The sequence below is a fragment of the Alcaligenes sp. CHO6 genome, from assembly GCF_037120595.1.
Lineage (GTDB): Bacteria > Pseudomonadota > Gammaproteobacteria > Burkholderiales > Burkholderiaceae_B > Alcaligenes > Alcaligenes ammonioxydans.
Genome location: NZ_JBANCI010000002.1, coordinates 228,673 through 285,753, shown reverse-complemented (window position 1 = coordinate 285,753; position 57,081 = coordinate 228,673). Strand labels below are relative to the sequence as shown.

At 57.0% G+C, this 57,081-nt stretch carries 49 protein-coding genes and 4 tRNA genes (2 of these 53 cut by a window edge); 35 read left to right on the top strand and 18 right to left on the bottom strand.

Annotated elements, in window-relative coordinates; genetic code table 11:
* A protein-coding gene (locus V6936_RS09285; protein WP_003803390.1) for an ABC transporter permease crosses the window boundary here: on the top strand, positions 1-532 show its 3' portion. It extends 263 nt beyond the left edge of the window; only the last 532 of its 795 coding nucleotides appear in the window; the start codon falls outside the window, past its left edge; its stop codon occupies positions 530-532.
* 144 nt (positions 533-676) lie between these two features.
* On the opposite strand, the gene tal is transcribed toward V6936_RS09285, so the two are convergent.
* The gene (gene tal, locus V6936_RS09280) at positions 677-1,639 is read right to left on the bottom strand and encodes a transaldolase (RefSeq protein ID WP_039943728.1); all 963 of its coding nucleotides are present in this window, start codon (positions 1,637-1,639) and stop codon (positions 677-679) included.
* 169 nt (positions 1,640-1,808) lie between these two features.
* On the opposite strand from tal, the gene carA reads away from it, so the two are divergent.
* From carA to V6936_RS09260, 4 genes are all read left to right on the top strand, one after another.
* Positions 1,809-2,972: a glutamine-hydrolyzing carbamoyl-phosphate synthase small subunit gene (gene carA / locus V6936_RS09275; RefSeq protein ID WP_039943727.1), complete on the top strand. Its 1,164-nt coding sequence runs from the start codon at positions 1,809-1,811 to the stop codon at positions 2,970-2,972.
* 8 nt (positions 2,973-2,980) lie between these two features.
* Complete coding sequence (gene carB, locus V6936_RS09270; RefSeq protein ID WP_003803383.1) at positions 2,981-6,223, top strand: carbamoyl-phosphate synthase large subunit; 3,243 nt, start codon at positions 2,981-2,983, stop codon at positions 6,221-6,223.
* Positions 6,224-6,363: 140 nt separating this feature from the next.
* Positions 6,364-7,260: a lipid A hydroxylase LpxO gene (lpxO, locus tag V6936_RS09265; protein ID WP_059318718.1), complete on the top strand. Its 897-nt coding sequence runs from the start codon at positions 6,364-6,366 to the stop codon at positions 7,258-7,260.
* A gap of 17 nt (positions 7,261-7,277) precedes the next feature.
* Positions 7,278-8,048, top strand: a complete 771-nt coding sequence (locus tag V6936_RS09260; protein ID WP_059318719.1) for an SDR family oxidoreductase — start codon at positions 7,278-7,280, stop codon at positions 8,046-8,048.
* 48 nt (positions 8,049-8,096) lie between these two features.
* Here the strand turns inward: V6936_RS09260 and V6936_RS09255 are convergent, their stop codons facing one another.
* Complete coding sequence (locus tag V6936_RS09255) at positions 8,097-8,735, bottom strand: histidine phosphatase family protein (RefSeq protein ID WP_003803376.1); 639 nt, start codon at positions 8,733-8,735, stop codon at positions 8,097-8,099.
* 320 nt (positions 8,736-9,055) lie between these two features.
* Between V6936_RS09255 and V6936_RS09250 the strand changes: the two genes are divergently transcribed.
* Positions 9,056-10,381: a solute carrier family 23 protein gene (locus V6936_RS09250; protein ID WP_003803372.1), complete on the top strand. Its 1,326-nt coding sequence runs from the start codon at positions 9,056-9,058 to the stop codon at positions 10,379-10,381.
* A gap of 398 nt (positions 10,382-10,779) precedes the next feature.
* On the top strand, positions 10,780-11,256 hold the full coding sequence (gene greA / locus V6936_RS09245; RefSeq protein WP_003803370.1) for a transcription elongation factor GreA: 477 nt from the start codon (positions 10,780-10,782) through the stop codon (positions 11,254-11,256).
* A gap of 96 nt (positions 11,257-11,352) precedes the next feature.
* On the opposite strand, the gene V6936_RS09240 is transcribed toward greA, so the two are convergent.
* Positions 11,353-11,949 carry a YhbY family RNA-binding protein gene (locus V6936_RS09240; protein WP_003803369.1) on the bottom strand — a complete coding sequence of 199 codons (597 nt, stop codon included), beginning with the start codon at positions 11,947-11,949 and terminating at the stop codon, positions 11,353-11,355.
* A 17-nt stretch (positions 11,950-11,966) separates the two neighbouring features.
* Here V6936_RS09240 and V6936_RS09235 point away from each other — a divergent pair, with 17 nt between their 5' ends.
* From V6936_RS09235 to V6936_RS09215, 5 genes are all read left to right on the top strand, one after another.
* Positions 11,967-12,605, top strand: a complete 639-nt coding sequence (locus tag V6936_RS09235) for an RlmE family RNA methyltransferase (protein WP_003803365.1) — start codon at positions 11,967-11,969, stop codon at positions 12,603-12,605.
* Between the two features lie 107 nt (positions 12,606-12,712).
* Positions 12,713-14,626 (top strand): ATP-dependent zinc metalloprotease FtsH, encoded by a 1,914-nt coding sequence (gene ftsH / locus V6936_RS09230; RefSeq protein WP_003803362.1) that lies wholly within the window; start codon positions 12,713-12,715, stop codon positions 14,624-14,626.
* 27 nt (positions 14,627-14,653) lie between these two features.
* On the top strand, positions 14,654-15,496 hold the full coding sequence (folP, locus tag V6936_RS09225) for a dihydropteroate synthase (RefSeq protein ID WP_039943726.1): 843 nt from the start codon (positions 14,654-14,656) through the stop codon (positions 15,494-15,496).
* Positions 15,493-16,836, top strand: coding sequence for a phosphoglucosamine mutase (glmM, locus tag V6936_RS09220; protein ID WP_003803357.1), 1,344 nt, complete (start codon positions 15,493-15,495; stop codon positions 16,834-16,836). The genes folP and glmM overlap by 4 nt, the downstream gene beginning before the upstream one ends.
* 68 nt (positions 16,837-16,904) lie before the next feature.
* The gene (locus tag V6936_RS09215) at positions 16,905-17,687 is read left to right on the top strand and encodes a GNAT family N-acetyltransferase (protein ID WP_003803355.1); all 783 of its coding nucleotides are present in this window, start codon (positions 16,905-16,907) and stop codon (positions 17,685-17,687) included.
* Positions 17,688-17,904: 217 nt separating this feature from the next.
* Here the strand turns inward: V6936_RS09215 and V6936_RS09210 are convergent, their stop codons facing one another.
* Entirely contained in the window at positions 17,905-19,395 is a 1,491-nt protein-coding gene (locus tag V6936_RS09210) for a Ppx/GppA phosphatase family protein (RefSeq protein WP_059318721.1), read from the bottom strand.
* Between the two features lie 238 nt (positions 19,396-19,633).
* Here V6936_RS09210 and ppk1 point away from each other — a divergent pair, with 238 nt between their 5' ends.
* From ppk1 to pstB, 5 genes are all read left to right on the top strand, one after another.
* Positions 19,634-21,706, top strand: a complete 2,073-nt coding sequence (ppk1, locus tag V6936_RS09205; RefSeq protein WP_336579767.1) for a polyphosphate kinase 1 — start codon at positions 19,634-19,636, stop codon at positions 21,704-21,706.
* Positions 21,707-21,802: 96 nt separating this feature from the next.
* The gene (gene pstS / locus V6936_RS09200; protein WP_003803350.1) at positions 21,803-22,846 is read left to right on the top strand and encodes a phosphate ABC transporter substrate-binding protein PstS; all 1,044 of its coding nucleotides are present in this window, start codon (positions 21,803-21,805) and stop codon (positions 22,844-22,846) included.
* A gap of 219 nt (positions 22,847-23,065) precedes the next feature.
* Positions 23,066-24,004 (top strand): phosphate ABC transporter permease subunit PstC, encoded by a 939-nt coding sequence (pstC, locus tag V6936_RS09195; RefSeq protein WP_003802770.1) that lies wholly within the window; start codon positions 23,066-23,068, stop codon positions 24,002-24,004.
* A 12-nt stretch (positions 24,005-24,016) separates the two neighbouring features.
* Positions 24,017-24,880 carry a phosphate ABC transporter permease PstA gene (gene pstA / locus V6936_RS09190; protein ID WP_003802768.1) on the top strand — a complete coding sequence of 288 codons (864 nt, stop codon included), beginning with the start codon at positions 24,017-24,019 and terminating at the stop codon, positions 24,878-24,880.
* Between the two features lie 33 nt (positions 24,881-24,913).
* Positions 24,914-25,693, top strand: coding sequence for a phosphate ABC transporter ATP-binding protein PstB (gene pstB / locus V6936_RS09185; RefSeq protein ID WP_003802766.1), 780 nt, complete (start codon positions 24,914-24,916; stop codon positions 25,691-25,693).
* A gap of 398 nt (positions 25,694-26,091) precedes the next feature.
* Here pstB and V6936_RS09180 read toward each other — a convergent pair whose 3' ends face one another.
* Positions 26,092-27,717, bottom strand: coding sequence for an acyl-CoA synthetase (locus V6936_RS09180; protein WP_131071353.1), 1,626 nt, complete (start codon positions 27,715-27,717; stop codon positions 26,092-26,094).
* A gap of 241 nt (positions 27,718-27,958) precedes the next feature.
* Entirely contained in the window at positions 27,959-28,375 is a 417-nt protein-coding gene (locus tag V6936_RS09175) for a hypothetical protein (RefSeq protein WP_003802763.1), read from the bottom strand.
* A 225-nt stretch (positions 28,376-28,600) separates the two neighbouring features.
* Here V6936_RS09175 and V6936_RS09170 point away from each other — a divergent pair, with 225 nt between their 5' ends.
* The 3 genes from V6936_RS09170 to V6936_RS09160 are packed head-to-tail and all read left to right on the top strand — an operon-like array spanning position 28,601 to position 31,176.
* Entirely contained in the window at positions 28,601-29,149 is a 549-nt protein-coding gene (locus V6936_RS09170; protein WP_003802760.1) for a PepSY domain-containing protein, read from the top strand.
* Positions 29,150-29,152: 3 nt separating this feature from the next.
* Positions 29,153-29,818, top strand: a complete 666-nt coding sequence (locus V6936_RS09165) for a response regulator transcription factor (RefSeq protein ID WP_003802758.1) — start codon at positions 29,153-29,155, stop codon at positions 29,816-29,818.
* Positions 29,815-31,176 (top strand): sensor histidine kinase, encoded by a 1,362-nt coding sequence (locus V6936_RS09160; protein ID WP_003802757.1) that lies wholly within the window; start codon positions 29,815-29,817, stop codon positions 31,174-31,176. The genes V6936_RS09165 and V6936_RS09160 overlap by 4 nt, the downstream gene beginning before the upstream one ends.
* A 127-nt stretch (positions 31,177-31,303) precedes the next feature.
* On the opposite strand, the gene V6936_RS09155 is transcribed toward V6936_RS09160, so the two are convergent.
* Positions 31,304-31,705, bottom strand: coding sequence for a DoxX family protein (locus V6936_RS09155; protein ID WP_003802754.1), 402 nt, complete (start codon positions 31,703-31,705; stop codon positions 31,304-31,306).
* A gap of 83 nt (positions 31,706-31,788) precedes the next feature.
* Between V6936_RS09155 and V6936_RS09150 the strand changes: the two genes are divergently transcribed.
* On the top strand, positions 31,789-32,514 hold the full coding sequence (locus V6936_RS09150; RefSeq protein ID WP_336579766.1) for a transporter substrate-binding domain-containing protein: 726 nt from the start codon (positions 31,789-31,791) through the stop codon (positions 32,512-32,514).
* Here the strand turns inward: V6936_RS09150 and V6936_RS09145 are convergent.
* Positions 32,498-33,403 (bottom strand): LysR family transcriptional regulator, encoded by a 906-nt coding sequence (locus tag V6936_RS09145; RefSeq protein ID WP_336579765.1) that lies wholly within the window; start codon positions 33,401-33,403, stop codon positions 32,498-32,500. The genes V6936_RS09150 and V6936_RS09145 overlap by 17 nt on opposite strands.
* A 97-nt stretch (positions 33,404-33,500) precedes the next feature.
* On the opposite strand from V6936_RS09145, the gene V6936_RS09140 reads away from it, so the two are divergent.
* Positions 33,501-33,941, top strand: a complete 441-nt coding sequence (locus V6936_RS09140; RefSeq protein WP_039943594.1) for a PACE efflux transporter — start codon at positions 33,501-33,503, stop codon at positions 33,939-33,941.
* Positions 33,942-34,041: 100 nt separating this feature from the next.
* Here the strand turns inward: V6936_RS09140 and V6936_RS09135 are convergent.
* Positions 34,042-34,118: transfer RNA gene (locus tag V6936_RS09135), tRNA-Pro, on the bottom strand.
* Between the two features lie 284 nt (positions 34,119-34,402).
* On the opposite strand from V6936_RS09135, the gene V6936_RS09130 reads away from it, so the two are divergent.
* The 3 genes from V6936_RS09130 to V6936_RS09120 are packed head-to-tail and all read left to right on the top strand — an operon-like array spanning position 34,403 to position 36,972.
* On the top strand, positions 34,403-36,025 hold the full coding sequence (locus V6936_RS09130) for a flavin monoamine oxidase family protein (protein WP_336579764.1): 1,623 nt from the start codon (positions 34,403-34,405) through the stop codon (positions 36,023-36,025).
* Positions 36,026-36,027: 2 nt separating this feature from the next.
* Entirely contained in the window at positions 36,028-36,444 is a 417-nt protein-coding gene (locus V6936_RS09125) for a c-type cytochrome (RefSeq protein ID WP_081050103.1), read from the top strand.
* 6 nt (positions 36,445-36,450) lie between these two features.
* Positions 36,451-36,972 carry a DUF421 domain-containing protein gene (locus V6936_RS09120; RefSeq protein ID WP_230406260.1) on the top strand — a complete coding sequence of 174 codons (522 nt, stop codon included), beginning with the start codon at positions 36,451-36,453 and terminating at the stop codon, positions 36,970-36,972.
* Between the two features lie 57 nt (positions 36,973-37,029).
* Here the strand turns inward: V6936_RS09120 and V6936_RS09115 are convergent.
* From V6936_RS09115 to V6936_RS09105, 3 genes are all read right to left on the bottom strand, one after another.
* Positions 37,030-37,106, bottom strand: a tRNA-Pro gene (locus V6936_RS09115).
* 59 nt (positions 37,107-37,165) lie between these two features.
* On the bottom strand, positions 37,166-39,055 hold the full coding sequence (locus V6936_RS09110) for an LTA synthase family protein (protein WP_336579763.1): 1,890 nt from the start codon (positions 39,053-39,055) through the stop codon (positions 37,166-37,168).
* A 243-nt stretch (positions 39,056-39,298) separates the two neighbouring features.
* Entirely contained in the window at positions 39,299-42,856 is a 3,558-nt protein-coding gene (locus tag V6936_RS09105) for an indolepyruvate ferredoxin oxidoreductase family protein (RefSeq protein WP_336579762.1), read from the bottom strand.
* Positions 42,857-42,983: 127 nt separating this feature from the next.
* Between V6936_RS09105 and V6936_RS09100 the strand changes: the two genes are divergently transcribed.
* The gene (locus V6936_RS09100; RefSeq protein WP_202801533.1) at positions 42,984-43,937 is read left to right on the top strand and encodes a LysR family transcriptional regulator; all 954 of its coding nucleotides are present in this window, start codon (positions 42,984-42,986) and stop codon (positions 43,935-43,937) included.
* Positions 43,938-43,943: 6 nt separating this feature from the next.
* Here the strand turns inward: V6936_RS09100 and V6936_RS09095 are convergent, their stop codons facing one another.
* The gene (locus V6936_RS09095) at positions 43,944-45,185 is read right to left on the bottom strand and encodes a phospholipase A (RefSeq protein ID WP_336579761.1); all 1,242 of its coding nucleotides are present in this window, start codon (positions 45,183-45,185) and stop codon (positions 43,944-43,946) included.
* A 327-nt stretch (positions 45,186-45,512) separates the two neighbouring features.
* On the opposite strand from V6936_RS09095, the gene V6936_RS09090 reads away from it, so the two are divergent.
* From V6936_RS09090 to V6936_RS09080, 3 genes are all read left to right on the top strand, one after another.
* A tRNA-Arg gene (locus V6936_RS09090) sits at positions 45,513-45,589 on the top strand.
* Between the two features lie 336 nt (positions 45,590-45,925).
* The gene (locus tag V6936_RS09085) at positions 45,926-46,234 is read left to right on the top strand and encodes a DUF485 domain-containing protein (protein WP_003802727.1); all 309 of its coding nucleotides are present in this window, start codon (positions 45,926-45,928) and stop codon (positions 46,232-46,234) included.
* The gene (locus V6936_RS09080) at positions 46,231-47,949 is read left to right on the top strand and encodes a cation acetate symporter (protein WP_003802726.1); all 1,719 of its coding nucleotides are present in this window, start codon (positions 46,231-46,233) and stop codon (positions 47,947-47,949) included. The genes V6936_RS09085 and V6936_RS09080 overlap by 4 nt, the downstream gene beginning before the upstream one ends.
* A 457-nt stretch (positions 47,950-48,406) precedes the next feature.
* On the opposite strand, the gene paaX is transcribed toward V6936_RS09080, so the two are convergent.
* From paaX to V6936_RS09060, 4 genes are all read right to left on the bottom strand, one after another.
* Positions 48,407-49,366 (bottom strand): phenylacetic acid degradation operon negative regulatory protein PaaX, encoded by a 960-nt coding sequence (gene paaX, locus V6936_RS09075; protein ID WP_003802725.1) that lies wholly within the window; start codon positions 49,364-49,366, stop codon positions 48,407-48,409.
* 159 nt (positions 49,367-49,525) lie between these two features.
* Positions 49,526-50,995, bottom strand: a complete 1,470-nt coding sequence (locus tag V6936_RS09070) for a phospholipase D-like domain-containing protein (protein ID WP_003802724.1) — start codon at positions 50,993-50,995, stop codon at positions 49,526-49,528.
* A gap of 4 nt (positions 50,996-50,999) precedes the next feature.
* Entirely contained in the window at positions 51,000-51,236 is a 237-nt protein-coding gene (locus V6936_RS09065; RefSeq protein WP_039943531.1) for a hypothetical protein, read from the bottom strand.
* A gap of 356 nt (positions 51,237-51,592) precedes the next feature.
* Positions 51,593-51,668, bottom strand: a tRNA-His gene (locus V6936_RS09060).
* A gap of 239 nt (positions 51,669-51,907) precedes the next feature.
* On the opposite strand from V6936_RS09060, the gene V6936_RS09055 reads away from it, so the two are divergent.
* From V6936_RS09055 to V6936_RS09030, 6 genes are all read left to right on the top strand, one after another.
* On the top strand, positions 51,908-52,534 hold the full coding sequence (locus tag V6936_RS09055) for an L-threonylcarbamoyladenylate synthase (protein WP_003802723.1): 627 nt from the start codon (positions 51,908-51,910) through the stop codon (positions 52,532-52,534).
* Between the two features lie 160 nt (positions 52,535-52,694).
* A complete protein-coding gene (locus V6936_RS09050; RefSeq protein WP_003802722.1) occupies positions 52,695-53,345 on the top strand; it encodes a site-2 protease family protein in 651 nt (216 codons plus the stop codon).
* A gap of 79 nt (positions 53,346-53,424) precedes the next feature.
* Positions 53,425-54,330 (top strand): 4-hydroxy-tetrahydrodipicolinate synthase, encoded by a 906-nt coding sequence (dapA, locus tag V6936_RS09045; protein WP_003802721.1) that lies wholly within the window; start codon positions 53,425-53,427, stop codon positions 54,328-54,330.
* Positions 54,327-55,460: an outer membrane protein assembly factor BamC gene (bamC, locus tag V6936_RS09040; RefSeq protein WP_003802720.1), complete on the top strand. Its 1,134-nt coding sequence runs from the start codon at positions 54,327-54,329 to the stop codon at positions 55,458-55,460. Before dapA ends, bamC begins: the two co-directional genes overlap by 4 nt.
* Before the next feature lie 363 nt (positions 55,461-55,823).
* Positions 55,824-56,144, top strand: a complete 321-nt coding sequence (locus V6936_RS09035) for a sigma factor-like helix-turn-helix DNA-binding protein (protein ID WP_336579760.1) — start codon at positions 55,824-55,826, stop codon at positions 56,142-56,144.
* On the top strand, positions 56,137-56,529 hold the full coding sequence (locus tag V6936_RS09030) for a FecR/PupR family sigma factor regulator (protein ID WP_336579759.1): 393 nt from the start codon (positions 56,137-56,139) through the stop codon (positions 56,527-56,529). Before V6936_RS09035 ends, V6936_RS09030 begins: the two co-directional genes overlap by 8 nt.
* Here V6936_RS09030 and bioD read toward each other — a convergent pair.
* On the bottom strand, positions 56,438-57,081 hold the 3' portion of the coding sequence (bioD, locus tag V6936_RS09025) for a dethiobiotin synthase (protein ID WP_336579758.1). Its footprint extends 157 nt past the window's final position; the window shows 644 of its 801 coding nt (coding positions 158-801); its start codon lies beyond the right edge, outside the window — the gene reads right to left on this strand; it ends in the stop codon at positions 56,438-56,440. The genes V6936_RS09030 and bioD overlap by 92 nt on opposite strands.

Here is a 57,081-nt window from a genome sequence, read left to right as displayed (position 1 = left end):
GCTGGGTCTGTCACCCCGTGCAGCAGCCTTGCTGGACCCCTACCTGACGGCTGCCAACTCCATGCCGCGCGTCATTCTGGCGCCGATTTTTGGCATGTGGTTCGGTCTGGGGATCTGGTCCAAAGTGGCTCTGGCGGTGACGCTGGTGTTCTTCATCGTGTTCTTCAACGTGTACCAGGGTGTGCGTGAAGTCAGCTCCACGCTGCTGGACAATGCCCGCATGCTGGGTGCCAGCCGTCGTCAGTTGCTGCGCCACGTCTATATTCCTTCGGCTACCAGCTGGGTGTTTTCCAGCTTGCACACCTCGGTCGGTCTGGCTTTTGTGGGGGCTGTGGTGGGTGAGTACCTGGGTTCAGCCAGTGGGGTCGGCTATCTGATCCTGCAGGCAGAGGGCACACTGGATGTGAATACGGTGTTTGCCGGTATTGTGGTGCTGACCGTTTTCGCGCTGATTCTGGATGGGCTGGTCAGCGTGTTTGAGGATCGCCTGCTGGCCTGGCGGCCTCAGGGTGGTGGCACAGAAAAGCTCTGAGCGTTATGTTGCCCGTCCCTTGATGGATGTGGCGCTCCGCAAAAAACGGCTCCTGAATCAGGAGCCGTTTTTTTATCAAGGAGCCAGGCCGGCAAGTTGGCCAGGTCGATCAGACCGCCTGTATCCGGATGTCAGGCTGAGCAGTCAGGTCCGCTGGCGCGCCTGCTGAATCAGGCTGTCGAGTTTGATGCCATCGGCAGTGAACTGGCGGATCCCTTCCGCCAGCTTTTCAGTGGCCATGGCATCCTGGTTCAATTCCGTGCGGAAGGCAATTTCGTTGCTGGCACGCCATTCGGGGGCCACCGCCTTGGCACGTGCCACATCCAGTACGGCAGGAACCTCGCCTTGAGCCGCATCGAGCTGACCCAGCAGCTCGGGGCTGATGGTCAGCAGGTCGCAGCCGGCCAATGCCTTGATCTGGCCGACGTTGCGAAAGCTGGCTCCCATGATTTCCGTGGGGATATCGTAGGTTTTATAGTATTCGTAGATGCCGCGCACTGAGCGTACGCCAGGGTCGTTTTCGCCTTGGTTGGCGCTTTCGTCCCAGTCCGGGCCGGCGGCTTTCTTGAACCAGTCGTAGATACGGCCCACAAAAGGCGAGATCAGGGTGACTTTGGCCTGGGCGCAGGCAATGGCTTGCGGCAGGCAGAACAAAAGAGTCAGGTTGCAGTGGATGCCTTCGGCCTGAAGCGCGCGGGCGGCCTGAATGCCTTCCCAGGTACTGGCCAGCTTGATCAGCACCCGTTCGCGCGGCACACCGGCTTTTTCGTACAGCTGAATGATGTGACGGGCGCGCTCGACACTGGCCAGGGCATCGAAAGACAGACGGGCATCGACTTCGGTGGAAACACGACCGGGCACAATGTCCAGAATCTGACGACCAAAGGCAACCAGCAGCAGATCGCTGGTTTCAGCCAGACTGGCGTGGGGGTGGTCGGCGATGACGCGCTCGAGCAAAGGGCGGTAGGTCGCCTGCTGGACCGCCTTCAGAATCAGGGAAGGGTTGGTGGTCGCATCGGTGGGGCGATAGGCACGCATCGCCTCAAAATCGCCGGTATCGGCCACTACGGTTGTGCACTGGCGCAGAGAGTCAAGCTGAGTAGTCATGTCTGTTACTAGTCCATCGCAAAGCCATCAAACCAATCAACTACTGTAGTCGATTTTCCATGTTTTCGTGCCTGGTTTCAGCGTTATTACCGATAAACTACCGGAAAAACTTGGTTTGAGCATATAATTAGAAGGTTTAATATTAATTTCAGAATCCGGGGTTTTTAACGTGCTGCCGTCTTTATTTCCTGAGGAGTCCCGCACTATCACTAGTGCCGTCCTAGCCCTGGCGGATGGAACCCTATTCAAAGGGGTGTCAATCGGTGCCGAGGGGCACTGTGTTGCTGAGATCGTTTTCAATACAGCCATGACGGGCTATCAGGAAATCCTGACAGACCCAAGCTACAGCGGTCAAATTGTTACGCTTACCTATCCGCACATCGGTAATACCGGTGTCAATCCCGAGGACTCCGAATCCACCAAAGCCCATGCTGCCGGGCTTGTTATTCGCGATTGTCCCGCCCGCCTGTCCAACTTCCGCTCCACCCAGTCCTTGCCCGACTACCTGAAAGCTCAGGGCGTTGTAGCCATCTCCGGTATCGATACCCGCAAGCTGACCCGCATCCTGCGCGAGAAAGGCTCCATGGGTGCCTGCATCCTGGTCGGTGACGATACCGAGCGCGCTTTGGAACTGGCTCGTTCTTTCCCTGGCCTGAAAGGTCAGGATCTGGCCAAGGTTGTGTCCACGGACAAGCCCTACAACTGGACTGAAGGTTCCTGGGAACTGGGCCAGGGTTTCTCCAAGCCTGAAGGCAGCCGCTTTCACGTCGTGGCGTACGACTTCGGCGTCAAGGCCAACATCCTGCGCCTGATGGCCGACCGTGGCTGCAAAGTGACGGTAGTGCCTGCCCAGACTCCCCTGGCCGACGTATTGGCGTACGAACCCGATGGCGTGTTCCTGTCCAACGGCCCGGGCGACCCAGAGCCTTGTGATTACGCAATCGAAGCGTGCAAGGGCCTGCTGGAGCGCAAGTTGCCTGTGTTTGGTATTTGCCTGGGTCATCAGATCCTGGGTCTGGCCGTCGGTGCCCAGACCTTGAAGATGAAAAACGGCCACCACGGTGCCAACCATCCTGTGCAGGAGCTAGCCAGCGGCCGCGTGTTCATCACCAGCCAGAACCACGGTTTTGCGGTGGATGCCACTACGCTGCCTGCCAATGCCAAGGTCACGCACATCTCTTTGTTCGACCAGAGCCTGCAAGGTTTCGAGTTGACGGATCGCCCCGCGTTTTGCTTCCAGGGTCACCCTGAAGCCACTCCCGGCCCGCGCGATATTGCCTCGCTGTTCGACAAATTCATCAGCCTGATGGCTGCTCACCAGGCCAATAAATAAATCGCACTATGCCAAAGCGTTCAGACTTAAAAAGCATTCTTATCATTGGCGCCGGCCCGATCATCATTGGTCAGGCCTGCGAATTCGACTACTCGGGCGCCCAGGCGTGTAAGGCCCTGAAGGCCGAGGGTTACCGGACCGTGCTGGTCAACAGCAACCCGGCCACCATCATGACGGACCCGGATACGGCCGACGTCACCTACATCGAGCCCATCACCTGGCAAGCGGTAGAGAAGATCATTGAAAAAGAGCGTCCCGATGCGCTCTTGCCCACCATGGGCGGTCAGACTGCGCTGAACTGCGCCCTGGACCTGGCCAAACATGGTGTGTTGGAAAAATTCGGTGTCGAGCTGATCGGCGCCAATGCCGCTGCAATCGAAAAAGCCGAAGACCGCCTGAAATTCAAGGACGCCATGACCTCCATCGGTCTGGAGTCCGCCAAGTCCGGTGTGGCTCACAGCATGGACGAGGCCTGGGCGGTGCAAAAGCGCATTGCCGAGGAAATCGGTACCGCCGGCTTCCCCGTGGTCATTCGCCCCAGCTTCACGCTGGGCGGCACCGGCGGGGGCATTGCCTATAACCCTGAAGAATTTGAAACGATCTGCCGTCGTGGTCTGGAAGCGTCGCCTACCAAGGAACTGCTGATTGAAGAATCCCTGCTGGGCTGGAAAGAGTTTGAAATGGAAGTGGTGCGTGACCGCGCCGACAACTGCATCATTGTGTGCTCCATTGAAAACCTGGACCCCATGGGTGTTCACACCGGCGACTCCATCACGGTGGCGCCTGCCCAAACCCTGACCGACCGCGAATACCAGATCATGCGGAATGCATCGATCGCTGTGTTGCGTGAAATCGGTGTGGATACCGGTGGCTCGAACGTGCAGTTTGCGGTGAACCCCGATAACGGCCGCATGATCGTGATCGAGATGAATCCGCGCGTGTCCCGCTCTTCGGCGCTGGCTTCCAAGGCAACCGGTTTCCCGATTGCCAAGATCGCTGCGCGTCTGGCGGTGGGTTACACCCTGGACGAGTTGCTGAACGAAATCACCGGCGGTGCTACCCCTGCGTCGTTCGAGCCAACCATCGACTACGTGGTTACCAAAGTGCCACGTTTCGCCTTCGAGAAATTCCCTCAGGCCGACTCGCGTCTGACCACTCAGATGAAGTCCGTGGGTGAAGTGATGGCCATTGGCCGCACGTTCCAGGAATCCTTCCAGAAAGCCCTGCGTGGCCTGGAAGTGGGTGTGGATGGCCTGAACCAGAAAACCACCGACCGCGAAAAACTGCAGGTCGAATTGGGCGAGCCTGGTCCAGAGCGTATCTGGTATGTGGGCGATGCTTTCGCTCAAGGTCTGAGCCTGGACGAGGTTCACAACCTCACCAAGATCGACCCCTGGTTCCTGGCCCAGATCAAAGAGATCGTGGACATCGAACTGGCGCTGGAACAAAAGACGCTGGCCGATCTGGACCGCGAGACGCTGTTCGGTCTGAAGCGCCGTGGTTTCTCCGACCGTCGTCTGGCCTTCCTGCTCGATACGGTGGAATCGGAAGTGCGCAAGTTGCGTCACCAGTTGAATGTGCGTCCTGTCTACAAGCGTGTGGACACCTGCGCGGCTGAATTTGCCACCGACACGGCCTATATGTACTCCACCTACGAGGAAGAGTGCGAGTCCAATCCGTCGGACAAGAAGAAGATCATTGTTCTGGGTGGCGGACCCAACCGTATTGGTCAGGGTATTGAGTTTGACTACTGCTGCGTGCATGCCGCCCTGGCTTTGCGCGAAGATGGTTACGAAACCATCATGGTCAACTGCAACCCCGAAACCGTTTCCACCGACTACGACACGTCCGACCGTCTGTACTTCGAGCCTCTGACGCTGGAGGACGTGCTGGAAATCGTTCACATCGAAAAACCGGTCGGCACCATTGTTCAGTACGGTGGTCAGACTCCCCTGAAGCTGGCGCGTGCGCTGGAGGCCAACGGCGTGCCCATTATCGGCACCAGCCCTGAATCCATTGACGTGGCCGAAGACCGTGAGCGCTTCCAAAAGCTCTTGAACAAGCTGGGCCTGCGTCAACCGCCAAACCGTACCGCCCGCACTGAAGGCGAAGCGATCGCTCTGGCGGCCGAGATCGGTTATCCGTTGGTGGTGCGCCCAAGCTACGTTCTGGGTGGCCGTGCCATGGAAATCGTGCACGAGCAGCAAGACCTGGAGCGCTACATGCGCGAAGCGGTCAAGGTCAGCAATGACTCGCCCGTGCTGCTGGATCACTTCCTGAACAATGCCACTGAAGTGGACGTGGACTGTCTGGCTGACGGCGAGCGCGTCTTTGTGGGCGGGGTGATGCAACACATTGAGCAGGCAGGTGTCCACTCCGGCGACTCTGCTTGCAGCTTGCCCCCATATTCGCTCAGCGATGAAACCGTTGCAGAAATCAAGCGCCAGACTGCCTTGATGGCCAAGGCCCTGAATGTGAAGGGCTTGATGAACGTGCAGTTCGCCATTCAGGACGGCGACGTCTACGTGCTGGAAGTGAACCCGCGTGCCTCGCGTACCGTGCCGTTCGTGTCCAAGGCTACCGGCTTGCAACTGGCCAAGATCGCAGCTCGTGCCATGGCCGGTCAGACGCTGGCCGAGCAGGGTATTACCGAAGAAATCACGCCTCCTTACTACAGTGTGAAAGAAGCGGTATTCCCCTTCGTGAAGTTCCCTGGCGTGGACACTATTCTGGGACCTGAAATGAAGTCCACCGGCGAAGTCATGGGGGTTGGTACCTCCTTTGCCGAGGCCTTTGTGAAGTCGCAGATGGCAGCCAGCGTGAATCTGCCTGACGGCGGTCTGGCGTTCATCAGTGTGCGCGCTCAGGACAAACCGCAAGCGGTTGAAGTGGCTCGCGGCTTGATCTCACTGGGCTTCAAGGTGGTGGCGACCCGTGGTACGGCCAGCGCCATCGAACAGGCTGGTCTGGCGGTTCAGGTGGTGAACAAGGTCACCGAGGGTCGTCCGCACATTGTGGATATGATCAAGAACGGGGAAGTTTCCCTGGTCATCAATACGGTTGAAGAGCGACGCAACGCCATTGTTGATTCGCGTACAATCCGTACACATGCCTTGGCTGCCAACCTGGCTTACTACACCACCATCGCGGGGGCTGTAGCGGCTGTGCAAGGCCTGCAGTATCTGCGTCATGGCGATGGCTTGAAGGTTTACGCGGTTCAAGAGCTGCACGCTCTGCTCGCGAAGCACTAAGTCGCTCCATGCTGGAAAGGCGCACCCTGGCGGTGCGCCTTTTTTGTTCTTGCCTCAGACAAGACCCGACCGTCGTCGTGTGACTGCACGCAGACTGCTTTAAGCCGGGCGTGGAAGTTTTCTTCTTTGGAGATCGTGTCGTGAAATGGTTCATTCTTGCCTTATTCATTGTGTGTACGATTGTCGTGCACTTCAGGGGTCGAGTCAGGCACCGCTTTTCCCGGCAGTTGCTGGACCATTCCACTTTCACGGCGCCGTTGAATGTGTTCATGTATGGCTTTTCGGCGGTACCGAATCAGCCCTATCTGGACCTGAAACATTTCCCGGAACTTAACAAACTGCTGGAACACTGCGATGAGATTCGCGCCGAGGCCCAGCACTTGTTTGGCGAAGGCCACATCAAGGCCTCGGACAAGTACAACGATGCAGGCTTTAACTCTTTTTTCAAAACCGGCTGGACGCGCTTTTACCTGAAGTGGTATGACGCCGATCATCCCTCGGCGCGCGAGCTGTGCCCGGTAACCACCAGCTTGCTCAAGGATATTCCCTCGATCAAGGCGGCCATGTTTACTTCTTTGCCGCCGGGCGCGCGCTTGCCGCGACACCGGGACCCCTACGCCGGTTCCTTGCGTTTTCACATGGGCTTGATGACACCCAATAGTCCTGACTGCTACATCGATGTGGATGGCCAGACCTATTATTGGCGTGATGGTGAAGCCGTCGTTTTTGATGAAACCTTTATTCATTACGCAGAGAACAAGACGGATCAGAACCGCATTATCCTGTTTGCCGATATTGAACGCCCCATGCGTTATCGCTGGGCACAGGCGGTCAATCACGCGGTAGGCGGGTTTTTGCTGCGTGCGGCGGCTGCCCCGAATCAGGAAGGCGACCGCACCGGCGGGATCAACCGCATCTTTGGCACGGTCTATGCGGTTCGTCGCTTTGGCAAGGCCATCAAGAAGAAAAACGAAACCCTGTACTACGTGCTCAAGTGGTTGCTGGTACTGGGCATTGCTGCCTTGATCTTCCTGTAAAGCGCGGGTACAGCCTTATGCAGACGGTCTTTATCACGGGTGCCAGCAGCGGTTTGGGTAAAGCGCTGGCGCAGGAGTACGCGGCTCAAGGCGCTTGCCTGGGTTTGCTCGGGCGGCGGCAGGAAGCACTCCAGGCGCTGGCTGACAGCCTGCCGGGCGAACATCGTATTTATGTTGCCGATGTCCGCGACAGGGAGGCTTTGCATCAGGCTGCCCAGGACTTTTTGCAGTTCACGGGCCAGAGAATTGACGTGGTTATTGCCAGTGCGGGGATCAGTGCGGGGACTTTGACGGAAGAAACGGAAGACTTTGCCGTATTCAAGGCCATTGTGGAGACAAATCTGCTGGCGATGGTGGCAACCTTTGAACCGTTTATCAGCACCATGAAAACGGCAGGCAAGGGCTCATTGGTCGGTATTGCCAGCGTGGCAGGTATTCGTGGGTTGCCCGGTGCGGGTGCGTACAGCAGCTCCAAGGCTGCGGTTATCGCTTATTGCGAAAGCTTGCGTCTGGAGTTGTCGCCTTACGGCGTGTCCGTCGTGACAATTACGCCTGGTTATATCCGCACGGCCATGACGGCCCATAATCCTTACGCCATGCCTTTCTTGATGCCGGCCCAAGACTTTGCCCGCAAAGCCCGCAGGACCATTGAGCAGGGTGTTTCCTACCGGGTTATTCCTTGGCAAATGGGGATTGTGTCGCGGCTGATGCGTCTTTTGCCTGACTGGCTCTACGACCGTCTTGCGCGCGGGGCTCCTCGCAAGCCACGGCTGAACAACAAGGCCTGATCACCTTCCTCTGGCTGCTGCCTGGCGCTACCGAGGCCTGGTGGGGGCTCAGGCCTGCTCGTCCAGCGCCGTATTCAGATGAGGCAGTTGCCCCCATTGCGTGCAGGTCCAGTTCAGGTCCTCATCAATATTGAAGAAGTTCAAACTGGTATTCAGAATGGCATGAGTGCGTTTGGCATTGAGTGCCTGTTGGTTCAGTTTTCGCCAGACCATATCAATGACGCCACCATGGGCGAAGACCAGCAGGTTCTTGCCGGCATGTGTCTGGGACAGCGTCTCAAAGCAGTCCAAAACCCGGGTTTGAAACTGGCGCAGTGATTCGCCGCCTTCTACCGCATAATCAATATCAACCGTGTCGTCGGGCTGGTCGGGACCATGTCGGCCTGCCGCATCCCAGGCCTGACCTTCCAGTTTGCCAAAGCCACGCTCGCGCAATCCGGGCAGCCGCTCAATGGCGATGTCCCAGTGCTGACAGGCTATCTCGGCGGTTTCCCAGGCGCGTTGCAGATCACTGCTGATGACGGCGTCCACGGACTGTTGAAATGCCGGAGAGCTCAGGTAACTGTGCAGGGCCCGGGCCTGCTCCCGCCCGGTCTCGTTCAGGGCGATATCCTGCCAGCCCTGTAAGCGACGTACAGCGTTCCAGGCGGTTTCACCGTGGCGGATCAGACAAATAGACGTACTCATGCTTGCGGCCATTATTCAGGTAGGGAATCTGACTGCCAAAGGCAGGCTGATTCGCTATTGTAACGGGCCGGTCAAGCACAAGCAGATAGAGAGGGTATATACCGCATATAGCCTGAGGATGGAGGCAGAAACCGTGGTGAAACCTGCTTCTGCTTGGTCCAACATGGTGTTTATCGCGTGCAGCCTTATTTTCAGGTGCCTTGTTGGGTCTTTCACGTTTAAAATCATGCCTCAATGAATCCGCCGGTGCTTCTGGAAGCGCTGGTGCGAGCGTAGGCCGAATTCAGCGGTATTTCTTTATTCCTTTTCTGGAACCCTCTATGTCTCAGTCTTACTTTCCGCGTTGGCGCCGTGTGTCCGGCAGCGAACCGGGTGCGGTTGTGCAACCTGACGAGTGTCTGGCAACGCCGCAAAACATTGCGATGGGCGCCCAGCACGTGGTGGCCATGTTCGGTTCCACCATTCTGGCCCCCTTGTTGATGGGCTTTGATCCCAACTTGGCTATTTTGATGTCGGGTATTGGCACCCTGATCTTTTTCGTGTTTGTAGGTGGCCGCGTCCCCAGTTACCTTGGGTCCAGTTTTGCGTTTATTGGTGGGGTGATTGCGGTGACCGGTTATGCCGGTAGCGGTCCCAATCCCAATATTGGTGTGGCTCTCGGGGCCATTATCATCTGCGGTCTGGTCTATACGCTGATCGGTGCGCTGGTCTGGGTATTTAATGCGCGCACTCACGGTGGCGCGGCACGTCTGATCAACCAGTGGATGCCGCCAGTGGTTACCGGCTCCATTGTGGCCGTGATTGGCCTGAATCTGGCACCCATTGCTGCCAAGGGCGCCATGGGTGCCGGTACTTTTGATTCCCTTATGGCTTTGATGACGGTGCTGTGTGTAGGCGGGATTGCCGTCTATACGCGGGGTGTGGCTCAGCGCCTGTTGATTCTGGTGGGTCTGCTTCTGGCCTGCGTGCTGTATTGGCTGTTCACCAACGTGATGGGCTACGGCACCCCGATCAATTTCGCGCCGGTTGCCCAGGCGGCCTGGTTGGGCCTGCCCACCTTCTCCACGCCCGTATTTCAGGCGCACGCCATGACCGTGATTGTGCCGGTGGCCATTATTCTGGTGGCCGAGAACCTGGGTCACATCAAAGCCGTGAGTGCCATGACGGGCCAGGATCTGGACGGTTATCTGGGGCGAGCTTTTGTGGGAGATGGGGTGGCCACTATGCTGTCCGGCTCGGTAGGGGGAACCGGAGTCACCACGTACGCTGAAAATATTGGTGTCATGGCGGCCACGCGCATTTACTCGACGCTGGTATTTGCCTTTGCCGCGGTGATTGCGATTTTTCTGGGCTTCTCGCCCAAATTCGGTGCTGTCATTCAATCCATTCCCGGTCCGGTGCTGGGGGGCATGTCCATCGTCGTGTTTGGTCTGATTGCGATTGCCGGTGCCCGTATCTGGGTGGTGAACCAGGTGGACTTCAGCGATAACCGCAACCTGCTGGTCGCCGCGGTCACGCTCATCCTGGGGGCCGGTAACTTCTCCTTGCAGTTTGGTGTGATCCGGCTCGATGGGATCGGCTGTGCCACCTTTGGCGCCATTTTGCTCCACGCCTTGTTGCGAGGTTCTGGCCGAAACAAGGGCTAGTCGCCCGTAGAGCCAATCCCTTTTGCTGTGGCCCTCAGCGGCCCGGCAAACTCCCTGACCGGTGAGATGGCCAGCCTTCCCGCTTCTCAGACCTCTGTTTTTTTACACAGGGGTTAGAGGGGCTTGCTATTTTCAGGCAGTTTGCCGACAATAGATCTCACACCCCGGTTCTTCGCGGGGTTTTTTTCTGCCGCGGAAGTTCTCCGTGATGGAAAAGCCTTATTGGGGCAGTCGGCAGCTTAAGGCCTGGGCAGTGTGTTTGATGTACGCTGCACGGTCGGCAGGTCTTTCAGGTCAGCCGATCCGGCCTGTTTGATTGTTTGCCCCATCATCGTTATCCCCCTATCTTCCAGGCGCTCCTGCTACGGAGCGTCTTTTACTTGTTGAGCAGGAATACTATGTCTGCGATCCCATTGACTGCGCAGGGCGCACAACGTTTGCAAGTCGAATTACACCGCCTCAAGACGGTGGAACGTCCGGATGTGATTAACGCCATCGCTGAGGCGCGAGCACAAGGCGATTTGTCCGAGAACGCCGAGTATGATGCCGCGCGTGAGCGCCAGGGCTTTATCGAGGGGCGGATCGCCGAACTGGAAGGCACCTTGTCCAACGCCCAGATTATCGAGCCTGCCGCCCTGGAAGCCGATGGTCGCATCGTGTTTGGCGCCACGGTTGAAATCGAGGACCTGGAGTCAGGCAATACAGTGACTTACCAGATTGTGGGTGATGTTGAAGCGGATATCCGCGCCAACAAAATCTCCATCTCCAGCCCTGTCGCGCGCGCCCTGATCGGCAAGAGCGAGGGCGATGTGGTTGAGGTCAAGGCGCCAGCCGGCATTCGTGAATACGAAATCCTGTCGATCAAATACATTTGATCGGGCGTTGAGCGGCGGGTTTATCCCGCTGCTGCTGACTGCACGCAAAAGAAAGGCCCCTGTACATTCTGCCGGGGCCTTATAATTTACGGGCGCTTAGCGTTTGCCCGAACCGCCCAGTCCACGACGGGCGCCAGCTCGCAAGGACATGGCACTGCCCGGACGACTGGTGCTACGACGTGGCGCAGCAGCCGGTTTGACTGCGGTGAACTTCTGAACGCTGCGCGGGGCGGCCGAGGCTTTTTTCTCCTGGGTGCTGCTGCGTTCAGCCTTCATTTCCGCACGGCGAGCCCGTTCGGTGCTGCGTGTGCGTTGGACGCCGGATGCGGCCAGTTTCTTGGGCGTGTAAGGCTCCGAGGGCTTACGCACCGCGCGAGTAGGTTTTTCGATGGGCGCTCCCAAAACAGGGGGGCGTTCAATATTGGGTCTGTAGATCGTCAGGATTTTGCCCAGATGGTGAATAGGGGCAGCATCGAGCGCATCGCAGATTTGTTCTAACATGGTCAGACGAGCCTGACGGTCATCACCGGCCACGCGAATCTTGATGAGTTGGTGGGCTTGCAGGTGGACGGTGATTTCTTTGAGCACAGCGTCAGTCAGGCCATTGTCTCCAATCAGGACAACTGGGCGCAAAGCGTGAGCAGCAGCACGAAGGTCGCTGCGCTCATGAGGTGTAAGGTTGAGTTTTGGCATAAAGAGATTGTACGGGAATGGCCAAGAAAAAATTCTCTAAAGAGTGGGTTCAGCAGCATATAAATGACCCCTACGTCAAATTGGCGCAACAAAAGGGGTATCGTGCGCGTGCGGCCTTCAAGCTCAGTGAAATATTGGATCTGGAGAAGATTCAGGTTCAGGGCAAGGTCGTGGTGGACCTGGGGTCGACGCCGGGCAGTTGGTCGCAACTGATACGTGAACGCATGGTCGGCCCCGGCGGTGTGCTCAATGGTCGCATTATCGCACTGGATATATTGGAAATGGAACCCATTGCGGGGGTGGAATTCATGCAAGGCGATTTTCGCGAGGACTCGGTGCTGGCGCAGTTGCAGGATTCTTTAAAAGGCGCTGCAGTAGATCTTGTGATTTCGGATATGGCCCCCAACTTGTCTGGTGTGGCATCGGCCGATTCCGCCCGCATCCAGCATTTATGCGAGCTGGCGCAGGAATTTGCCTTGCAGCATCTGACCGATGAGGGTGTCTTGATTGTCAAAGCCTTCCATGGCAGCGGGTTTTCCCAGATCGTGGAATCTTTCAAACAGAATTTTGTCAGAGTCGTCGAGCGTAAACCCAAGGCTTCGCGCGATAAATCCGCCGAGACCTTTCTCGTTGCCCGTGGTGTAAAGCGCAGGTAATTTATGACTTGCCGGTCCTTGAATCGGGTAGAATGAACTATGTATGGCGCTTGTTCAGCTATGTGTAAGCATATCGGACAAGTTATCGCAATCGCAGGAGATTGGCTTTGAACAATTCGTTTTCCAAAGTCGCGATCTGGATGGTTATTGCGCTGGTGCTGTTTACTGTTTTCAAGCAGTTTGACGGCCGGCCGCCAGCCACTGATGGCGTCACTTACACGCAATTCATGAATGATGCCCGTTCCGGCCGCATCAGCAAGGTGGATATTCAGGGTGATACCCTGCATGTCACGCCGGATTCCGGTCGCAGCTACACGCTGACGTCCCCCGGTGACCTGTGGATGGTCCCTGAACTGGTGAAATCCGGTGTGCAGGTATCGGGCAAGGCCCGCGAAGAGCCTTCCTTCCTGACCAGCCTGTTCATCTCCTGGTTCCCCATGCTCCTGTTGATTGGGGTATGGGTGTTCTTCATGCGCCAGATGCAAGGTGGTGGCAAGGGCGGGGCGTTCAGCTTTGGTAAATCGCGTGCCCGTTTGCTGGACGAGAATTCCAACCCCGTGACCTTTGCTGACGTAGCCGGTTGCGACGAAGCCAAGGAAGACGTACAGGAGCTGGTGGACTTTCTGCGCGATCCAAGCCGCTTTCAGCGTCTGGGTGGTCGCATTCCTCGCGGCATCCTGATGGTCGGCTCGCCCGGTACCGGTAAGACCCTGCTGGCCCGTGCCATTGCGGGTGAGGCCAAAGTGCCGTTTTTCAGCATTTCCGGTTCGGACTTCGTGGAAATGTTTGTCGGTGTGGGTGCTTCTCGCGTTCGCGACATGTTCGAAACCGCCAAGAAGCAATCGCCTTGCATTATCTTTATCGACGAAATTGATGCTGTCGGCCGTCAGCGTGGTGCTGGCCTGGGCGGTGGCAACGACGAACGCGAACAGACACTGAACCAGTTGCTGGTTGAGATGGACGGTTTTGAAACGGGCCAGGGTGTGCTGGTGATTGCCGCTACCAACCGTCCTGACGTGCTGGACCCCGCTTTGCTGCGTCCAGGCCGTTTCGACCGCCAAGTCGTTGTCGGTCTGCCTGACATCCGTGGTCGCGAGCAGATTCTGAAAGTTCACATGCGTAAAGTGCCTTTGGCACCCAACGTGGACGCTGTGGTGCTGGCTCGCGGTACGCCCGGTTTCTCCGGCGCCGATCTGGCCAACCTGGTCAACGAAGCCGCCCTGTTTGCAGCGCGCCGTAACGGTCGCACCGTGGATATGCAGGACTTCGAGCGCGCCAAGGACAAGATCATCATGGGTGCAGAACGTCGCACCATGATCATGCCCGAGGAAGAGCGTCGCAATACGGCCTACCACGAAGCGGGTCACGCGCTGGTGGCTTGCATGCTGCCCAAGACAGATCCGGTTCACAAGGTCACGATCATCCCTCGTGGTCGTGCCCTGGGCGTCACCATGCAATTGCCGGAAGGTGATCGTTACAGCATGGACAAAGAGCGCCTGTTGAACATGATTGCCGTGCTGTTTGGGGGACGTATTGCTGAAGAAGTGTTCATGAATCAAATGACCACTGGCGCGTCGAACGACTTTGAGCGGGCTACGCAGATTGCTCGCGACATTGTGACGCGCTACGGGATGACCGACTCCCTGGGCCCGGTTGTCTACGCCGAAAACGAAGGTGAAGTGTTTCTGGGTCGTAGTGTGACCAAGACCACGCACGTATCCGAAGCCACCATGCAGAAAGTGGATTCCGAAATCCGCAAGATCATCGATGAGCAGTACGCTGTTGCGCGCAAGCTGATCGAGGACAATAGCGACAAGATGCATGCCATGGCCAAGGCTTTGCTGGAATGGGAAACCATTGATGCCGATCAGATCGACGACATCATGAAAGGTTTGCCGCCACGGGCGCCACACGTGCCCAACAGCAATGACAACACGCCTTCCGATGGCGCCACGCCTCCCGCAGCGGGTCCCAGCCCAGCGGATGACAAAGGTGCCGCGGCGTCAACGCCCGTTGCTTAACTTACTTACCTAGGCCACGCCTATTTCATGAATTACCCTGAGTGGTCTTGTGGGCGCTTCCAGTTTGGGCTGGAGCGCCCTTTGGTTATGGGGATTGTGAATGTCACCCCAGACTCCTTTTATGATGGCAATACTCACAATGACTTGCCTCGGGCGCTGGACCACGCCCGTCAATTAATCGCCGAAGGCGCAGACATTCTGGATATCGGTGGCGAGTCCACTCGCCCTGGTGCCGAGCCCGTTTCCCTGGAACAAGAACTTGAGCGTGTGATTCCTCTGATCGAGGGCCTGCGCGAGAGTGGTGTGGCTTTGTCGGTGGACACCTTCAAGCCAGAGGTCATGCGTGCCAGCCTGGCTGCCGGTGCCGATATGATCAATGACATCTACGCCTTGCGCATGCCCGGCGCCATCGAGGCTGTCCGGGACTCGGGTTGCGGCCTATGCGTCATGCATATGCAGGGCGAACCAAGAACCATGCAAGAGCAGATTCACTATGATGATGTTGTCGTTGATGTACGTCATTTTTTGCAACAACGATGTGACGCCTTAGTAAGCGCAGGCATTGAATCCAAGCGTATCATGCTGGATCCCGGCTTCGGCTTTGGTAAAACAGCAGCCCACAACTATCAGTTGTTACGTGGTTTGCAGCAGGCGGCAGTACCTGGTTACCCCTGGTTGATCGGTTTGTCGCGTAAATCCATGATTGGCCATGTCACGGGAAAACCCGCCAGTGAGCGTTTGATTGGCAGTCTATCGGCAGCCCTTGCCTGCGTGGCGCGGGGCGCAAAAATTGTCCGTGTCCATGATGTAGCCGCCACGCGCGAAGCGTTGGATGTGTGGAATGCGGTTGAATGTGGAGTCTCTGAATGAGCGATCGTAAATATTTCGGCACCGATGGTGTCCGCGGTGAAGTAGGTGGTCCAACCATTAACCCGGAGTTCGCCTTGCGTTTGGGTTACGCAGCTGGACAAGTGCTGGCCGCCCAGTACGAGGGTAGCGGTCGCCCCACTGTTGTAATTGGCAAGGACACGCGGATTTCCGGCTATATGCTGGAATCGGCGCTGGAAGCGGGCTTGTCGGCTGCTGGTATCGACGTCTTGCTGGCAGGGCCTGTGCCTACGCCTGCGGTGGCGTATCTGACACGTACGCTGCGTCTGGCAGCCGGTATCGTAATCTCCGCCTCGCACAATCCGTACTACGACAATGGCATCAAATTTTTCTCCGCTCAAGGCACCAAGTTGCCGGACGAGGTCGAGTTGAAGATCGAGCAGGCCATTGACCAGCCCATGCATTGGGTCAAGTCCGAGTCCTTGGGGCGTGCCCGCCGTCTGGCCGACTCGGCCGGCCGCTATATCGAATTTTGCAAGAGCGCTTTTCCCAATGACCTGAACCTGGATGGGCTGCGGATTGTGGTGGATGCGGCGCACGGTGCGGCTTACAACATTGCTCCGCATGTGTTTCGCGAGCTGGGTGCAGAGGTAATTGCCGTGGGCGTGCAGCCCGATGGCTTTAACATCAACCAGGAAGTGGGCGCTACCTATCCCGAGAAGCTGGCCGAAGAGGTGCGCAAGCATGGCGCTGATCTGGGTATCGCACTGGATGGCGACGCCGACCGTCTGCAGATGGTTGACTCGCAAGGGCGCATCTACAATGGTGACGAACTGTTGTATCTAATTGTTGCGGATCATCTGCAGACTCAGCCCGTTAAAGGGGTCGTGGGCACGCTGATGACCAACCTGGGTTTCGAGAAGAAGATGCAGGAACTGGGCGTGGAATTTGCCCGTGCCAAAGTGGGCGACCGCTATGTGCTGGAACTGATGCAGCAGAAAGGGTGGGTTTTCGGTGGCGAAAGCTCGGGTCATTTGTTGTGTCTGGAATGGCACACAACGGGCGATGGCATCATTGCCGCCCTGCAGGTCCTGACCGCTCTGTGTCACAGCGGCAAGAGCCTGCCTGAATTGACCCAAGGCCTGAAGATGTATCCGCAGATCATGGTTAACGTTCCTTTACAGCCCGGTCAGGACTGGAAGAACCATGCTGGTTTGCAACAAGCTACCCGAGAAGTCGAAGAAATGCTGGGCGATCGCGGTCGTGTGCTGATACGCGCCTCGGGCACCGAACCCAAGCTGCGTCTGATGGTGGAAGCAGAACAAACCGAGCTGGCTCAAGCAGGCATTGATACCTTGCTTGCAGTAGATTTAATGAAATAGTAATGTGGCTATCAAATACCTGAAACATTGTTTGTGCATGATGCACGAAAGTGTTTGGAGTCATCACGATGCTAAATCTTGAGCGCGAACGTACTGAAGTGGATTGGGGAAATACTTGGGCGGGTCATACTGTAGGAGGCTTGGCCTTGCGTCTGGCGCGCACCCAGGCCGAGCTCGAATGCCTTCAGCGCTTGCGTTTTCAGGTTTTCACTCAGGAAATGAACGCAGTCTTTCCAGACCAGCACAATGGTCTGGATATAGATCGCTTTGATCCCTGGTGCGAGCATTTCATGGTTACCGAGCCCGAAGAAAATCGGGTTGTCGGTACTTATCGCTTGCTCACCCCTGAAAATGCCTATAAAGCGGGCGGCTATTACTCAGAGTCCGAATTTGATATCAGTGCCCTGGATGGGCTGCGTCCCAGCCTGGTTGAGGTGGGGCGCTCCTGCATCCACCCCGACTATCGCAACGGGTCGGCCATCATGATGTTGTGGGGTGGTATTGCGGCATTGACACGGGTGGGGGGCTATCGCTATTTGCTGGGCTGCGCCAGCGTCAGCCTGCGCGATGATGGTGTTACGGCAGCCGAAGTCTGGCGTGTGGCCCAAAAGTCCATGCAGGACAATCCGCAGCTCCCTCGTGTGCAACCCTTGAACCGCTACCCGGTCGAGCGTTTGAACAGCGATTTGCCGGCGCGCATCCCCCCGCTGATCAAAGGATATTTGAAGCTGGGTGCCACCATTTGTGGTGAACCGGCCTGGGACCCCGATTTCAATACGGCGGACTTTCCCGTCCTGCTGGATCTGGAGGCCATGGACGAGCGCTACAAACGTCATTTTGGTCTGGTCTAGGCCGGGTCGGCTCCAAGCTGTTTGAGACGGGCCGGGGTAGCTTGCCTGGATTTGAAAAAACCCCCGAAAGTTGGATGACGATCCGACTTTCGGGGGTTTTTTTGAGTGGGCGGGCCGACGGGAGCCCACAGACTTTTGACTTTGTTCCGGGCAGCAATCCCGATCCACCGTGGTGACTGTCTGGCCGTGTCTGGGCAGGGGCCGGGCGGCAAGGTGCTTAGACTAACTCCAGGCTCAGGTCATTGATGTCACTTTGCCAGGCTTGGACTTCAGCCTGCAAGGAGGCCTGCGTCAAAGGGTGATTGGCCATCCAGTCGTGATCGACATGAATCAGGACAGTTTTGCCACGGGCTTCCAGTCTGAGCGGCAACGTCTCTCTGTCCTCCCGGCGACGCATGAGCATGACCGCCAGGCGCAGGCTCAGTAAAGTCAGCCACCAGGCATTGGTGCTTTCAAAACGCTTCAGCTTGCCCAGCTTGCCTTGGTGACCCAAGCTCAGGAAACTGAGCAAGGCCTGGTCATCGTTGGAAAAGCCGGGCATATCGGCATGTTCCAGTACGTAAGCGGTGTGCTTGTGATAATCGGCATGCGCGATGCTCAGGCCCACTTCATGCAGATCGGCGGCCCAGCCCAACTGGCGTTGCAGCTCCTGAACTTCGGGCGTATCGGGCAGTTTCAACTGGTCGAAAAACTGCAGGGCGGCATCGTGAACCCGGTGAGATTGGCGCGTATCTACCTGATAACGCTTCATCATCTGCTGAACAGTCTGGTCGCGTTGATCGTGCTCTGATTCGCGCCCGAGCATGTCGTAGAGAACCCCTACTCGCAAGGCTCCTTCGCCGGGCAGCATCTGGCGGATCTTCAGCTCCTGAAAGGCGGCCATCATGATGGCCAGACCTGCTGCCAGTACCGGCGCGCGGTGCGGCTTGATGCCGCTCAGGTTGCGCATGTCCACCTTGCCATCCTGGATCAGGCGTTTGCGCAGCAATTCCATGCCTTCCAGGGTGATGCCCTTTTTGGACATGCCATTTTCCTGCAGGATGGCGATCAGTCCCTTGGCGGTGCCCGAGGAGCCGTAAGCTTCCTGCCAGCCAGTTTTGCGGTACTGACGCGTGATCCCTTCCAGTTCCCGGCGTGCCGCCAGAATGGCATGGTTCATGCGTTCTTCGGTAATGAGGCCGTCCGCAAAGAATTTGTCGGTGTAGCTGACACAGCCCATATAAAGCGACGACAGCAGCAAGGGCTTGAGACCTTTGCCAATAATGACTTCTGTCGAACCGCCACCAATATCAATCATCAGGCGGCGATTGGGGGAAGGGGGCAGCTCGTTGCTGATCCCCGAGAAAATCAGTCGGGCCTCTTCGTGGCCGGAGATGACCTCGATGGGAAAGCCAAAGGCTGCTTCGGCAGCGGGCAGCACTTCGCTCAAATTGCGTGCAACCCGAAAGGTGTTGGTGGCAACGGCACGAACACGATTGGGGTGAAAGCCGGCCAGGCGTTCGTTAAAGCGTTTCAGGATGACTACCGCACGTTCAATGGCATCGGGGCTGATGTACTTGTCGGGGCCCATGCCGGCGGCGAGTCGGACAGATTCGTTAAGGCGGTCAATGGTGTAGATCTGGGCATGACCGTTGTGTTGAACCACACGTCCAATGGATAAACGAAAGCTGTTGGAGCCCAGGTCCACAGCGGCAAGAAGTTGTTCCATGAGGCATCGCTCGGGATGATTACTGTGCGATTATAAGGACATTAATCATGGCTTTTGTTACATGAACAGGAAAATTAAGAAAAGTTAGCTTAAACCTGTGGGGAAGGCGATAGCCGGTCGTCTCTTTTGCTAGGCAGGCGTGAGTGGCACCCGGATGGCATCTGGGTCATAGAGCTGTAACATTCATGTAGTAAAAGTCTGACACTCCCCTCTTTTTTGGCTTTTTAACGACCTCACCATGCTGCCTTCCCCAGATTCAACCTTGCTAAACCGTGAGTTGTCCTTGCTCAAGTTCAATGAGCGAGTGCTGGCCATGGCCGAAAACCCAACTACGCCTTTGCTGGAGCGCTTGCGCTATATCTGTATTGTCAGTTCGAACCTTGACGAGTTTTTCGAAATCCGCATCTCCAGCCTGAAAGAGCAGATTTTGCAGAATCCTCATCAAGTGGGGGATGACGGGTTTTTGCCTCAACAGGCGTTTGACAAGGTGCAGGCGGCCGCCCATCAACTGGTTGAGAAGCAAAACGATTTGTTAATGGACGATGTATTGCCAGCACTTATGGAGGAGGGCATTGGCTTACTACTGACCGCGCTATGGACACCGGCCCAGCGCGAGTGGGCTTATCAGACTTTTTTGCGTGATGTCATGCCTTTGCTCACGCCGATTGGCCTGGACCCGGCCCATCCCTTTCCCCGTGTCTATAACAAAAGCCTGAACTACATTGTGGAGCTCAGTGGCGAGGATGCTTTTGCCCGCAGCGGCACCATTGCCATTGTGCAGGCCCCCCGTGCCCTGCCGCGGGTAATCCAGGTCCCCGACGATATAGCGGGGATTCCTCAGGGCTATATGCTCTTGACCTCCCTGATCAGTGTATTTGTGGGGGAGCTGTTTCCCGGTATGGATGTAAAGGGCTGTTACCAGTGGCGGGTTACGCGCAACAGTGATCTGTTTGTGGACGAGGAAGAGGTCACCAATTTGCGCGCCGCCTTGCAAGGCGAGCTGTCGCAACGCAACTTTGGTGCAGCGGTACGCCTTGAAATTGACCGCTCCATGCCCGAGCGCCTGGAGCGCTTTTTGCAAAGCGAGTTTTCGCTGGATGTCCCTGATACCTACCGAGTCAGCGGCCCGGTCAACCTGACCCGTTTGATGCAGCTGTGCAATGTGCCGGATCGCCCTGATCTTCTGTTTCCGGATTACCGCGCTCCGATTCCTGCGCCTTTTGATTCAACGTTTGAGTCTCCGGCCCAGTTTTTCGAGGCGATTTCCCGCAAGGATCAGTTGCTGCACCATCCCTACCAGTCATTTCAGCCTGTCTTGAGCTTTTTGCGGGCTGCCGCAGCGGACCCGGCTGTGGTGGGTATCAAGCAGACCATTTATCGTACCGGTGAAGACTCGGAACTGATGAACATTCTCCTGTCGGCTGCGCGTGCAGGCAAGGAGGTGACGGTGGTGGTCGAGCTCATGGCCCGCTTTGATGAGCAGACCAATATCAATTGGGCGGCCAAGCTGGAAGAGGTGGGCGCGCATGTCAGTTACGGGGTGGTGGGGCACAAAACCCATGCCAAAATGGCGCTGGTCCTGCGTCGTGAAGCAGGAGCCATCCGTCGCTATGGCCATTTGGGGACGGGAAACTATCATCCACGTACCGCTCGCCTGTATACGGACTTCGGTTTGCTGACCGCCAATCAGGAAGTTTGCGAGGACATGGACAAGGTGTTTTCCATGCTGACCGGTCTGGGCGCCTGGCGTCCCTTAAAGCGCTTGCTGCAGTCGCCCTTTACCCTGCACGACAGCATGATGGACCGGATTCAGGCCGAAACCGAGCGCGCGTTGGCAGGCAAGAAAGCCCGTATCATGGCCAAGATGAATTCCTTGCTGGAGCCCAAGATCATTCAGGCGCTCTATGACGCCAGCCAGGCAGGGGTCAAGGTGGATCTGATTGTGCGTGGCGCTTGCGCGCTGCGTGCTGGCGTAAAGGGCTTGTCGGAGAACATCCAGGTGCGTTCGATTATCGGACGCTTTTTGGAGCACTCACGGGTTTTCTATTTCTACAATGGTGGGCAGGAAGAAGTCTTTATTTCTTCGGCCGACTGGATGGACCGCAACTTCTTTCGCCGGGTCGAACTGGGTGTGCCCGTACTGGATCGCAGCCTGAAAAAGCGGGTGATTGCCGAAGCCTTTACCTACGCCTTGCGCGACAATCAATTGTCCTGGAAGGCCAGCCCGGACGGGACGTATAACCGTATTCGCAGCCGTGGGGCGCCATTTAACCTGCACCAGAACCTGATGCAACGACTGGGTGCTGGATGAAATACAGACTGTCATGAACATGTCATATAGCCTGTTTATGATGACGTTACATACAGGGTGGGCCTGTCTTCTGACTATCATCAAGAGGATTTCTCGATGTTAAAACGTGTATTCAACAAGGTAAGTATTGCTCTGGCGTTCAGCGCTTTTGCGGCCACTGCCACAGCTGCAGACGTCACCGGTGCGGGTGCGTCGTTCCCTTACCCAATCTATGCCAAATGGGCGGCTGAATACGCCAAGCAAACCAATAACCGCGTCAACTACCAGTCGATTGGTTCGGGTGGTGGTCAGCAGCAGATTATTGCCAAGACGGTGGATTTCGGTGCTTCGGATGACCCGATGAAGGTCGAGACGCTGGAAAAAGAAAACCTGTTGCAGTTCCCCGCCGTCATCGGTGGTGTGGTGCCTGTGATCAACGTGGAAGGCATCGAGCCTGGCAAGCTGAAACTGTCGGGCAAAGTGCTGGCTGACATCTATCTGGCCAAGATCACCAAGTGGGACGATGCAGCCATCAAAGAGCTGAATCCTGATCTGACTCTGCCTAACAAAGACATCGTGGTGGTTCACCGCTCCGACGGTTCGGGCACCACCTTTGGCTGGACCAACTACCTGTCCAAAGTGTCACCCGACTGGAAATCCCAGGTTGGTGAAGGCAAGGCTGTGAAGTGGCCTACCGGTCAAGGTGGCAAGGGTAACGAAGGCGTGGCCGCTTACGTGCGTCAGCTGCAGAACTCGATCGGCTACGTGGAATACGCCTACGCCAAGCAGAACAAACTGTCCTGGACCCAGTTGCAGAACAAGGACGGCCAGTTCGTCCAGCCTGGTCAGGAAAGCTTTGCGGCCGCCGCTGCCAATGCAGACTGGGCCGGTACGCCTGGCATGGGTGTGATCCTGACTGAAGAGCCTGGCGCCAAGTCCTGGCCCATCACGTCGGCGACCTTCATCCTGATGCACAAGGTGCAGGACAAGCCTGAAAATGGTAAAGAAGTGTTGAACTTCTTTAACTGGGCCTTCGAGAACGGCGCCAAGTCTGCTGAAGAACTGGATTACGTGGCTCTGCCCAAAGACGTCACCGACAAGATCAAGGCGGCTTGGGCTGCTGAAATCAAGACCAAAGACGGCGCTGCGGTCTGGAAGTAAGATTCGTGTTCAAATATAGGTCAGTTGTAAATTGATCTTGCGAGACGGCCCACCTCTAGGTGGCGCCGTCTTTATTATGTAAAAATTACGGTTTTGTCTTGAACGCACAGCGCGTGACCTTATCGGTTTGCCGGACCTGTCCAGCCCTGGCTGTTACAGAATCCATAAATCGGTTGCAGTGCGTTTGTCCCATTCCGGCCTGACCCTTCATCTGTCTACATGAAATCAAATCAGAACGCCTTTATGGACGGCATTTTCAAGAACATGACGCGCTCGTTTGCGTTTCTCGTGTTCATTTTGCTGGCTGCCATCTCTATTTCCCTGATCTATGGAAGCCGGGAATCCATTGCCGAATACGGTTTCTCTTTTCTCTGGACGAATAATTGGGATCCGGTCAATAACGAATATGGCGCATTGGTACCTATTGCCGGTACCTTGCTGACCTCTTTTATCGCCCTGTGTATTGCCGTGCCAGTCTCGTTCGGGATTGCCATGTTCCTGACGGAACTGTCGCCGGCGTGGTTGCGTCGTCCCTTGGGGACGGCCATTGAAATGCTGGCTGCCATCCCGTCCATTATTTATGGCATGTGGGGCCTGTTTGTCTTTGTGCCCCTGTTTCAGCGCTATGTTCAGCCTGGCCTGATCTCCTTTTTTGAGGGGGTGCCCGTGCTGGGCCAGATCTTTGCGGGTCCTCCCTTCGGCATCGGTGTGTTCACCGCGGGGCTGATTCTGTCAATCATGGTGATCCCCTTCATTACCGCGGTGATGCGTGACGTGTTCGAGCTGGTTCCTCCCATGCTCAAAGAGTCCGCCTATGGTTTGGGCAGCACTACCTGGGAAGTGATGTGGCGGGTGGTTCTGCCATTCACCAAGAACGGGGTGATTGGCGGGATCATGTTGGGTCTGGGGCGCGCACTGGGTGAAACCATGGCCGTCACCTTTGTGATTGGGAACTCCTTTAACTTGCCCAGCTCGCTGTTTTCGCCCTCGAACTCGATTGCATCGGCACTGGCCAACGAGTTTAACGAAGCCGGTGGCATGCAGAAATCCGCCTTGCTGGAGCTGGGTCTGATCCTGTTCCTGATCACCACGGTTGTGTTGGCGATCTCCAAGCTGCTCTTGTTGCGTCTGGCCAAGAACGAAGGCACCTCGCGCTAAGGATCACCTACCATGTTTGATAAAAAATCTGCAATTAGTCTGAGCAACCCGATCTACAAACGCAGGCAGGTATTTAACCGTCTGATGCTGGGTGTGTCTTTTGCTGCCTTGATCTTTGGCCTGTTCTGGTTGTTCTGGATTATCTGGACCCTGATCGAGAAGGGCAGCAGTGCCATGGCCTGGTCCCTCTTGTTTGAAAGCACACCGCCTCCAGGTGGCGAGGGGGGGCTGCTCAACGCCATCGTCGGCAGTGTCATGATGGCTGGCGTCGGTACCCTGATCGGCACGCCGATTGGCATTCTGGCCGGGACCTATCTGGCCGAGTACGGTCAGCGCGGCTGGCTGGCCCCGGCGACCCGCTTTCTGAACGACGTGTTGTTATCGGCACCGTCCATCATTATTGGTTTGTTCATCTACGCCGTGTACGTGGCTCAGGTAGGACACTATTCGGGTTGGGCCGGTTCTTTGGCTCTGGCCATTCTGGTGATCCCCGTAGTGGTGCGCTCTACCGACAATATGCTGATGCTGGTCCCCAATGGCCTGCGTGAAGCGGCCGCGGCACTGGGCTGCCCCAAGTGGAAGATCGTGATGTCCATTTCCTACCGAGCCGCTTTGCCCGGTATCGTGACGGGGGTTCTTCTGGCCGTCGCCCGGATTGCGGGTGAAACGGCTCCCTTGTTATTCACTGCCTTGAACAACCAGTTCATGTCCATGAATATGAACGCGCCGCTGGCCAACCTGCCAGTGGTCATTTTCCAATATGCTGCCAGCCCCTTTGAGGACTGGAACCGTCTGGCCTGGGCAGGTGCGGTGTTGATTACCTTGCTGGTGTTGGGTATCAATATCCTGGCTCGAAGCCTTTTCCGCCAAAAATAACGTTTTCACGGAGCGCCCTAGTCGGCCAACGCTATGAGTCAAATTATTACCTCCGACGAATCGACCAAGATTGAAATCCGTAATCTGAATTTCTTCTATGGCAAATTCCATGCCCTGCGCAATGTGAACATGTCTATCAAGGAAAAGAAGGTCACGGCCTTTATCGGACCATCTGGTTGCGGTAAATCCACCTTGCTGCGCACGCTGAACCGCATGTACGAGCTGTATCCCGGCCAACGTGCTGAAGGCGAAATCCTGCTGGACAATGAAAACCTTCTGACCTCCAAACAGGACATTTCCCTGATCCGTGCCAAGGTGGGCATGGTGTTTCAGAAGCCGACGCCGTTTCCCATGAGCATTTATGACAACGTGGCCTTTGGCGTGCGTTTGTTCGAGCGCCTGAGCAAAGGTGAAATGGATGAGCGTGTGGAATGGGCCCTGTCCAAAGCCGCATTGTGGAATGAGGTGAAAGACAAGCTGCATCAAAGCGGTAACGGTTTGTCCGGTGGTCAGCAGCAGCGTCTGTGTATCGCTCGCGGTGTGGCGATCAAGCCCGAGGTTCTGTTGCTGGACGAGCCCTGCTCGGCGCTGGACCCTATTTCCACGGCCAAGATTGAAGAGCTGATTGCCGAGCTGAAAACCGATTACACCGTGGTCATCGTGACCCACAATATGCAGCAGGCCGCACGCTGCTCGGATTACACCGCCTACATGTACCTGGGCGAGCTGATGGAATTTGGTGAAACCGACCAGATTTTCGTCAAACCAGCCCGCAAGGAAACCGAAGACTACATCACAGGTCGTTTCGGTTAATCAGACACGGGCAGATCCCCTTGCCTTGGTGGCATGGACGAGCGTCTGTGCCACCGCCCCCTGCCTGTAGATTGCACACAAGGGCTTTCCGTCTGAGCAACACCCCATGCATTGGATACGCATCCAGTTATTGGGGTGTTTCTTTATGGGGGAAGGAGAGGGGGCAGACCCCGGCAACAGCCTAAAGCAAGGCCTCAACAGGGGCGTTCAGTCATGCTCGCTTCGCGCTTAAACGGGAGCCCTGACGTGCGCAGAGAGAGTCGGCCTCATGAGTGGGCTGGGCTTGCGTCAGGAAGCTCACTGCTCAGTGACCTGTTCCGTGCTGACACGGTAGGTAAGCAGCGTCGGGCTCAGGCGAGCGCTCATCGAGGATTGGCGATCGCCCGGCACCCGTGCGGCTATTGGCTTAATTTGCGTAATGCGTGGCGAATGACCTTGCCGGTGGTCGTCATGGGCAGGGCATCCACAAACTCAATCAAGCGGGGATACTCATGCGCTGCGACCCGTCGCTTGATGTGCTCCTGAATTTCCTTGATCAGATTCTGTGATGGTTCGACGTCCTCTTTGAGGACAATAAAGGCCTTTACGACTTCGGTGCGTTCCGGGTCGGGTACTCCGATCACGGCCGCCATCGCCACTGCCGGGTGCCCCATCAGACCATCCTCAATCGGGCCAGGGCCGATTCGGTAGCCGGAGCTGGTAATGACATCGTCGTCCCGGCCCACGAACTGGATATAGCCGTGCTCATCCTGCGTGCCTTTATCGCCGGTCAGTAGCCAGTTTCCTACAAATTTTTCTTTAGTGGCTTCAGGTCGCTGCCAGTAACCCAGAAACATGACTGGGTCAGGAGCCTGGACAGCAATATGGCCTTCGACACCGGCTTTTTGAATTTGCCCCTGGTCATCCACAATCGCCACCCTGTGGCCGGGCACGGGCTTGCCGATTTTACCTGCCTGACCGGGAAACCAGGCCGAGCAGGAGGACACGATCATATTGCACTCGGTCTGCCCGTAGAACTCGTTGATGGTGATACCCAGTTCCTGTTTGGCCCAATCCAGCAGTTGTGCGCCCAGTGACTCTCCGCCGCTGGCAATGGACCGCAGCTTCAAAGGCCATTGTTCGCGCGACCACTGGCTGCGGCGTAGCATTTTTAGGGCAGTAGGCGGCAGGAAGGTATGCGTTACACCCTGTTCGGACATCAACCTCCAGGTCGCCTCGGCATCGAACTTGGGAAAACGGTATGCCAGCACAGGGATACCGTGATGCCAGGCGGGCAGCAGGACATCGAGCAGGCCGCCAATCCAGGCCCAGTCAGCGGGTGTCCACATCAGCCCCTCGCCTGTGGGCAGGAAGTTGTGGGACATTTCCACGCCAGGCAAATGCCCCAGCAGGACCCGGTGGGCATGCAAGGCTCCTTTGGCCGACCCCGTGGTGCCGGAGGTGTAGATCAGCAGCGCCGGGTCGTCGGCGCGAGTAGTCAGTGTGCGCGGTGCTGGCTCAGGATGGGTGTGAATGGCGTGCCACAAGGACAGAGCCTGCTCCTGATCTTGCTGGCTGTCAGTCTGATAAAGATGCTTGAGCTGCGGCAGATGTTCGCGCAAAGGCAGTACCGTTTCCAGACCCTGTTGATCGGTAATCAATGTGCTGGCGCCCGAGTCATTCAAGCGATAACGCAGGGCCTCGGTGCCGAACAGGGTAAATAAAGGCATGGCGATGGCGCCAATCTTGTAAGTCGCCAAGTGAGCCAGGGCAGTTTCCAGACCTTGAGCCAGGAAAATGGCGATTCTATCGCCGGGCTGAATGCCTTGTGCCTGCCAGGCGGCCGCCAGGGAGTCGGACCAGGCCTTGAGCTGATCGAATGTGTAGCGTTTGACCTGCCCATCGGACAGTTGCTGGATCAGCGCCAGGCGCCCGGAGCCATCGGCCCACTTGTCGCAGGCATCATGGGCAATATTGTAGTGTTCAGGAATGGACCAGTGAAATTCCGAGTAGCTTTGTGAATAGGCAGAATCAGCAGACAGCATGAGAGGCACTTTTCCCGTAGGTAAGACAGACCTTCATCCTAACGTCTTGTGCGGGATGACCCTATCGGTACTAGCCAGTAGACACGAGAAACGGCGCTGGGCAGGCGCCGTTTCTCGTTCCGCTTTTTTTGCGATTAGAGCAATGACAAAGGACAAGCACCGATGGTTGAGGCTAGCCCTGTGTCGCGAGTCGCCCGCGCGGAGGGGGACGTCAGGGGAATCATGCGATTTGCGGGTGGTTTTAGCTCTTTTGCTGCTCGCTGGCAGGGGTTTGAGTTTGTTGACCCTTGCCATCGCGATGGCCGCGGCGGTGCTGGCCATCAGCTTTGCGCTCGACCACGGTGAAAGCACCGTTTTCACCTTCAGAGCGAACCCGGACCACTTTGCCGTCTTTATCCACGACCATGGCCATAATGCGATCGCCCCGCTGATGCAGGCTGCCCACCTTGGTATAGCCGGCCTCTTTCAGACGCTGGTAGGCCGGACCGATATCGGTGACTTCGTCGGCCGTCAGCGGCTTGTGGTCGCGGGCCTGGCGAGTTTGTTTCTGGGTGCTTTGCGTTGGGGCCGCGCCCGTGGTTTCTTGAGCGATGGCAGCGGTGCCGCCCAACAGACTTGCGCTCACTACCAGGGCAGAAAAAAGGGACATACGTTTCATATAAAGCTCCTTCATGTAATCAACAAGTAGTGCTGTCAGATTCCTGGGTAGCTTCCTTTTAAGAGGGAAGATGTGTGTGTCCTGTCAGCTTGGTGCCCATTATGGACAAGGGGCTCTGAATCTAAACTGAAGTTGCTGTTCATGTTATGTTCATCCGCAGCTTGCTATATAAGGGGGGGGTGACTTTTTTGATTCCTCTTTTTTGTTCTGCACGTACCGGTTCGTATGACCTCCATTAAACAGTCCGCACTGCTGATGTGTCTGGCCGCCGTTTGGGCGGCTGTGGCGCCTGGGGCGGCGGCTCACGCTCACGACTCTTCCGCCTGCGACCGTCAGAAACGGCAAGGCGTGCCCGCGTGGGACAGGACGGAGCATTCGGATTGGTCAGGGCATGATTATCTGGGCGATGACGATTGCCTGCGCCGTTTGCCGGCCGCTCCCCCCGCACCCGCAGCACCGCCTCCCAATGAGCGTTTTGGTCCCAGTCCCTACTGGCCACCGGGCCCGGCCTATCGGGGGCATGACCAGGCGCGTGAAGCGGTGCGTCGGGGCGAGGCTTTGCCACTGCGGGAGGTCTTGCGCCGGGTTCGGGAAGATTATCCGGGGCGGGTGCTGCGCGTGCAGTTTGAATATGACGAGCGTCTTGAACTATGGGTGTATGACTTGCGCATGCTGGTCGATGACAACCGCCTGTTGCGCCTGAAAGTGGATGCCTTGAGTGCCGAAGTGCTGCTGGTGCGTGGGGTCAAGCGTTCTCATTCGAAAGGACATTGAATAATGCGGATACTGGTTGTCGAAGATGAACCGACCCTGGCGGGGCAGTTGCAACAGGCTCTGGAGCGGGCGGGCTATGCCGTTCAGGTCGCTCATGATGGCGAGCAGGGGCATTATCAGGGTGAGGTGGAAGCTTTTGATGCGGTGGTGCTGGACCTGGGTCTGCCTGGCATGGATGGCGTGTCGGTGCTGCGGCGTTGGCGCGCCTCGGGCCTGACCATGCCCGTGCTTATTTTGACCGCCCGTAATGACTGGCATGACAAAGTCGAGGGAATGGACGCGGGCGCAGACGACTATGTTGCCAAGCCGTTTCACATGGAAGAGCTGTTAGCCCGCATTCGCGCCTTGCTGCGCCGTGCCGCGGGACAGGTGAATCCGCGCTTGCAACTGGGCCAACTGGAGCTGGATGCGCGTTCGTCTTCAATTACCTGTGCAGGCATGGTGCTGTCGCTGACCAGCCATGAATATCGCTTGCTGGCTTTCATGATGCACCATCCTGCCCAAGTCCTGTCGCGTACCCAACTGACCGAGCATATTTATTCGCAGGACTTTGAGCGCGACTCCAACACCATCGAGGTGTTCATTGGCCGTCTACGCAAAAAGCTGCCGCCCGGCTATATCGAAACCGTGCGCGGCATGGGCTACCGTTTGGTAGACCCGCAAGCATGATTGCCGGGCGTGGTCGGGCCACCCTGGGCTCCTTGCGCAGCCGGCTCTTGCTGGGAACCCTGGCCTGGATCTTGCTCAGTATCATTCTGGCCGGGCTAGGGCTGAACCGTTTGTTTCAGGACCATGTGTATCGCCAGTTCGAGCAGCGTTTGCAGACTCATCTGGACCAGATCATGGCAGACGTCAATCTGGACGCGGCCGATGGTGTCACTTTGCAGTCGCGCCTGAGCGATCCCTTGTTTGAGCAACCTTATTCGGGCATGTACTGGCAAATTGCCCGGCGCGAGGCCGGCAGCCCGCAATGGACGGTGGCTTTGCGCTCGACCTCCTTATGGGATGAGGCCCTGGATGTGAACGCGCCCGATGCGCCCGGGGGCGTGTTGTCTTTGCCCGGCCCGGAAAAGCAGCGCTTGGTGGTGTTGCGCCAGGAGCTGGACGAGGTTAACGACAAGGGCCAAAGCCTGCAGATCATGGTGGCAGGCAACCGGGAGCTGCTGGCCGAGCCCTTGGCCCGTTTTGAGCGGATTCTGTTCCTGTCTCTGGGCGGTTTGGCCGTGGGCCTGATTTTGGCGGCCATCTTGCAGGTGGTGCTGGCCTTGTATCCCTTGCATCTGTTGCGACGCCGTTTGCTGGATGTGCAGGAAGGGCGCGAACCGCAAGTCAGCGGCAATTTTCCTAGCGAAATTCAGCCCTTGGTGGACGATTTCAATGCAGTGCTCAGTGCGAATGCAGGCATGGTGGACCGCGCACGGGCTCAGGCTGGCAACCTGGCCCATGCCGTCAAAACCCCGTTGACGATTATGGGCAACGCTGCTCAGGCGCACGATCCGCATCTGGCAGCATTGGTCAGCGAGCAGGTGGCCTTGGCCCAGCGACAGGTGGACCACCACTTGTCGCGGGCAAGGGCTATGGCGGTACGCGCCATTGGTGTGCGTACGGATGTGTCGGCCTGCCTGCAGTCCCTGTGTCGGGTGATGGGGCGTTTGCATAGCGACAAGCAGATCCATCTGAATCTGCCTGATCAGGAACTGCTTTTTAAAGGCGAGGAGCAGGACCTGCAGGAGATGGCCGGGAATTTGCTGGATAACGCCTGCAAGTGGGCGACGCAGAATGTGTGGTGCCAGGTGTGGCAGCAGGACAATGTGCTGCATCTGGTGGTGGAAGATGATGGCCCCGGCCTGGACCCGGAGCAACTGGAGCGTGTGTTTGGCCGTGGTCAGCGCGCAGATGAACGACACCCCGGTTTCGGTTTGGGACTGGATATTGTCCGTGAGCTGGCGCGCAGCTATCAGGGCAAGGTGCAAGCCAGCGCATCGGAGAAGGGGGGGTTGCGGCTGGATTTGACCTTGGCGAGTTAGGGCAGGAAGTGGAGGTGGTTCGCGGATGGAGTGGCGGGTGCGGTCAGGGCTAGGGGGCGGTACTAATCACCCATGAAAAACGCCCGGCGAAGCGGGCGTTTTTTAAAGATCTGACCTCAGGCCAGCATTAGTTCCACGGGCCAGCATCGCCGCCCAGGCTGTAGCGTCCGGCACCAATCAAGCCTACGGTCAATGCGCCGATCAAGAACATGCCTTGTAGCTCCAGAACCCAGATGCCTTGGGCGTTAAAGCTGCCGATCTGGTTGCTGTGGGCCAGGAGCAAGGCAATAAGCATGTTCATGGCTACAATCAAACCGCCTGCACGAGCATAAAAACCCAGGATCATCAGGACAGGAGCAATCACTTCGCCTATGTACACGCCCCAGGCCAGAAAGCCGGGCATATTATTGGCGATCAGCATTTTTTCGATGCCTCCAATGCCATAACGTATCTTGGCAACGCCGTGCAGCAGGATCAGTACACCGACCGTGACACGCAGCAAGAGTTTTCCAAGGTCATCGCGAGACATAGAGACGCTCCATTCATGTTGTGGGACAGCAAGGTGCGTTATTGTAGAAGACCGGGTTCTTAAAAGTATGACGGAGCATTTACATGACACAAAAGCAGGCTGTCGCAGCAGAACTGGCCCCCAGCGGGGTTTTGCGTGTTGCCATGAATTACGGCAATCCCGTCCTGGCCCAGCGCGGTGCCCATGAGCAGTCCCCTAAAGGTGTTTCAGCGGATCTGGCTCGCAGTGTGGCTCAGGAGCTGGGCCTGCCGGTGCAGTTCCATGGCTATGATGCAGCCCAGGCCGTGGTTGAGGCGGTGTACCGTGACGAGTGGGATCTGGCCTTTCTGGCGATTGATCCCAAGCGTGCGGAGAAGATCCGCTTTAGCGAGGCTTATGTGCATATTGAAGGCACGTATCTGGTACGCGAGGAGTATGCCTTTCAGACCGTGGACCAGCTGGATCGGCAGGGCGTGTGCATTGCGGTGGGCAAAGGCGCAGCCTACGACCTGTTTCTGAGCCGACATTTGAACCACGCAGATCTGGTGCGGGCGACAACCTCTGCCGATGCGATTGATCTGTTTGTAGAGCAGGAACTGGATGCCGCTGCCGGTGTGCGTCAGCCTCTGGAGCGCTATGCGCGTTCCCGCAGCGGTTTGCGTGTATTGCCCGATAGTTTCACCGTCATTCGTCAGGCCATGGCGGTGCCATCGGAACGTACGCTGGCCCATGCCTGGATCGAGGCTTTTATTGCCCGGCAGAAAAAAGAAGGGATGGTGGCGCAGTTTCTGGCGGACAGTGGTCAGGCCAACGTCACCGTGCCGGAGTAGGGTGAAGGCGGGGGTGGAGCGCGTTTTGCAGCGCCTGCCTGAACAGGGCTTGAGCCTTGCCGGCTTCCTGCCCCTTGGCTTGCAGCAGATAAATGGGCAAGTCCAGGCCATTGCTGCCCGTTGAAAACTGGATTCGTGCCAAACGCCCAGACTTCAATGAGGGACCCAGGCACGACAAGGGAAGATTAGCCCATCCCAGCCCCCGTTCCACCAGTTCCAGTGTCATGGCCAGACTATCCGTTTTCCATTGACGAAGGCTGAGCATGGATCGGTCTTTGCCGGTGTCGTTCTGCGGGCTGCTGATCACGATTTGTCTGTGGGCTTTCAACTCTTCCAGCGGGCGGGGGCCATTTTGCAGCAGGGGATGGCCGGGCGCAGCCACTGCGCTGATCGTTTCGGTCCACAGGGACTGAACAATTCCCACACTTTCCAGCTCCAGTCCGCCATAGGCAATGCACAAGTCCAGCTCGCGTTTTTTCAAGGCCTCGATCAAGGTGTCTTGCGCTGCCGTTCGCAGTTCGATGTCCAGGCCGGGATAGTGTTGCTCCAGAGCTTGCAGGGCGGTCAACGCGGGCTTGGGGTCGACATCACAGACCAGGCCCAGGCGCAAATAGCTTTCCAGACCTCCCGACAGTTCCTGCAGGTGAAGGCGTAAGGCCTGAAGGCGGCTGGCGATCAGTCTGGCATCGGGCAGCATGGCCAGCAGCTCGGCGGTGGGGACGGGTTCTCGACGGCTGCGATCAAACAGGGTCAGGTCCAGCTCTGCCTCCAGATTGGCGATGGCCATACTGACGGCGGACTGGGTGCGCCGCAACGTCCGTGCCGCTGCGGAGAAAGAACCGTGCTCCACCACGGCTAACAACAGTTCAAGATGGTCACTGGTAAGCATGCCTAAATCATCAGAAAAATTGATGGAATCTGACTTTTTCTAAAAGCTGTACTGCGGATAATCATGCTTTCTACGGTTTTAAGCAAGGATGTGTATCGTGCAGGGATGGAAAAGAAGAGTGGTGTATATCGGCCTGTTTGAATTGCTGGGCATGATGGTAGCGGCGACGGTCCTGGCTCAGTTAAGCGGCGCGGGGCCCATGCAAAGCGGTGTGCTTTCGTTCATGATCAGCACTTGCGCGGTAACGGTAAACCTGTTCTACAACATGATGTTTGAGGCCTGGGAGCGTCGTCGCCATATACAGGCTCGTACGTTCTGGCACCGGGTAGTGCATGTGGCCGGTTTCCAGCTTGTGCTGGTGTCCTTGCTGATCCCCTTAATCGCCTGGTGGCTGGATATCAGCTTGTGGAAGGCGTTTTTAATGGAGGCGGTATTGCTGGCGTTCTTTCCGCTGTTTGCCTTTTTCTATAACTGGGCATTTGATTGTATTTTTGGTCTGCCCGATTCGGTCGGCCTGAGCCCCAGCCAGACCCGCTAAGGACAAAAAGCTCCTATCCCCGTGGTTAAGGTGGGGCAAGGCTTAAGAGAACCAAAACAAAAAGGCCTTGCAGATTGCTCTGCAAGGCCTTTGAATTTTTTGGTCGGGGCGGCGGGATTCGAACTCGCGACCCTCTGGTCCCAAACCAGATGCGCTACCAGGCTGCGCTACGCCCCGACTAAGAAAAAAATTATAGCGTGTGAGAGTGAACTTGGCAAGCAAATGAGTTCTGAGTACGTAAGAAACCAAGGGTGACAGGGGGTCAGTGAACCTTGAGTGCGGTAAACGTATGTTTCTATTGAGGGATTAACTATTTTAGGTGCTTATAGTTAAGTGGCAATTTGATAACAAAGCAAGGTGTTCTTTGTTGTTTTCCATAGGGGCAGCATTCATGCACCGGGGGTAGATAAAAAAGTTGGGGGTGAATGCTGCTCATCATTTTTCCAAGAGGAGAACGCACGATGAGCCAAGTTTCACAGGGTGGGAGACTGACACGACGACACTTTCTGACCATGGTTGGGTACGCTGCGGGTGGCGCAGCGATGTATCAAGCCATGATGCGCCTGGGGCATGCCGCAGAGGGTAGTTATGACGGGCCGATTCGCCTGGAGGGTAAACCCAGGCCCGGGACCTCTGTCGTCATTCTGGGAGCGGGTCTGGCCGGTATGGTGGCCGCGTTAGAGCTGCGCAATGCCGGCTATCAGGTCAAGATTCTGGAATATCGCCACAAGGTCGGGGGACGCAACTGGACCTTGCACGGTGGGGACAGCTATACCGAGTTGGGGGGCGCCAGGCAGGATGTCAAGTTCGACAAGGATCAGTACATCAACCCTGGTCCGTGGCGCATACCCTTCCATCACCGGGCCTTGCTGGACTACTGCAAGCGGCTCAAGGTCAAGCTGGAGCCGTTTATCCAGTACAACTACAACGCTTATCTGCATAGCAAAGACCACTTCAATGGCAAGCCCCAGCGCTTTCGCCACATTCATGCAGATTTTCAGGGGCAGGTCTCCGAGCTTTTGTCCAAAGCCATCCATACCCACTTGCTGGATGCCCCCTTGTCCACAGAGGATCAGGAGAAATTGCTGGAAGCCTTGCGGAGCTGGGGCGCGTTGGACAAGAACATGGCGTATGTGAAAGGCCATACCAGTTCCGAGGTACGTGGTTTCGAGCGTGATCCGGGAGGTGGCCTGCATGCTCAACCCGAGTTTTCCGAACCGTTGAAGCTGGCTGATATTGTGCGCTCCAGCGTTTGGCACAATATGGGTATTCATGATTTGTACGAGTTCCAGCAGACCATGTTTCAGCCGGTCGGCGGCATGGATCAGATTGGCGCTGCGTTTGGTAACGAGCTGGAAGGGCTATTTACGTTTAATGCCAAGGTCACGGCCATCAAACAGAACGATGGCAAGGTGACGGTCGGCTACAAGGATCAAATCACGGGCCGTGAGCACACCGAAATGGCCGACTGGTGTGTCTGCACGATTCCCTTATCCATCCTCAGCCAGATTGATCTGGATGCCAGCAAGGCACTGCATGCTGCCATCGATGCCGTCCCTTATGCCCCTTCAGTCAAGGTCGGACTGCAGTTCAAACGCCGTTTCTGGGAGGATGACGAAGCGATTTATGGAGGTATCAGCTACACCGATTTGCCGATTACACAGATTTCCTACCCGAGCGCGGGCATGATGGCGGGCGGAAAAGGTGTTTTGCTGGGCGGTTACATGTTCGGGCCCAGCGCGGTGGAGTGGACGTCGCTCAGTCCGGAGGATCGGATCAGGAAAGCCGTGGAGTATGGCGCGCAGATTCATCCTCAGTACAAGGACGAGTTCGAGAGCGGGGTGGCCGTAGCCTGGCACCGCGTACCCTGGACACTGGGTTGCTACGGCATGTGGACGGATCAGACACGGGCTGCTCATTACGAGAACCTGTGCCAGATTGATGGTCGCCTGGTCCTGGCCGGTGAGCACGCCTCTTATGTCAACGCCTGGCAGGAAGGGGCCGTGCTGTCGGCCCTCAATGCCATTACCCGCCTGCACAGTCGGATTGTGGGCGAGCAACACGCTGATTCCCAAGGAGGGTAGTCATGATGATACGAGCACTCACGGTTTTTCTGGCTTGGGGTCTGATGAGCGCCAGTCATGCTGATACGGCAGTAGTGGGGGGCGATAAAGTGGTATTTACCCAGACTAGCGGTCAGGAAATTTATGAGCAAGTGTGTGCTTCCTGCCATATGATCGATGGCAAGGGCGCTCAGGGGGCCGGAATTTATCCGTCTTTGTCCCAGAACCCGAAACTGGGCGCACCTGCCTATGTGGTGTTTATGGTGAACCAGGGTAACAAGGGTATGCCTGGTTTTGGTGGTGTGCTCAATGACGAGCAGATAGCCCAGGTCGTCAATTACGTGCGCTCCCATTTGGGTAACGAGTTCAATGACACGGTCACGGCCAAGGAGGTGGCCGCGCAGCGCCCCAAGGAGCATCAGTATTTCGACCTGAACTAAATATGGATGGTTGACGCTATGCAGGCGATGGGTTGGAGCACGGTCTTTGCTGTGGAAATCCCCGTGATGGAGTCGGTGTTGCGGGGTACCGTGGTTTATTTCGTTCTGTTTATTCTGCTGCGCCTGGCGGGGCGGCGTGAGCTGGGGTCGTTAGGCGTTGCCGATCTGCTCATACTTTTGTTGATTGCCGATGCCAGCGGCAATGCCATGACGGGAGGCAGCAACTCCTTGACTGACGGCTTGCTGGTGGCGGCGACGATTGTAGGGTGGGGGTTTGTGGTCGATTGGCTGATGTATCAGTTTCCCGCGCTCAACAAGCTGGTTACACCCCGCAAAGTGTGTGTGGTCAGGGATGGGCAGTACCAGTGGCGGAATATGCGTCGGGAGTTTGTGACCCGCGACGAGATTCTCAGTGAAATGCGGCTGGCTGGCATCAAATCGCTCGATGAGGTCTGCGCCGCGTACATTGAGCCCAATGGCAAACTCAGTTTCTTGAAGGCGGAGCCAACTGAGACGGGTCCAGGGTAAAAGCCAAGGGCCGCAGGCAATAAAAAAGCACCGTTAAACGGTGCTTTTTTAAAATAGTGGTCGGGGCGGCGGGATTCGAACTCGCGACCCTCTGGTCCCAAACCAGATGCGCTACCAGGCTGCGCTACGCCCCGACTAAAGACAAGAATGATAGAACGAATAGCGGAGACGGTCAAGCCCCTGCTGGCAATTTTCAGCGTTTTTGCAGATGGGGCAAGGTGTAGGCCTGGGCGTGATACGCCCAACTGGGCCACAGCACATGGGCCAGGGCTTCTCGGGCCAATGTCTCATCAATCTGTTCCAGCGCTTCGTACTTGTCGGGTGCAGTATAGCGATATTGGCAAGGAGGCAGATGGGGCATCAGCACGGTCAGAATGTCGCCTTTCAGATAGCCGTAATTCTCGAAGTACTGCATCATGGCCCGGTCGCACTCTTGACGGGTCAGGTCGCGTCCGATCATGGGGTGCTCACTGTCAATGCCCATCAAAGACAGCAGGGTGGGAGCCAGATCGATCTGGCTGATAATGCGTTCGTCCTGGCGCTGGGGAACGCCGCCACCCAGAATCAGGGCAGGAATATGAAAATGACGCAAAGGCACCAGGTTGGCGCCGCCTACGCGAGAGTCATGATCGGCAACAATGAGAAATACCGTATCGTCCCAATAGTCTGATTCGCGCGCCTTGTTAAAGAAGTCGCCAATGGCCCAGTCGGCGTACCTTACGGTATTTTCGACGGTCGCGGGATCTCCCTCTACCGGAAAGCGCCCCGCGGGGTATTCCCAAGGTGAGTGGTTGCTGACGGAAAAGGCCAGTGTCAAGGTAGGCTGCTCCTTGTCCTGACTGAGCAGCTCGTGCAGCTTGTTGAACATGTCCTCGTCGCTGGCGCCCCAGGTGCCTACAAACTCAGGAGACTCGAAGCTGGATTGCTCATACAGCTCATCAAAGCCGTTACCCAGAAAAAAGCTCTTCATATTGTCGAAGTGAGCTTCGCCACCATAGATGAAGCGCGAGCGGTAGTTGTGTTCCTTGAGCAATTGGGCCAAGGTAAAAAAGCGGGTTTGCGAGCCGGGCAGGCGTAAGACCGCATCGGCCACCGTAGGGGGGAAACCGGCTGACACGGCTTCCAGGCCGCGTACTGAGCGAGTCCCGGTGGCATAGGCACGTCGAAAGTTCCAGCCCGTTTGTGCCAGCTTGTCTAGTTCGGGCGTCAGATTGGCCCCGCCCAGATTGCCGACATACTGGGCTCCAAGGCTTTCCTCCACAATCAGGACCAGATTAGGTTTGCGTGCGCGGGTTTGGCTGGGCGTTTGACGATGCAGCGTGGGCAGGTTCTCGGGGCCGACCGGCAAGGCAGCCGCATCACACACGATCTGGTTGATTTCTGCTGGGTCCATGCCGCCGTAAATATCCTCGGCAGAACGCTCGTTTTTCATGCTGTAGATAGCGTAGGCCACGTTGTACAGCGAATTGAGTGGCAGCGTGTTGAGCATGCTGTCGCTGCTCCAGGCTACCGAGGAAGGGTTGATGGGGCGGTGTGCCAAGGTACCGCGTATGGCCAGCGCGCACAGGGCGGCTCCCACCAGCATCCAGATGGGGCGCAGCCACCAGCTCATTACCGGATCGGGGGAGACCTGTCCAAAGATGGCCCAGCCTGAACACACAATCAGGCCCAGTCCTATCAGGGCGATGCCGATCATCAGTCGGTAGCCTTTCCACAGCATGCCCACCACTTCCTGCGGGTGCTTCAGATAGTCCACATACAGCCGGTTGGGGCGTGTGTCGTACTCAATGATGAACTGGGGCGTGGACACTTCCAGCAAGGTCAACAGGAACCAGGCGAAGGTAAACCAGACGGCGGCGACCGTCGTCATGAGCGGATAGTGTCCCACCCAGGGGGCCAGCAAGACCACGGGGGCGCTCAGGGCGGCAATCATCAGGGCATCAATGCGCAGGCCGCCAATCAGGATAGGCAGCAGGCCACCGGCTTGGCGTACACGTGGCCATTGCCACAATGCGAAGGCCAGCCGAAAGGCGGTCAGCAAGATCAGGGCTGAGGGAACAAATACATAAACTAGATGGCGCATAAGAGTGGGGTCCTGAATCGACCTGAGAGCCACAGGTGGCGGCACGGGCATCGAATTGCACGATTGTATGTCAGTTTGCCAGGCAAGCCATGGGGTGGCGGGGCTTCATACCCTTAACGGCAGGGGACGGTGCCTGTGTGACTGGGGCGTGCCAGACAAAAAAAAGCAGCTCGCCGGAACGGACAAGCTGCTGTCAAGGAGGAGACAAGAGAGCCGGCCCCGCGCTCAGGGCCGGCTGCGGGTTCAGGCGACGCGCTGGCTAGGTTCCGTACGCGCACGGAACTGGCTGCGCTGTTGTTCGCGCAAGGCGTAGGCTTTCACCTGGCCCGCATCCTTGACATGACCATAGCCTCGGATCAGGTCGGGATAGTTGAGCCAGCGCAGAGCCACTTCCAGATTGTCTGCATCCAGGTGCGCACTGACCTCATTCAGGTCGGCCAGATAGTCCTGAATGTTTTGGCGCTCCTGACGACGCTCCTGGGTATAGCCAAATACATCCAGCGCGGTTCCCCGTAAACCTCGCAAACTGGCCAGAATCTTGAACAAGTGGCGGGTTGACGGGCCAAACTTGCTTTTGACGGGCTGGCCCTGACTGTTTTTGCGCCCCAGCAGCGGAGGGGCCAGATGGTACTGAATCTGGTAGTCCTTGCCGGGTTCACCTGCAAATTGCGCTCGCAGCTTGTCCAGAAAGGCCGGGTCGGTGTAGAGACGGGCCACTTCGTACTCGTCCTTGTAGCTCATCAGCTTGGCCAGTTGCGTGGCCGCGATACGCGTCAGCGGCAGTGTCTTGTCCTGGTCCAGACGCGACTCGCGTTCCATGATCGGCTTGATGGCGTCGCGATAACGTTGGGCCCAGGCCGGGTTCTGGTAGGCGCTCAGATGCGCTTCCATGCGCTTGATCAATGCCTGCACGCTCTCGGGAAAGGTGACCGCGCGGGCTTTGGGCGTGGCCCCTTCCATCAAGGTTTCTATGCCTTTTTCTGCAGCAAGACGACCCCATTGGAATGCTTCGCGGTTGGCTTTGACGGCCACTCCGTTCAGTTCGATCGCGCGTAGCAGACTGTCCATGTGTAGTGGAATCCAGCCGCGCTGAAAGGCATAACCCAGCAAGATCGGGTTGGCATACAGGGCGTCTCCCATGACATGTACCGCCAGGGCGTTGGCGTCCAGATAGCGGATGTCTTTGCCTACGGCGTTCTCAATGTCCGTGCAGGCGGTTTGCAATGGAAACTTCCAGTGTGCATTGCCGATCAGATCCGAGGTCGGGCTGGCCGCCGTATTGATAATGGTGTGCGTGCGGTCGCGGCTGACCCGACTCAGGACGTCGGTAGAGGCGCTGACCAGAGCATCACTGCCAATTAGCAAGGACGCCTCGCCGGTTGGAACACGGGTGGCATGCAGTTGATCGGGGCGGCGCGCAATTTGCACATGGCTCAGGACGGCACCGCCTTTTTGCGCCAGACCTGCCATATCCAGAACGCTGACCCCTTTTTGTTCGATATGTGCAGCCATGCCCAGCAAGCCACCGACAGTCACCACCCCGGTGCCGCCAATGCCAGCGATCAAGATGCCGTAGGTTCTGTCCAGGTCAGGCAGTTTGGGTAACGGCAGGTCCGCCAGATTGAAGGACTCCAGGGAACGACCCTGGGCCTCGGGTTTGCGCACTTGCGCCCCTTTCAGCGTGACAAAGCTGGGGCAAAAACCGTTGACGCACGAAAAGTCCTTGTTGCAGGAAGACTGGTTGATACGACGCTTGGAACCCAGAGGGGTGTCCAGAGGTTCGACAGACAGGCAGTTGGATTTGACCGAGCAGTCACCGCAGCCCTCACAGACCGTGTCATTGATAAAGGCCCGCAAGGCCGGGTCCGGGTACGTTCCCTTTTTGCGGCGACGGCGCTTTTCGGTCGCGCAGGTCTGGTCATAGACCAAAATAGTGGTACCCGGTATTTCGCGCAGTTCGCGTTGGACGCGGTCCAGTTCATCGCGGTGATAAACCGGCGGATTGCCCGCCAGAGTGACGCCCTTGAATTTTTCGGGCTCATCGGTCACCACGACAATTTTGCGCGCGCCCTCGGCATGTACCTGGGCGATGACGTCTGTGACCTTCAAAATGCCATCGACAGGTTGACCGCCCGTCATGGCCACTGCGTCGTTGTACAGAATCTTGTAAGTGATATTGGAGTTGGCGGCGATGGAGGCGCGAATAGCCAGGATGCCGGAATGAAAATAGGTGCCGTCGCCCAGATTGGCGAAAACGTGCTTTTCGTCTGTAAAGGGTTGCTGGCCAATCCACGCGACCCCTTCACCTCCCATATGACTGAAAGTGGACGTGCTGCGATCCATCCAGACGGTCATGTAGTGGCAGCCAATACCGGCCATGGCGCGGGAGCCTTCGGGCACGCGCGTGGAGGTGTTGTGCGGACAACCCGAACAGAACCAGGGTTTGCGCTCGACACTGACGCGGGGCATGCGGGCCTCGCGGTCCTTGGCATCCAGAATCGCCAGGCGGGCTTGAATGCGGGCACGCAATTCCTCGGAAATATCCATGGTGCAGAGCCGACGGGCAATAGCGCGCGCAATAATCGCCGGAGACAGTTCGCCTTGCGGGGGCAGCAGCCAGGGGGAGCGCGATAGCGACCACTCGCCGCCGCCGTGTTCGGTCTCGTCAAACTTGCCGTAGACCTTAGGGCGTACATCATCGCGCCAGTTGTACAGTTCTTCTTTCAGGGCGTATTCCAGGATCTGGCGTTTTTCTTCTACCACCAGAATTTCGGTCAGACCTGTTGCGAACTGGCGAGCATCCTGGCCGTCCAGAGGCCAGATACAGCCTACTTTGAACAGCCGGATACCCAGCTCGGCACACAGCTCGTCAGACAGGCCCAGATCGGCCAGGGCCTGCCGCGTATCCAGGTAAGCTTTGCCGGCAGTCATGATGCCAAAACGGGCGTCGGGCGAATCAATCTCGACGCGGTTCAGCTTGTTGGCGCGCACATACGCCAACGCGGCGTACCACTTGTGATTCATCATGCGGGCTTCTTGTGCCAGCGGTGGGTCTGGCCAGCGGATATTCAGGCCGTCGGCGGGCATGTCCTCGATTTCGGGCAGGATAATGTTCAGGCTGTCCGGGTCCAGATCCACCGAGGCATTGGATTCCACTACTTCGGTGACACACTTCAAGGCAACCCACAGGCCCGAGAAGCGGCTCATGGCCCAGCCGTGCTGGCCAAAATCCAGATATTCCTGCACGTTGGCCGGGTATAGCACCGGGATGCCTGCCGCGGCGAAAACGTGATCGGACTGATGGGCCACCGTGGAGGATTTGGCGCCGTGGTCATCGCCGGCCAGTACCAGTACTCCGCCGTAGCGTGAGCTGCCTGCCGAATTGGCGTGTTTGAAGACATCCATGGAGCGGTCCACGCCTGGGCCCTTGCCATACCACATGGCAAAGGTGCCATCGAAGCGGGCGCTGGGATACAGATTGGTCTGCTGGCTACCCCAGACAGCAGTAGCGGCCAGATCTTCGTTCAGACCGGGCTTGAACACGATGTCGTGTTCCTTGAGATGTTTGCTGGCCTGCCATAAAGCTTGGTCTACGCTCCCTAATGGGGAGCCCCGGTAACCAGAGATAAAGCCGGCCGTGTTCAGGCCTGCGCGCCGGTCACGCTCTTTTTGCAGCATGGGCAGGCGCACCAGAGCTTGGGTTCCGCTCATATAGGCGCGCCCCTTGGTGACGGTGTATTTGTCATCCAGGGACACGGATTCCAACATGGCCTTGTAAGGTTTGTGGAGAGGGGCATTCATGAGTTTGTCTCCTGCAGGAAGAAAGGTTTTCGTGCAAGTTGTTTTAGTTTGTGCTTTAGTCTAGGGCAGCTTTTTGTTATCGTAAAATCAAATTTACGAGTACCTGATATCTGAAAAACGGATGGCTATGAAACACGAAGTGACCTTGCGGCAGTTTCGTTATTTCATTGCGGCCGCTGTCAGCGGACAGTTCTCCGCGGCCGCTCAGGCCGAGAATGTCTCGCAGTCGGCGATCAGCAATGCAGTCCAGAGCCTGGAGCGGCAGTTGAATGTGGCGCTCTTTGAGCGTTTGCCGCACGGTGTGGAGCTGACTCCGCAAGGGCAGGCGTTTTTTCATCATGCCCATCATGTGATTGATGCCGTCAGTGATGCGCTGAATCACGCCGATTTGCGGCGTCAAAATATTGAAGGACAGATTCGGGTGGCGGCTGGCTACACGGTTCTGGGCTATTTTCTGCCTGACCTTATCAGTCGCTTCAAACATAGCTACCCCAATATCGATATCGAGCTGGTGGACATGGAGCGTCCCGAAATGGAAGCGGCCTTGCAAAGCGAGCGCATCGATCTGGGGGTAGCGATCTTGTCCAATATCAGTGATCTGGCCATGTACGGGCATCATCGACTGAGCAGCTCCCGTCGTCGTTTATGGGTGTCGGACCAGCATGCCCTGGCCAATGAGTCCAGTGTGTCCTTGGCGCAAATCAACCACTACCCTTATATTTTTCTGACTGTGGACGATGCGGATGCGGCCGCCAGGCGTCATTGGGGCAGCCCAGGCTTTCCGGAGCGTGTCGCCATGCGCACGCGCTCTTTGGAAGCCGTGCGGGGGCTGGTGGCTTATGGTTTCGGGGTGACGATTTTGTCGGATATGGTCTATCGTCCCTGGTCACTGGAGGGCAAGCGCATCCAGGCCATCGGCATTCACGATCCGGTGGAGTCTGTGGAGGTAGGCTTGTTGTGGCCGAAAGAGCGGGAGCCCGAAGGACTGGTCGCCTTGTTTCAGCGCTTTCTGATTCAGGCCTGTGACCACGATATGGCCCGCGCCGGCATGGGGAGCCGACGCGGTGGGGGACTGCTGTAAGGGATCTTAGGGTACCAGAGCCAGACCGATGCGAAATTGTGAAGAGCGGTCACGGTAGCCCAGCATGGTTTCTGCATAGCCAGAGAAGTATTGGCCGTAGATATAACCGTTCATGTTCAAGGGGGTACGGTTCAGTGGCCAGGCGATCGAGAACTCATGTGTATTGCGGCTGCCAGCCCCTTTGTTGTACATGCCCGACAAAACCAGCCCGTTGTCCTGAGCGTAGCGCAGCTTCCAGTCATAGCGACCCCGATAGTGCGCCCAGTCGGCGTTCTCGCCCATGAACACATAGTGTTTGATACGGGGGGCAAACGTCAGGGTGGCACCGTGGTCAAAGCGGTAATTGAACTCAGGCTGGATAAAGACCTCGTTCATGGAGCGGGAATCGTCGCCTGACTTGCCGTTGGAGGAGTGCTCATACCCGCTTGCCAGGCCCATGAACAGGCGTTTTTGCTCGGACTCCCAGATGGAGTCTTTACGCCAGAACAGGCTGGGGCGGTAGGTGGTGTCGACAAAGGGCTTGGAGTCGGCATGCAAATCCCACAACGCGGTTTGGGTATAACCAATATAGAAGTGGTCGTAGAATTTGGGGTTGCTCGGGTCTTGGGGCGAGTGCAGGCGGTATTTGAAGCTTAGCTGGAAGCGGGCATTGTTGCCGCCTTTGTTGCCGACAATAAAATAGGTCGGGTCATGGGCCGAGATGGCATTGCTGAAGTTTTCAAAGCTGGAGTTGGCAGGTTTGAGCCCTTGTCCGCTGATGATGGCGGGCCCTTCGGGCTGAGCGCCCGCAGCGACGGCCTGAGCGTAGGGCAGGGCAGGATCGACGACTCGTGGGTCGTTTCCGGCGCCTGCATTCACGACCGCGCCATTGGCTGGCTGCGAGGTAATCGGGCTGCGGGCCTGCGGATTGGTGTCCAGAGCCAGCATCACGCGCTCACCTTCAATATTCACTGCTTGCAGGCCCGTCAGCCCATTGGGGACCACGGCGCGCCAACTGTAAGCGGTGAAGTTGTTGGTGGGGATGGAGGCTCGGGGGCGGGCATTGACCAGTTCAGCCAGACTGCGGATCACGTTACCCTTACCGTCGCGCCACTGCAAAACCAGGTTGCGTGGGGCGGTCCAGGTCATCAGACTGCCTGTGTCGTTGTAGACGATGGCGTCAATATTGACGCTTTCGCCCGAACTGGCCTGCACTTGGCGCAACTGGTAGGTAATACCTGCCTGTGCGGTATTCAGAATTGTGCTCAAGATAAAAAGAGGGGCCGATAGTATTAAAGAGTGCTTGCTTAGTTTCTTTGTGGTCGGCATGAAAAAGAGTCCAGGAAAACGGGTTAATCCGTACACGACTGTACCATTTAGGATTAAAAATACTACTTATAATTGTTTTTCTTACAGTATTGACACTCTGATGAGCTTGCGGCTTATCTAAAACCGCTTTTCAGGCTAAAATACTCGATTGTCTTTTGTAGCCGCTATTTTCTCAACAATAGGGCTGAAATAAATTCTTGTTCATACAGGACTTTTATTTCGAGACAGTGCATCGCCTGATCGTGTGGGTGATGCCGCCATCACCTGGCGGGTGTAGCTCAGTTGGATAGAGCACAGGCCTTCTAAGCCTGGGGCCGGGGGTTCGAACCCCTCCACCCGCGCCAACCTTACCCTTTTCCGTGCACACTTTGTCCCTTTCCGGTCTGGATCGGGGGCTTGTGGCTGCTCGTGTCAACGGGGTCGTTATTTTCTCCAACCCCATGTTGCATAAGGAATATGACCGACTTTATGGCGGTTTTTTCTGGAGGGCATTTAGTCTGTCCTAGGCATAACCCTGAGGAGACGCAGTTAGTAAGTATGGTGTAAGTGTCGAGCTCTAATGTTCACCGCATAGACGTCGGCAGGCGTCTTCATAACGCCGTTTTCAGCCTGTGAGGGCTGGGCCGGTTCAATAAGATACGCCAGCGAACAAGGCGTTCAGAACAATGCGGAGACAAACTATGCAAGACCCCCTTGTAGGTCGGATTACGGCCAATCCTCGCTATCAAAAACTGGTCAAGACCCGGCTGCGGCTGGGCTGGATACTCACCATCGTCATGCTGGTGGCTTACTACAGCTATATCGGCATTATTGCGTTCGACAAGGAGCTGTTTGCCACACGCTTGGGTGAGGGCGTCATGACCCTGGGCATTCCTATCGGTTTTGGCGTGATTGTGTTGGCAATTGTGATTACGGGCATTTATGTCTGGCGCGCCAATACCAAATTCGACCAGATGGCCAAGGAAGTGCTTGAGGAGGTGCGTAAATGAAGCGTTCCTATCTTCGTTCCGGCCTGGCTCTGGGGCTGTTGCTGGCCAGTCCTGCCTTGTGGGCAGCGGGTGGCGATCTGGGCGAGCTGCAAAAGCAGGCGACCAACTGGACGGCCATCGGTATGTTCGCCGTCTTTGTGCTGGCGACGCTGTGGATTACCAAATGGGCGGCAGCGCGCACCAAGTCGGTCTCGGACTTTTATACGGCGGGCGGCGGCATCACCGGCTTTCAAAACGGACTGGCCATTGCCGGTGACTATATGTCCGCGGCGTCCTTTCTGGGTATTTCCGCTGCGGTGATGATCAATGGCTATGATGGCCTGATCTATTCCATCGGTTTTCTGGTGGGCTGGCCCATCATCACATTCTTGCTGGCAGAAAAGCTGCGTAATCTGGGTAAATTCACCTTTGCAGACGTGGCAGCCTATCGTTTCCGCCAAGGCCCCATTCGTGCCTTTGCGGCGTCCGGCACGCTGGTGGTGGTGCTCTTTTACCTGATTGCCCAGATGGTGGGTGCAGGCCAGTTGATCAAACTGCTGTTTGGTCTGGAATATTGGGTTGCCGTGGTGCTGGTGGGTGTGCTGATGATGGTTTACGTGCTATTTGGCGGCATGACGGCCACCACCTGGGTACAGATCATCAAGGCGGGCCTGCTGCTGTTTGGCGCCTCTTTTATGGCCATCATGGTGCTGGCGCAATATGGTTTCTCGCCAGAAAAGCTGTTTGCCGCGGCGGTTCAGGTCAAGACCGAGGCCGCGCTTGCTGCCGGCAAGGATGCTGCTCAGGCGGCGACCATCGGCCAGGCCATCATGGGCCCGGGCAATTTCATCAAGGACCCGATCAGCGCGATTTCCTTTGGTATGGCCCTGATGTTCGGTACGGCAGGCCTGCCGCACATTCTGATGCGCTTTTTTACGGTGCCTGATGCTAAGGAAGCACGTAAATCCGTGTTCTGGGCAACCACCTGGATCGGCTACTTTTACATCCTGACCTTCATCATTGGCTTTGGCGCAATCGTGCTGGTGTCGACCAACCCCCGTTTCCTGGAAGTGGGCGGCGACCTGATTGGTGGCTCCAATATGGCTGCTGTGCACCTGGCAGATGCGGTCGGTGGCGATGTATTCCTGGGCTTTATGTCGGCCGTCGCCTTTGCCACGATTCTGGCCGTAGTGGCGGGCTTGACCCTGTCGGGTACGTCGGCTGTGTCGCATGATCTGTATTCCACGCTGATCAAGAAAGGCGAAGCCAGCAATGAGGAAGTCATGCGCGTGTCTCGTGCAACCACCCTGGCACTGGGGGTGATTGCGGTGTTGTTGGGCATTATTTTCGAGAAACAGAACATTGCTTTCATGGTGTCACTGGCCTTTGCGATTGCCGCCTCGGCCAACTTCCCGGTCTTGTTCCTGTCCATTTTGTGGAAAGGATGTACGACACGTGGCGCCACGATAGGTGGGTTCCTGGGCCTGGTCGTGGCCCTAGTGCTGACGTTGCTCTCCCCCTCGGTATGGGAAGCCACTTTGGGCAATCCTGCCGGCTCCGCGCCCTTCCCATACGCGTCGGCAGCGTTGTTCTCCATGCCATTGGCCTTCCTGGCAATCTGGTTCTTCTCGATCACTGATCGTAGTCCGCGTGCCGAGATTGACCGTGCTGGTTTCGAGGGGCAGTCCGTGCGTTCCGAAACGGGTGTGGGAGCAGAAGCGGCTTCTGCGCATTAAACCTTCCTGCCAGACCGGGCTGAATGCCTGTGTCTGGCGGCCTTAGCTGGTTTTGTGGGTGTAAGAAAAACCGGTAGGTGAACGACACCTCAAAGGTTGGCGACCTGTCCAACTTTTGGGGTGTTTTTTGTTCGATGTGCGATGCACGCGTCAAGTCGGGCGCGGTAAAGCGCTATTGAAGCGACTGGGCGATGACTGAACGCAATGCGGCCCTGGCGATACGATTGCAACCATGCGGGTCCCAAGCTCAAGCCTCGATCCCAAGCCCAACCGACGACACCCAAACCCAGAACCCGACGCAAAGACCTGGGCTGTGCGTCATGTCACGGCAAGGCCCTTGACGCTGAGTTTGATTTGAGCCGCACAACCTGATGCGGGCTGCTCCGTGATGGCAATCACAGCCGCCCGTTTTTTTCCGCCTCAATGCCTGGGCCGTGCGCCGGACCAAGTCTTGAGTTCAGCTCTGGGTTTCGCAGGGGACAGGCAGGCCGTCAAAGCGTTCGTAGAAGTAGGCGGCGGCCTCGGGCGCCTGCTCATCCTCGGCACGCAAGGTAGACAGGATATAGCGTTCTGCCTTGCCGCAGACCTGACGATATACATCCCGGCACAGCTCGTAAGCCTGTTTTCCTGCCCAGCCTGTCGGCAACAGTTCGATGGGCAACTGGGGGTCGTGCAGTTGGATGCGACGGAACTCGTGAATCAAGAGCGTGCGAATGACAAATGCCAACTGGTCATCGTAGGGGTGGCCGGCGTCCAGCATGTTCAGGGCAGGCGCGAAACGTTGTATGAACTGCCCATAGCCGCTGGCAACCTGCGCCAGATCCCAGCTGTCTTGAATAAGTTGCGACAGAGGGCGCGTCTGAGGCAGTTGCGAGGGTTCCAACTTGGCCACATAGACTTGCGACTGGGCCTGGGTGGCCTGCAGGATGTAATCCAGAATCGTGTGATCGGGGTTGGGGTGCAGGAAAGCGGTGGGTGATAAGGCGCAAAAACCTTCCCACAGCAGCTCCTTGCGCAGGTCCGCCCGCTGCTTGGAGTTCATCATCAGGCTGGGCATGCTAAAGACCAGCGTCCATTGGCCATCCCACGCCAGATAGGTTGGGGTGTAAATGCGTTGATACGCATGCTCAAAGCGCTGGCTGGCTTCGGGCCGCAAGGTGTACTGGCTGCGCCGCCCTTCACGTTGCGCGCTCAGCCAGCCCTCCTCGGCCAGTCTGTACACGCTGGTGCGTACCAGCCGGTCGCTGATCCCAAAGGGCGCCAGCAACTGGATCAGGCTGCCCAGCCAGAGTTTGCCGCCATGCGGGCGAATCACATCGCCAAACAGGGTCATGACCAGGGACTTGGCACGCGGAGGGCGGTTTTCCAGATGGTGGGCGGCCCAGTGGGCCAGGTCGGAATAAGAAAGCTCGGACATTGTTTTTTTAAAGGCGCTCAAGGCTGTGTGAGAGCGGCACGCCTGTCTGTGTTGACCGGTTAAGCGCTTGATTATAAAGGGTGGGTGTACAAGCGCACTGAAAGATTATGCCAGCCAGGGGCTTTCTTGATCTTTGCAGCAGTTTTGCATGCACGTACCCTACAAATAGGGACTGGCTAACCAGATCAGCCGATTGCGCAAGCGCTTGCCAAAGCCAATGGCATTCAGGGATTCCAGGCTGACGGCTTCGGCGTCTTCAATTTCCAGGTCAATCAGGTTCTGGATCTGGCGTGCGGTGTCTCGGCTGTAGATTTCCACGTCCAGCTCAAAGTTCAAGCGCAGGCTACGAGGGTCCAGATTGGATGAGCCGATATAGGACCAGACGCCATCAATGGTCATGAGTTTGGAATGATTGAATGGCCCCCGGGCGCGCCAGACCCGACAGCCCGCGCGTAGCACCTGGTCGAGCTGGGCCGTCATGGCGTAATTGACCAGACGCAGGTTGTTCTGCCCTGGAATCACGATGTCTACCTGTATGCCACGCCGCGCCGCCGTGTTCAGAGCTCCCAATAGAATCTGGTCGGGCAGGAAATAGGGGGACTGGATACGGATATGGCGTTGTGCGATGGCAAACGCACCTTGCAGCATGTGGTGGGTGCTGGCCATGAAGCGGTCAGGGCCGGAAGCAATGCATCGGGCTGGCACATGAGGCCGGGGGGCGGGCGTGGCGCTGGCATGCCAATAGTCCGGCGACAGATCCTCGCGAGTGGTAAATTGCCAGTCGTGTCGAAATGACGCCAGCAATTGCATGACAGCCGGGCCTTCCAGGCGAAAGTGCGTGTCCTGGGACGGTTTGCCGTCGCTATATTGCGCCATAAAGGACTCGCGCAGGTTCATGCCCCCGGTAAAGCCCACAGTGCCATCCACAATCAGGAGTTTGCGGTGACTGCGCAGATTGGCGTAGGGCATGCGCAAAAAGCCCAGGGGGTTGGTCATGAAGAGAGCGCAGCGTATGCCCTCACGGCGCAACAGTCGCACAATGGGGGTGCGTGAGTATTTAGCGCCAATGGCATCGACCAGCACCCGAATCTGCACGCCTCGCTGGTGCGCGCGTGACAGGGCGCTGACAAATTCCTGGCCCAGGCGATCGCTATCAAAAATATAGCTTTGCAAGGCAATCGTGTTGCGAGCCTGTTCGATGGCTTCCAGCATGGCGGGGTAGGCCTGATCGCCGCCCAGCAAAACCCGCACATTATTGCCGTTGCGTAGTTGACTGCGGCTGACACGGTCTCCCAGGATCTGCAGGGACCGAAACGGGGCGCCCACCAGTGCGCCAATGTCAGAGACTGGGGGGTGTAAATAGGTAACCTGTTCATAAAACACGTCCGCGCTGTGTTCGAGGCGGCTTTGTCTACGTACCCGGTTGATGCCGGCGATCAGGTACAGAAATGGCCCTAACAAGGGCGACATGATGATGACGCCAACCCAACTGATGGCCGCGCGGACATCGTTTTTGGTCATGGCGGCATGAATGGCTGCAGATGCGCCCAGGATCACGCTGAGTGCCAGCGCCAGGTGCGGCCAGTAGTCGTGCAGCAGGGCGCGCAGATGGATCAAGTGCTCTTGCATGGTGTTAGCTGTTCCGCTTCTGGTCGGGCAGGTCCGGGCGTTGGTAAAGGCTGTGCATCCAGGATGGGTTTGGTTTGCCGCGAGCGGCAAACTGTTGCAGACGGGAAGGGGAGCGCCAGACGCCTCCGCCTATTCCAGGACTGGGCTGGACGCCATACCAAAACCATTGGCCGTCTTCATCTTGTGCAAGCCAGTCCCAGTTAGCGGGTGCCTGATCCCAGCAGGGGAAACCGAATGTCATCAGCAAATTTCCAGAAAATGGGACAGATTAGAGTATAAGAAAGCGTGGTTTTGTGCCAGTTTCTATTACAAAGGGCGAGTGCAGAAAAAAAATGAAGAGGTCCGGGCGCCTTGATATGTCGTACTGTCCCTTCTGATAGAGGCGGAGTGAGCCTTGGGTAGGGCGTGTCCGAGGTTCACAATCGAACACAGTTTATTGTCCAGCCTGAACTTGTCGGGAGTGTGTGAAGGTGCCAAACTTGCTACGATGAACCAACGCAAAAAAGCCCGCTACGAGGCGGGCTTTCAAGTATTTTTCCAGTTCCTGATTTTGTCACCCTTTAAGGAGATACGCAAAACCTGGGAAGCGGTAAATTTTGGGGTGACCGATGGGGCTCGAACCCACGACAACCGGAATCACAATCCGGGACTCTACCAACTGAGCTACGGTCACCACTGTTTGGTGCAGTACGTATTAACAGTACATATTAAGTACTTACTAATTTACTGCTTTTACTTGTTGCTTGCCGTTTAAGGCTTGCTGTGAAGTAAAAAATGTATTCTAGCACGCTTTTTTTAAATAGTGCAACACCTGTGCAAGAATACCTCGACCCTGAACCCCGCCCCGGTCTTGCCGGGCAGTGTGTGACTCAGGTTTAATGTTTTTCCCTCGTAATAGCAAGGAAGCGCGATATGTCTCAATTATTCGTCGTTCATCCCGAAAATCCTCAACCCCGCGCATTGGCCCAGGCCGCCGAACTACTGGCTAAGGGAGGGCTGCTGGCCATTCCTACTGACTCCAGCTATGCCGTAGTCGCCCGTCTGGACGACAAGTCCGCCGCTGATAACCTGCGGCGCCTGCGTGGCTTGGACGATCGCCACCATCTGACCTTGCTGTGCCGTGATCTGGCCGAGATCAGCCACTTTGCCAAAGTGGACAACCCGCAGTACCGCCTGCTGAAAATGGCTACCCCCGGTCCGTGGACATTTATTCTGGAAGCGACCAAGGAGGTGCCCCGTCGCGTGTCCCACCCCTCTCGCAAGACGATCGGTATTCGGGTTCCCAATCAGAAAGTGGCTCTGGCTCTGATGGAACAGGTGGGCAGCCCCTTGATTTCCACCACCCTGATTCCCGAGGGCGAGGACGAGCCCTTAAATGATGCCCAGGAAATTCTGGACCGTTATGCGCATCAGTTGGCCGCGGTTGTGGATGGCGGACCGTGCCCCTTGCAGGCAACCACTGTGATTGATCTGACCGGCCCTACGCCGCAAGTGCAGCGTCGTGGTTCGGGTGATCCTGCTACCTTGGGCTTGTCCTGAACTCCGGGTTTGCACAAAACTCGCGTCCAGGTGCCTATCCGTGTTTCAATTCTGAACCTTGAGGCAGCACTCGCTGTCTCAATCAGACGGGCTGTTTGCAGGCGACTGATCCGTGTGCATGCACAATCGGATCAGTTGCCGGCCTGGACCAAGGATCACCATGGACTCTTTTATACAGACCTTGACGGTCTATGCTCTGCCAGTCATTTTCGGCATCACCTTGCATGAAGCGGCTCACGGTTATGTCGCCCGCATGTTTGGCGACCCGACCGCCATGCTGGCCGGACGCATCAGTTTGAACCCCTTGCGCCACATCGACCCTATCGGCACGATTGTGGTGCCTGCCGTGCTCTTGCTGTCCAGCGCACTCATGGGAATGGGCGGCATTTTGTTCGGCTGGGCCAAGCCGGTACCGGTCGATTGGGGGCGCTTGCGCAACCCCAAACGTGACATGCTCTGGGTGGCTCTTGCCGGACCGGCTTCCAATATGCTGATGGCGATTCTGTGGGTCTTGTACGCACACTTGATGGTCAAGCTGGGGCAGGGCGACAGCCGCTTCTGGATGGGTATGGCCATTGCAGGCGTACAGGTCAATCTGGTCTTGATGGCCTTGAATCTGTTGCCCCTGCCGCCCTTGGATGGCGGCCGTATCGTATTTAGTCTCTTGCCGGATCGTTTGGCCTATCATTACTCCCGTATTGAGCCTTACGGCATGGTTATTCTGATCTTGCTGATGTTCACTGGCGTGCTTTGGACACTGATGCGTCCTTTGATTGCCCTGGGCGAAGGCGTATTGAAATGGTTCTTATGATTTAACGGCTTATCCGTTAAACTTGTGAGTCAATATTTTTTTGGGCTGTTGGGCCTTAAACCCGGAGATTCATCTCATCATGGCAAGTTCGGACTCTGCTATTTCCAATTTTCAGGGCAGCATGGTTGCCCTTGTTACACCCATGGATCCCAATGGGGGTCTGGATTTTGCCGCTTACCGAAAGCTGATCGACTGGCACATACAGGAAGGAACACGTGTGCTGGTGGTCGTTGGAACCTCGGGCGAGTCGCCTACGGTGTCGGTCGATGAGCATGCCGAACTGATCAAGGTGGCTGTAGAGCACGCCGCCGGTCGTGTTCCCGTGATTGCCGGAGTCGGTGGCAACTCCACCCGTGAAGCCATCGAGCTGTCGCGTCATGCGCAGGAAGTGGGTGCAGACGCCGGTTTGTCGGTGGTGCCTTATTACAATCGCCCTACCCAGGAAGGGATGTACCAGCATTTCCGCGCTATTGCAGAAGCGGTGGAATTGCCCCAATTCCTGTATAACGTGCCAGGCCGCACGGTCGCAGACCTGCAAAATGACACCGTGCTGCGTCTTGCGCAGATTCCCAACATCATTGGCATCAAGGATGCAACCGGCGATCTGGCGCGCGGTGGACTGCTGCTGCGTGATGCGCCGGAAGATTTTATTGTGGTCAGCGGCGATGATCCTACGGCTGCTTCGTATATCCTGCTGGGCGCCAAGGGCAATATTTCCGTGACGGCCAACGTGGCGCCACGCCTGATGAGCCAGTTGTGTCAGGCCGCTCTGGATATGGATGTACCCACGGTACGCCGTTTGAATGCCTTTTTGGCAGGTTTGAACAAGAACCTGTTTGTCGAGGCTAACCCCATTCCCGTGAAATGGGCCGTTGCAGAAATGGGCCTTACTCAGCTGGGATATCGTTTACCATTGACGCCGTTAAATGCACAGCATCACGAATTGCTGCGTCAATCCTTGAAACTTGCGGATCTTCTTCCATGATTGCTAAGCCAGTTAATAAAAGCCTGATCGGGCTGTCTCTGAGCCTGTTGGTGCTGTCGGGCTGCTCCACGGTGGACCAGATAATGGGCCGGGGCGAGTCGGTGAATTACAAGAGTACGGTTGCGGGCGATCCCTTGAGCATTCCGCCGGATCTGACCCAGGCCAACCGCGATGCCCACTATCGTGCCCCAGAAGGGGTGACCTCCTATTCGGTTTACTCGCAAGGTCAAAATGCGCAGCAAGCCAAAGGCGGAGCCGATCAGATTTTGCCGCAATCCGACGCTATCAAGGTGATGCGTGACGGTGATCTGCGCTGGCTGGTTGTCGACCGCCCCGTGGAGGATCTGTTTCCCCGTATTATTGATTTCTGGGGTGATAACGGGTTCACCATTCAGTCGCAGGACCCCCGTGCCGGCCTGATCCAGACCGACTGGGCAGAGAACCGGGCCAAGATTCCTGAAAGCTGGATTCGCAGCGCCTTGGGTTCCATTATCGATCAGGTCTTTGACAGCGGTGAACGTGACCGCTTCCGTACCCGCTTTGAGCGTGTTGGCGACAAGACCGAAATCTACGTCTCCCATCAACACATGGAAGAGACGCCCACCGCGGATGGCACCGCCTTTAAATGGGTGTTCGCCAAAGAGGATCCGGGTCTGAACGCGGCCATGCTGGCTCGCATGATGGTCTTCCTGGGATCGGATATTGAAACCGCTCGTGAGCAGGTGGCCAACGCCGCCAAGGACCCGTCCAGCGTTCAGGTTCAGGCTTCGGACAAGGGCGATCAGGCAGAGCTGCTGCTGAACGAGTCCTTTGATCGAGCCTGGCGTCGTGTCGGCGTGGCTATCGATTCGGCCGGTTTCTCGGTTGAGGATCGTGACCGCTCTGCGGGTGAGTTCTTTATTCGCTATCTGGATTCGGATACGGGCGAGAAGATTGAACAGCAAAACATTTTTGGCCGCATCTTTGGCAGTCGCAATACGGCCGAAGCCACGCCGTTCCGCATCAAGCTGCGTGCCCAAGGAGCCGGTACCCGCGTGACCGTGCTGGATCAGCAAGGTCAGGAGCAGACGACAGCGACGGCCAAGCGCATTATCAATGTGCTGTCCACCAATCTGCGTCCCGGTAGTTGATTGTCTTGAGTCGGCCTGCGAGCCGTCTGGAAAAAGCCCTGGTTATTGCCAGGGCTTTTTTTATGTCCGCCATTCGTCCTGACCGGGCTTGATGCTAAGTCATTGAGTCCACAGCCAGGCTGTTCACCTCATGAGTCTGCTGCCGCTCAGGTAAAGACCGCTCAATGGCTGCACGGAATGCCGTTGGGTTAGTTGGGAGTGCCGGTGCGTTTCCGGTGAAGTCTATGATTGCTCGTAAGAAGCCTTGCCCTCATCCGTTTGGGTGGATGAGCGGGGTGGAGCTGTATCGAGGAGGGCTGGACTTTCCATAAAACAGTAAAGATAATAGGAACTATTATCGTTTAGTGCATTGAGGAGTCGCCCATGCTGAAATTGTTTTTCCGTCATGGTTTACGCTTGTGTTTGCCTACGCGGCGGGGCCAACAAGCTGATGATTCCGCTTCTTCAGAGCCGCAGGCTCGACTGCTGGCGCTGATTGAGGCGTTGCCTCGTCGTCACCGCGAAGCTTTTGTGCTGCATCGTTTCGAGGGCCTGAGCTATAAAGAGATCGCCACTCGAATGGGCACAAGTTCACGAATGGTGGAGCACTATATACGCATGACCATGCGGGCGTGTCGTCATGATCCGGCGCGGTTCCATCGGGTAGATGGGGCGATGCCACGTTCGGCGGGCTCGTATGTGTAAGGAGGAGCACCTGCAGCACATTGATGAGCAGGCCTTGAATTGGCTGCTCAAACAGCACGAGCCCCAGTATCAGAACGATGCCCGTAGCCAGTCTGCCTTTCGCGCCTGGTTGACGATTGATCCCGAGCATCAGGCTGCTTTTCTGCGCTGGAAGTTGGAGTGGGAAGCCATGGATGCAATCAGTGAGGAGCAGGTGGGTCGCCTGCGTACCCGTTTGCAACAAGAGGCAATGAGCCGCGTGCAGAGACCGTGGCCTCTGCGTTTGTTAAATCGCGGTGTGGACGCCTGGTTCATCAATCCTGCCTGGCGCTTTGCGCTGGGTGGAGCGCTGTGCTTGCTGCTGGGCGTGGCGTTGCTGGGAACCGTGGGCAGCTACTTTGTTTAGGCCTTTTTGAATCTGCCTGGTCTTCATTGTGCCAAGGTGACTGAAGATGCTGTGCCGCTTGCTGAATACGGTCATCCAGCCTTGTAGCGCTCAGTCTGGGAATGACGCCCAGGCAAGGGCCGGGTAGATAGTCATGCAGCGTCTGCAGGTTTTCCTTGGCATAAGGGATCTCCGGGTCGATGAGGTTGGCCACCCAGCCCAGCACGCTCAAACCGCTGGCGCGTATGGCCTGAGCCGTCAGTAGCGCGTGATTCAAAGCGCCCAAACGCAGACCCACCACCAGAACGACAGGGAGCTGCAAAGCCTGTGCTAAATCGATACCTGTTCGCCCCTGTCCCAGGGGTAGCATGAAACCGCCCACTCCTTCCACGATGGCATAGTCGGCATGTTCCGTCGCCGCTTGAACCATGTTTTTGATCAACGCTGGGTCTAGTTCGATTCCCGCTTGATCGGCCAGGATGTGGGGAGCCGCAGCGGGCTCAAACAGGTACGGTGTCAAGGTTGCCGGTGCCAGCTTCAGGCTGGAGTGCCGGGCCAGCGCGTCCACATCTT

What these genes read in the sequence shown, in the direction of transcription:
- tal (WP_039943728.1), bottom strand. Translation starts at nt 1,639, where the DNA reads ATGACTACTCAGCTTGACTCTCTGCGCCAGTGCACAACCGTAGTGGCC.
- carB (WP_003803383.1), top strand. Translation starts at nt 2,981, where the DNA reads ATGCCAAAGCGTTCAGACTTAAAAAGCATTCTTATCATTGGCGCCGGC.
- V6936_RS09260 (WP_059318719.1), top strand. Translation starts at nt 7,278, where the DNA reads ATGCAGACGGTCTTTATCACGGGTGCCAGCAGCGGTTTGGGTAAAGCG.
- V6936_RS09255 (WP_003803376.1), bottom strand. Translation starts at nt 8,735, where the DNA reads ATGAGTACGTCTATTTGTCTGATCCGCCACGGTGAAACCGCCTGGAAC.
- V6936_RS09250 (WP_003803372.1), top strand. Translation starts at nt 9,056, where the DNA reads ATGTCTCAGTCTTACTTTCCGCGTTGGCGCCGTGTGTCCGGCAGCGAA.
- greA (WP_003803370.1), top strand. Translation starts at nt 10,780, where the DNA reads ATGTCTGCGATCCCATTGACTGCGCAGGGCGCACAACGTTTGCAAGTC.
- V6936_RS09240 (WP_003803369.1), bottom strand. Translation starts at nt 11,949, where the DNA reads ATGCCAAAACTCAACCTTACACCTCATGAGCGCAGCGACCTTCGTGCT.
- V6936_RS09235 (WP_003803365.1), top strand. Translation starts at nt 11,967, where the DNA reads ATGGCCAAGAAAAAATTCTCTAAAGAGTGGGTTCAGCAGCATATAAAT.
- folP (WP_039943726.1), top strand. Translation starts at nt 14,654, where the DNA reads ATGAATTACCCTGAGTGGTCTTGTGGGCGCTTCCAGTTTGGGCTGGAG.
- glmM (WP_003803357.1), top strand. Translation starts at nt 15,493, where the DNA reads ATGAGCGATCGTAAATATTTCGGCACCGATGGTGTCCGCGGTGAAGTA.
- V6936_RS09215 (WP_003803355.1), top strand. Translation starts at nt 16,905, where the DNA reads ATGCTAAATCTTGAGCGCGAACGTACTGAAGTGGATTGGGGAAATACT.
- V6936_RS09210 (WP_059318721.1), bottom strand. Translation starts at nt 19,395, where the DNA reads ATGGAACAACTTCTTGCCGCTGTGGACCTGGGCTCCAACAGCTTTCGT.
- ppk1 (WP_336579767.1), top strand. Translation starts at nt 19,634, where the DNA reads ATGCTGCCTTCCCCAGATTCAACCTTGCTAAACCGTGAGTTGTCCTTG.
- pstS (WP_003803350.1), top strand. Translation starts at nt 21,803, where the DNA reads ATGTTAAAACGTGTATTCAACAAGGTAAGTATTGCTCTGGCGTTCAGC.
- pstC (WP_003802770.1), top strand. Translation starts at nt 23,066, where the DNA reads ATGAAATCAAATCAGAACGCCTTTATGGACGGCATTTTCAAGAACATG.
- pstA (WP_003802768.1), top strand. Translation starts at nt 24,017, where the DNA reads ATGTTTGATAAAAAATCTGCAATTAGTCTGAGCAACCCGATCTACAAA.
- pstB (WP_003802766.1), top strand. Translation starts at nt 24,914, where the DNA reads ATGAGTCAAATTATTACCTCCGACGAATCGACCAAGATTGAAATCCGT.
- V6936_RS09180 (WP_131071353.1), bottom strand. Translation starts at nt 27,717, where the DNA reads ATGCTGTCTGCTGATTCTGCCTATTCACAAAGCTACTCGGAATTTCAC.
- V6936_RS09175 (WP_003802763.1), bottom strand. Translation starts at nt 28,375, where the DNA reads ATGAAACGTATGTCCCTTTTTTCTGCCCTGGTAGTGAGCGCAAGTCTG.
- V6936_RS09170 (WP_003802760.1), top strand. Translation starts at nt 28,601, where the DNA reads ATGACCTCCATTAAACAGTCCGCACTGCTGATGTGTCTGGCCGCCGTT.
- V6936_RS09165 (WP_003802758.1), top strand. Translation starts at nt 29,153, where the DNA reads ATGCGGATACTGGTTGTCGAAGATGAACCGACCCTGGCGGGGCAGTTG.
- V6936_RS09160 (WP_003802757.1), top strand. Translation starts at nt 29,815, where the DNA reads ATGATTGCCGGGCGTGGTCGGGCCACCCTGGGCTCCTTGCGCAGCCGG.
- V6936_RS09155 (WP_003802754.1), bottom strand. Translation starts at nt 31,705, where the DNA reads ATGTCTCGCGATGACCTTGGAAAACTCTTGCTGCGTGTCACGGTCGGT.
- V6936_RS09150 (WP_336579766.1), top strand. Translation starts at nt 31,789, where the DNA reads ATGACACAAAAGCAGGCTGTCGCAGCAGAACTGGCCCCCAGCGGGGTT.
- V6936_RS09145 (WP_336579765.1), bottom strand. Translation starts at nt 33,403, where the DNA reads ATGCTTACCAGTGACCATCTTGAACTGTTGTTAGCCGTGGTGGAGCAC.
- V6936_RS09130 (WP_336579764.1), top strand. Translation starts at nt 34,403, where the DNA reads ATGAGCCAAGTTTCACAGGGTGGGAGACTGACACGACGACACTTTCTG.
- V6936_RS09125 (WP_081050103.1), top strand. Translation starts at nt 36,028, where the DNA reads ATGATGATACGAGCACTCACGGTTTTTCTGGCTTGGGGTCTGATGAGC.
- V6936_RS09120 (WP_230406260.1), top strand. Translation starts at nt 36,451, where the DNA reads ATGGTTGACGCTATGCAGGCGATGGGTTGGAGCACGGTCTTTGCTGTG.
- V6936_RS09110 (WP_336579763.1), bottom strand. Translation starts at nt 39,055, where the DNA reads ATGCGCCATCTAGTTTATGTATTTGTTCCCTCAGCCCTGATCTTGCTG.
- V6936_RS09105 (WP_336579762.1), bottom strand. Translation starts at nt 42,856, where the DNA reads ATGAATGCCCCTCTCCACAAACCTTACAAGGCCATGTTGGAATCCGTG.
- V6936_RS09100 (WP_202801533.1), top strand. Translation starts at nt 42,984, where the DNA reads ATGAAACACGAAGTGACCTTGCGGCAGTTTCGTTATTTCATTGCGGCC.
- V6936_RS09085 (WP_003802727.1), top strand. Translation starts at nt 45,926, where the DNA reads ATGCAAGACCCCCTTGTAGGTCGGATTACGGCCAATCCTCGCTATCAA.
- V6936_RS09080 (WP_003802726.1), top strand. Translation starts at nt 46,231, where the DNA reads ATGAAGCGTTCCTATCTTCGTTCCGGCCTGGCTCTGGGGCTGTTGCTG.
- paaX (WP_003802725.1), bottom strand. Translation starts at nt 49,366, where the DNA reads ATGTCCGAGCTTTCTTATTCCGACCTGGCCCACTGGGCCGCCCACCAT.
- V6936_RS09070 (WP_003802724.1), bottom strand. Translation starts at nt 50,995, where the DNA reads ATGCAAGAGCACTTGATCCATCTGCGCGCCCTGCTGCACGACTACTGG.
- V6936_RS09065 (WP_039943531.1), bottom strand. Translation starts at nt 51,236, where the DNA reads ATGACATTCGGTTTCCCCTGCTGGGATCAGGCACCCGCTAACTGGGAC.
- V6936_RS09055 (WP_003802723.1), top strand. Translation starts at nt 51,908, where the DNA reads ATGTCTCAATTATTCGTCGTTCATCCCGAAAATCCTCAACCCCGCGCA.
- V6936_RS09050 (WP_003802722.1), top strand. Translation starts at nt 52,695, where the DNA reads ATGGACTCTTTTATACAGACCTTGACGGTCTATGCTCTGCCAGTCATT.
- dapA (WP_003802721.1), top strand. Translation starts at nt 53,425, where the DNA reads ATGGCAAGTTCGGACTCTGCTATTTCCAATTTTCAGGGCAGCATGGTT.
- bamC (WP_003802720.1), top strand. Translation starts at nt 54,327, where the DNA reads ATGATTGCTAAGCCAGTTAATAAAAGCCTGATCGGGCTGTCTCTGAGC.
- V6936_RS09035 (WP_336579760.1), top strand. Translation starts at nt 55,824, where the DNA reads ATGCTGAAATTGTTTTTCCGTCATGGTTTACGCTTGTGTTTGCCTACG.
- V6936_RS09030 (WP_336579759.1), top strand. Translation starts at nt 56,137, where the DNA reads ATGTGTAAGGAGGAGCACCTGCAGCACATTGATGAGCAGGCCTTGAAT.